Raw genomic sequence first — 43959 nt, 5'->3', positions numbered from 1 at the left:
GAGTACGAGCGTTCCGCTGTCCGACGACGGTCGCCCACGATCGAGGCGCCGCCCGCCATCGGTGCTCATCCGCGCATAGGTTGGGCCCGACGTGCTCCGCCCGCTGGGCCTGCAGGGGTTGCGCGAGAATTTGCCGCGAGGACCGACGACGTCCCGGCGCGGGAGTGAAGGATCACAAAATGGCGACAGTGACGGTGCGGCCGATGACCCGCAGGGAGTTCGACGAGTGGCAGCTCGTCCTCGCCGAGGAGTATGCCGGCGAGCAGGTCGAGGCGGGTCGATGGCCGGCTGAGGGAGCGGTTCAGCGAGCGCGCGAAGAGAACACAGGCCCTGCCCAGCGGCCTCCAGACGGAGCGGATGCTGCTTCTCACAGGACTGGATGCGGCTGGTGTGCCGTTGGGTCGGGCGTGGGTGAGCCTGGATCATCCGCGCGGCGCGCCGGACGTCGCGTTCCTTTACGACATCGAGGTCATCGAGGCGCGGAGGGGCACAGGTCTCGGACGCGCACTACTGTCGGCCGTCGAAGCCGCGGCCCGGGATGCCGGTGCCAGAGCGCTCGAATTGAACGTCTTCGGCTCCAACCGCCCCGCGATCATGCTCTACCCGTCAGCAGGGTACGACGTCGTGACGCAGCAGATGCGCAAGCCGCTGTAGCCCAGCAGGTCTGTCTCCTCGGTTGCTGTTCGTGAGCGAGAGCTGAATCCGACGAGCAAGTGAAGAGTCAGTCGCTGCACTGCCGGGCCGAGCGATAGCCGGTCGCTCAGCGCGCGAATACAGGGAGGCCTGCGCGCGACGCGAGGAGTGTCGGCAGGGCAATCGGTATGTTTGGCCGCGTGACTGACGAGCGACAGAATCTTCTCTGGCGTCGCGAGATCCTCGCTGCGTACATGGAGGTTCTGGATCGACCAGGCGAGCTCTTCGCGATGACGACCTCGCTCGAAGGGGACACGGATCGGCTACGACGCGTCGTGCAGGACACGTTCGCGCTGAGCGCGGTTGCGGCTGACGCGGTTATTGCTATGCAGATCAAACGCTTCACGCCGAACGAGCGCGAGAAGACTCGAGGCGAGCTAGCCGACGTCGATCTACGGATCGAGCGAATCGACGGCTCGTAGGCCGGTCCACATGCGGGCGTTGCACGTAGGCGGCTCGTCTGCGTGCGCAGTGCATTAGCCCGTCGGATTCGACGCGGAGGCCCGACGTGGCGGCATGGTCCACACGCGTCGAGCACCGCGCGGTCGCGGACACTGTGCCCTGCGCGAGGGTGCGAGCGCCGCCGAGCCGTCACCACCCGGGCGGGACGATCGACGCACTCCCGAGAATCTCTTCCAGGGCGTCAGCCGGCACGCGCTGCGTGCACCACACGTCGATGAAGAACGCGAGACCGGACTGTCGGAACGCGCGGGCGGCGAGGATCCCGTTCATTCCACTGTCGTTGACGGCCTCGATCGTCCGGGCAGCGACGACGCGGTTCGCCGGAGGACCGAACCCCATGTCTCGCTCAAGCGCGTCCGACGACACGTCGTCCTCGGTCCAGCCGTAATACCAGGCCATCGCCCGGTCCGTCGCGACGCGGTCGTCAGGGGCGGTAGTCACTGTCTCGTCGAGGCGACTCTGCTGGAAGTTCGCCGTGCAGTCGCCGTCTGCCGACGTGTAGCCCCACGACCCACCGTCGTCCGGGGTCGTGAGCGTCCAGTTGCCGCCGCCGACGACCGCCGAATCCTCCCAGATCGACTGGTCGGGAACGAGTCCCGCGCTCGCCTCGAAGTCGAGCCGCTCGCGTGAACGGCGGATGTCGACCGCTAGGTCGCCGAGCAGCAGGTTGGCGGAGTCGATGGCGTCGATCCCCTCCGGGCACTCGATCTTCATCGACAGCTCGGCGTCGGCGGCGGTGAGCACCCGGGTCGAATGGACCTGGGCGTGCTCGCTCGCGCCTTCTCGCTTGGCGGCGACCGCGCGGAACTGCAGGCGCGACGGCGAGCCCGAGATGCGAGCGGTGCTCTCGAACACGACATCGCCGAGCGCCGAGGGGTTCATCTCGCTGAACTCTGCAAGAGCATCGTCCGACGCGGCCAGGTCGTCGGCGCCCTCGACGTACTCTGCCTGGATCAGCAGGACGTCGCAGCCTGTCGCATTCTGCGTGTAATCCCAGAGCCCCTCGTCCTGACCTCCGGTCGAGAGCACGTACGTGTAGCCGCCGTCCCAGAGGCCCGTGTGATTCCACCTGACCTGCCATGTTCCGGAGCGCAGCCCCTCGCCGTCGGCGAAGGTCACGACGTCGGGGAGATCGGAGGAATCCACCCATGCAGCGGTGCGCGACGTCGCACTGGCGGACGGCGATGAGGTCGTCAACGGCCCAGCGCCGGACGCAGCCGTGCAACCGCACAGCGCCATGCCTGCTGAGACGCTGATGATCAGCACGGTGGCGAGGCGCCTCTTCAAGGCGGGCGGATGGGCATGGTGGCCATCGACGTCGACGTGCACCGTCAGGTCGTCGAAGTTGCGCGGATCATCATCAGACATAGCGCCATCCCCAGAAAAGCACCGGTCCAAAGGAGATTCCTCTGTAACGAGAATGATGCACCCACCACAACTCGGATGCAACGGTGTATCGAACGCCGCGTTCGATTCTGATGTGATCTCTAACGAAGGGGCTCCTGATCGCTATCCCTGCCGAATTGCTCCTCCGGAAGCCGGCTAGACGAGCAGTGTGTGACGAGTTGGCTCAGCGAGAACCGCGCTGTGGAATATTCTGCGCATGACGAACGCGGGCGTGGTGTCTGAGCGTGTTCCCGCCGCGTACGGGATCTGGAGCGTGGTCGCCGCAGTCGGATCCCTGCTCATTCCTTCTGCGGTCGTTCGCATCTGGCTTTCATTGGCGACCTCCGGCCCCAGCGACGATCGCTGGAGCGCAGCGCTGACGATGAGCAACCGGGTGGGATTAGCGATTGGGTGGGCTATCGCCGTCGGTGCCGTCGTCCTCGGGGTTATGTCCATCCGTCGGGCTATGCCTCGCGTCGGCCAACCTGGAAGAACTCGCGCGCTCGTGTTGGGATGGATCGGCGTGGGAATCGCGATTCTGCTCGGTCTCTTCTTCTTCCCCCTGGGCCTGGTGGGGACCTGAACCGTTCCGCGCTAACCTTCTGCCGCTCGCTGCGACGGGGTTCGGGCGGTCGCGTGCTCGTTCATCGGTCGCTGAGCGGTCATTAGTCGCGAGATAGGTGACAAGATCGGCCATGAAGTCGATTGCATCGACGCTGGCCCGGCCGCCGCGCCCCGACGCTGGTGCTCGACGTCGATGATCGAATACGCCGCCGTTCACGTGGAGAAGTCCGACGCCGGCGCTTCTCTCCTCGTGCGTATCCGCTGATCGCCGGATATGCAGTTGGCGGGAGGAACTCTAGTGTTCGCATTGGGGTACATTCGGTGCCCGACATCGGGCAGGATCACCGTTATGGCGACGACATTCGCGCAGTTCCGGGATTCCCTTGCGGATCCTTCGGCGCGGGACGCGCTCGGGATCCGAATCTCTGACGCCGAGGCGCAGCGCGCCTTCGACGACGTCGCCCTGGCCCGTTCCCTATTCGTCCAATGGCGGGAGGTGGAGGAGAGCATTCCGCTCCCGGCCGCATCGGATGCGGCCATCGAGTCGGGTGCGTCAAAGACGGCGCAAGACGACTCTGGGCAATCACCGCCCTCTCGGAGTGGCCGGCTTTTCGTAGCGTTTCTCGGAGTGTGCGCCACCTTCGTGGCCAGCTACATGGCCGTGAGTCTGGCGGCCTTCGTCACCCCAGCCTTCTGGACGTGGGGGAGGGAGCCGACCGTAATCGAATGGATCATCCGTGGGATCTATCTTGCGGCGCCCTTCGTGATCACCGTGCTCGTCGGCCGAAGCCTTTACCGATGGGCCAGGCGCCAAGAACCCAGAAAGGCAGGAGACTCTCCAGCTTCGGATCCGGGAGAGCAGTGAGCTCTGGTAGCGACGCGTGTGCGCCATCTCCAGTTCGCAGCACGGGTCCTCTACCGCGCAGGTACCCGCTGGATCGGACGTTGCGGGGCTGTGGACGCCCTAACGGGCTACTTCGTAGTCTTGTAGGGGTTGCCTTGCGAGGCGAGCCAGATCTGCCGACCAGTCATCGTGAAGAAGAGGATCCCGAGCAGACCGGGGATCGCCCAGCCGCCGGACGAGAAGACACTCCACATCCCGAGGATGAGGATCAACGACAGCACACCGTAGAGGGTCAGCCAGCCGGTGTTGAAGATCCACCAGGGGCCGGATTTGGGCTTGGTTGCAGGCTGATTCGCGTTGGTCATGACGGCGAAATTACAGCCTCGCGGCGCGCGGCTAGATCCGGGTCGTCCGCGGTGTGGATAACTTCGGCAGAGACCGCGTGTCTCAGGCTACGCTCGCGCGAGCGGACGACCTTGAAACGGCAGCGACGGCGCTGTGTCCCGGTATCGGCATGGGGAACGTGGCGTCGACTTGGCCGCTTCGACGTTCGTCGACGAGGATGATCGTCGCGCGACGGGCGGAAGCCGCTCCCTCAGCGAGCGATCGTTGCCCCGACTGTGCTGGGCAATCAGAAGACGTCGATCGCGCGTCTCGCGAGGTCTACCTCGACCGCCTGCCGGCGAACCTTCCAGCCGCGTCGGGCGCTCGGGCTGTCGTGTCTACCGTTCTGCGTTGCGCGAGCCTCGGCGGAGCTCGCCCACTGATGGATTGCCCGCAAGCCCACTTCGCTGGCTAGATTCGCCTTGTTCCCGACGGAAGGACAGATCATGGGCACCCGCGACCGCTGAGATCCCCAAGCGAGCCCCCACCCGACATACTCCGGCGGGGGCTTCGTCTTGCAAGCAACCCAATGCGCCGAAGCCGTGCCCGAAGGGGCAGTGTTCCTGCTCGCGGCTTCCTACTCGACCGTTGGTGAGGAAAATGAACTCTGAGCGACTTGGACGGATGAGATGGCCGTATCAACTCTTCTGGAGGTGGGTAGGCCGCCGGTCGCCCCGGCGCGACCCCAGAGTAGGCCGGTCATCGGCTCCAGCCGGGACCCACGGGCGGCCCGGATTATCGGGCTTCAGAGGGCGGCCGGCAACGCCGCCGTGGCCCGTCAGCTGACTATGCAACGACCATCGGCGGAGGGCCAAGGACGCTCGAACTCGGTCGAGCTTCAGCGGTGCTGTCCTCCGCCGCGCGACTGCCTGTCCGAGGAGCATGCCACCTGCTCGGCTCAGCACGTCGAAGAGGATCCTCACAAGCAGGATGCGGCAAATCCGGGGACACCTGAAGCGCCATTGCATCGAGGTGATGGCGGGGATTACACCCCCGGCATCCTGCCTCCTCTTCAGCGGCTGGTCGAGCCCCACCATCGACCAGGGTCGGAGATCAGCCCAAGGGCGAGCATCACTGAAACGTCGACCAGCGGGGTAGAAACACGATCGAGTCAGGGTCGGTCGGGTGCGGGGGCCCCTCGCCGTCCCGGCTCACCCGCTTGCTCGCTGCATACGGGTGAGGTTGTCGCGCAACGCACGATCCCGGGAGGAGCGAAGTCCGGCGACGACTCCACGTCTCGGGCAGCACGGATAGTGCTTGACCGCGCTCGGAGCGAAGCGATACTTGCCTACCGCGCGGGAAAGGTCACCTGGCGTCAGTTCATCCAAGTACACACACGAATTCGCAGGGCGGACGCTGCTCTCGAGGCATATCGGAAGGCGATTGGTACCACCGGCGGAGGAGCGTTGGGGCCCATGAGCGCTACCACGATGACCGGCAACCCGCTGGGGATGATCTTGGCTCTGGGCGCTGCAGTGGTTGCATCGGCCGCGCTTGCTCCGAGGCCCACGCGCGGGGGCGATAGCGCGAGCGCCGCAGAGGAATTGGGCCGCCGACTACGCGAGCTCGGTCGTCCCATCGACCCAGTGGTGCCACCGATGCCCGATCGATCGCCACGTGCCGAAGGCGAGCCCGCGCCCCGTAAAAGGGACGGTTGCGGTGACCCTAGGACCATCTGTGTCGCCCCCGGTACGATCCTTGGGTCTGATGTTGCAGGGACGTGGGGCAACGTAGCCGAGGACCTTATCCAAAAGGACTTCTGCCGTGTCTTGAACCGGGATTGCGTGGAGGGTGTCGATGTGTACTTCGACGAATCCGAACGTGCCGACCTGCTCACGCTCGGGCTGGTGCGACACAACCCGCATCTACACGGGCGGGAGACGGAACTCCGCAAGCGCGTGCGGTCGCAAAGCAGACCGGACATCGTAAGCTTCGCTCCTCCTCGTGAGTACTACGAGATCAAGCCCCTGTCACTCAGCGGTGTTCCTGCCGGGGGCGGCAAACTCACGCAGATCGCTGGTCTCATGGCCGACTTTCGCTTGCCGTACGGGCCAGGAACCGCCTACAACCCAAAGCACACAATCCCGCTGGGGCGATCGATAACTGTAAGCGGGTGCCCGTTCCAGGTTGACCTCAAACCCACGCTCGCCACACCTGGGTTGTTGGTGTATCAGATATGCATCACCGGACCCTGGGGGGTCTTCGGACAAGGAAGCGTAATCGTCAACCTAGCGCGCATCCACAAGACGATCGCTGAGACAATCAAAGGCGCGCGCTGACACACCCAGCTGGAAGCTGGACGCATAAGGCATTGCGGCGACTTTTCGGGCGAGTTCGAATGCCTCAGTGGGGGTCCCTCGCGGTCGCAAGCGGGTGGCTAACCGTTCACCGCTCCGCGGGAGGTCAATGCGCCCAGACGATGTCGCGGATGCGCTCACGCGTGTCTGCATAAGCGACCCATTCCTCGGTGATTAGGAACCCGTCGTCGATGGGATAGGTGTCCTCGGGGGGTATGAGCCAGGTTCCGTCGGCACCTGTTTCCGTGTGATAGCCGCTCTGCTGGACCATGCCGATAAACGAGTCCTTCTCACCGGGTTTCAGCGCCGACCACGCATAGAAGCGAACAGAGCGTGGGTTCTCGGGCGCAGCCCACACGCACTCGATATTCGCGCCGGTTGGGAAGAGTTCGAAGTACTGCCATGGCCCGGTCGACGGAGTCATGCCCACGTTGCGCAAGTAGGCATCGACATCCGGGGCGAGCATGCTCTCGCAACTGATCGTGTCAATCGTGGGTAGCTGGGGCGGCGGGTTTGGCGACGGTGAGCTTTCTGCGGCGACAATCGTCGGCTCGCGCGTAACTGTCGCGGTGACGGTGACCGTTGGGGCCGGGGCGCTCGCGCCCTCGGCGCAACCGGCGAGCGACGGGGCGGCTATTCCAAGTGCAATGAGCGTGACCAGCATCCGTGAGTTCACGGGATCAAGCTATCGGTCCCCTTGAGTCCAGGTGCATATCGCGACGCACGATCGCCGGTCCGTCTGCGCGCTGGCCGATGCGGTTGGCTCGTTCTGGATCTCGTCGTCGAAGTAGATGTCGACGCCAAGAGCCGAGATCTGATCGACCAGGTCACGGGAAGAACAAACCCGCCCTGAGACGAGTCGGAATCGGCCGACGCCGTCAGCGAGCGTCGCAATTGACCGGCACGCATGTAAGCACGATGATCGCCCGATATACGAACTACTGATAGCCGCCAAGGAACGCGCCCGCCTCGACTCCGCTCCCACGCGCCGACTCCGCCCCCACGCCCCGACTCCACCCGCGCCCGCCAAGCCACCCCGCCCCTCCCCACGACGAAGAACAAGAGAAGAAGCAATGCACGTAGGCACCATGCCTGGTGGTGACACGGCTACGCATGTATTCTGTCGACATGCGCGGGGGACTGCGGAGCTGGAAGCGGGGAGGCGACTCCCGCGGCATCCGCAACGCGCTCTCCTACGCGTTTAACGGGACGTGCGATGCCCACCATCGCGAGCCACTTGGCGCCGAGATGGCCGCCCGCTACGCCGAGGGCGGCGGAGCTACCGTCACGCGCTTTACAGTGGTCGGCGGGGCGATCGCGCGTGACGAGCTCGACGCCATCGCGCTCCGCCATTGGATCGAGGGCGGGAACCCTGCGACCGGAGATCCGCGCGGGCTCGTGCACCGCTCCGAGAACACCGATCTGATGCTCGATGGCACGATCAACTTCCCGAAGTCCTACAGCATCGCGGCCCTGCTCGCGCCGGACCTCGCAGTCGAGTTCGAGGCGCTGCAGGATCGCATGCGCGACCGGACGGTCACGCTGTGGCAGAGCCAGCTCAACGCTCGCCGCGGGCACGGCGGCAGCATCCGTGAAGACATCGCGAGGCTCGAGGTCGTCGAGCTCCAGCACAGCAGATCGCGGGCGCTTGATCCGCACATTCACCGGCACCTGTGGCTGAACATGAAGGTGCAGGGCGTCGACGGCAAGTGGTCGAGCCTGGACTCGCGAGTGGCGATGAAGTTCCACACCGTGGTCAATGCCGAGGGTGAGCTCGCTGCGCGCACCGACCCGCGATGGATCGCGGCTCTCGCCGCCCACGGGTACACGCTCGATGACGACGGCGAGATTGCGCAGCTCGCGCACGTCGTTCGTCCGCTGTCGCGACGCTCGAACAAGATCGAGGCGAACCGCATGCGCCTGATCGCCGCGTGGCGCAGTGAGCACCCCAGCCGCGAGCCGGGAGCGGAAGACCTCCACCACATCGATGCTCTCGCGTGGGCGCAGGGCCGTCCGAGCAAGCCCACCCACCTCGATGAGGAAGCGTGGCAGTCCCGGGTGCGGGCCGAGCTTGCCGAGATCGATCCGCTCCTGCTCGGCACCCTCAGCCCGGCCCGAGTCGAGATGGCGTCGCTCGCTGATCTCGATCGCGACCTGCTCGCGCAGATGGCGATCGCTGATGCCGACGCCAGGTCGGTGTCGAGCAGCGGGCGGTTCTCGGAGTGGGACGTACGCGCAGGAGCGATCCGCGCCGTCTCGCGAAGCCGCGTCGCCGTCGATCGAGAGATGCTCGACGAGCTTGTCGACGATGTCGTGGCGCGAGCCCGCGACGACACCTTCGATCTGGTGCCGGATGATGCAGCGAAGCCGGAGCACATCAAGGCGCTGATGGCGTCGGCGACCGTGCTCCTCAAGCTCCGCGTCGGCAACCGCTTCGCCGGCCTGGCTGCGCCCGGCGCATTGCCGCAACACGAGCAGATGCGCGAACTCGCACGCCGGCACGCGGGGGAGCGCGGCGCTCTCGACGATGCGCAGCTGGCTGCGGCATCCGCCATCGCTGGCACGGGTCGACTCGTCTCGATCACGGGACCTGCCGGCTCGGGGAAGACCACCCTGCTGCGCGTCGCGCGCGATGCGCTCGCTCTGCAACGCAGAACGCTGATCCTGGTTGCGCCCACGAAGAAGGCGGCCGTCGTCGCCGAGCGCGAGGTCGGTGCGACGGCCTCGAGCCTGCATGCACTGCTCGCGGACTATGGGTGGCGGTGGGGCGACGACCCGGCGGGCAGTCAGCGGTGGTCACGCATGAGCTTCGGCGAGATCGATGAGTCCGGTCGCCGCTATCTCGGGCCGGAGCGGTTCGCGCTGCGCCGCGGTGATCGCGTCGTCGTCGACGAGGCGGGGATGGTCGATCTGCAGAGCGCCGACGCGCTCGCGGCCGTCCTCGAGCAGACCGGTGCGGGCCTCGCGATGATCGGCGACCCGCGTCAGGCGGCGCCGGTCGGCCATGCCGGCGCGATGGCGCTGCTCACCCGCCATGCTGATCACGTCGTCGAGCTGCGTTCCGTGCATCGCTTCGCCGATCCGGCGTACGGCGCGTTGACGTTGCGGGTGCGTGACGTGTCTACATCGGCCGGAGCTGTCGCGGTTGCGGACGAGCTCGAAGCGGGCGGTCACGTTGCACGGGTTGCGAGCACGGATGCCGCCCAGGATGCAATGGTCGATGCGTGGTTCGAGCGGGTCGGACGCGGAGAGCGCATCTCGCTCGTGGTGGCAACGAACGACGACGCGGACGCGATCAGCGAAGCGATCCAGCAGCGCCGTGTAGACGTCGGCGAGCTCCGAACGGATGCCATCGCCTTCGGACGTGACGGCCAGCGGCTTCTCGTCGGCGACGTCATCCAGACGCGCCGGAACGACAGCGCCGCGGGTGTGGAGAATCGTGCGACGTGGACCATCACATGGATGGACGACGACCGGCTCGCCCTGGTGAATCTCAGGGACTCGACGGAGCGTCGCACGATTCGCACCGAGTATGCGGCCGAGCATGCGCATCTCGCCTACGCCTCGACCGTGCACGGCATCCAGGGCGAGACGGTCGACACCTCGATCGTCGGCCCCGGCGTCGACGCTGCCGGTCTCTACGTCGGTCTCACTCGAGGGCGGCGCTGGAATGAGGCGATCGTGGTGGCGGGCTCGCGCCATGCGGCGCGAGTCGAGCTGGCGGCGGCGATGCGGCGCGGCATCCCGGAACCGACGATCGAGGACTCGCGACGGGGTGCGCAGATCGACCTCAGTCGGGCGGCGCGGCGGGCTGTGGCGCCCGAGTGGTCGGGGCCGGTGGCGCAGCCAGGCGTCGGTCGCGGTGGGCTGGGGCGGTAGCTCCGCTGCCGTCGAACCGACGACCCCGCGTCTTTCGAACTCCCGAACCTCACAGCGCTTCGCGTCGGCCGGCGCGTTTGGCGAACTCGTCGAGCGCGGTGAGCACCTCATCACTACGCCAGAACGGGCCGAGCTGGTGTTCCGCTTTCGACTTCAGGATGCCGGCATCCACGAGCGCGGTGAGTGGTGGGTAGACGTTCGGCTGCTGGACGCCGAGCTCTGCGGCTGCGGCGGCTGAAGAGAGCACGGGCCGTCGTACCAGGACGTCGAGCAGCTTCCATGCGTTGCTGGAGCGTCGGACCGTGAGGCGGTCGTTCCAGCTGGCACGGATCCGGTCGAGCTCGGCGACGAGCGTCCGAGTGTTGCCGACGGCGCGCAGCGCGGCATCCGCGAAAGCCGTGACGATCGGGGACACATCGCCCTCTCGATAGGCCGTGAGAGCACGGTGATACCCCTCGACGTCGGCGAGCAGCCCCGCAGAGACCGGCACCGCCACATTGCGTGTGACGCCGCGGTGCCTCAGCATCGCCTGGGCGAGGGCCCGCCCGGTGCGGCCGTTGCCGTCGGAGAACGGGTGGATCGTCTCGAACTGCGCGTGGGCGATCGCCACCGACACGAGGGGCGCGGCATCGGTTCGTCGGGCGAATGCCGTGACGTCGTCGAGCAGCGTTTCGATGCGCGAGTGATGCGGCCCGACGAACTCGGCCCCGACGGGCGAGTCGCTGCGCGTGCCGATCCACACTGCCTCGTCACGCCATCGCCCGGGGGTGTGGCGAGGCTGCTCGGCCATCAGGACTTCGTGCATGCGCGCGATCGCATCGGGCGTGAGGCCGTCTGCGAGATCGATCGCTGCGGTCATGGCGCGCGTGTTGGCGGCAACGAGCTCCGCATTGCGGCTCGTCGTCGCGCCGAGCTCGGCGCTGAAGATCGCCCGCGCAGACGCCGTGATGTTCTCGATCTGCGACGACGATGCCGCCTCTGACCGCAGGAGGATGGGCGCGAAGGACGCCACGCGCTCCCCGAGCTCCGCGTCGAGGCGACTCAACTCCCTCGATGCCACGTCGGCGGCGGATGCGGCCCCCGTCGACGAGTCAGGAGTGAGCTCCGCGATCCGAGCAGGAAGCGCTGACCGGTAGGTTGCGCCATAGGCGTCGAGACCAGGACCTGCCCACGATGAACTGGGTAGCCAGGTGCGGTCCTCCCACTCGATCGCCGGCCAGGCCGACGCCGGCGCAGGTGTGCTCATAATGTCGATGCCCAATCTTATGAGTAACTTGGTTAATCATAAGACTGAGCCAGAGTCCTATGGGCGGCGGCAGCCGCGGCATCCAAATCCCGCACTACCTCGCCGCGAGCACGTCGTCCGTTCGGGTGCACGCGCGACTCTCCATCCACGCGACGACCTCGGAACGCTTGTAGAGGATCGTCTTCGCCGACAGGCGGTAGAACCTTGGGCCGACGCCGCGGTAGCGAAGCTGGGCGATGGCGGCCTTCGTCATGCACATGAGCGTCGCGGTCTCGGGGAGCGTGAGCCATTCGTCATCGACATCCATCTCGAACCTCCTTGCGGCATCATGTCATCGATACGCACACAGTATGACTCTTTCGTAGTTGTGTCAATGGAGCGCAAACCGTGGCAGACTCTCCCCATGGCGCAGTTCGTCGAGACCTCCGGGCAGACAATCGTGGTTCCACCAGGAATCGCCCTTCCAGCCAGGATCGAAGGGTCTCTACCGGTCGATCACAAGAATGTGGGAGCGCTGGAGCCGAACGACGTCGTCATGGCGCGCTTCCGGCTCGAATACAGCTCGGAATCCCGCCGGTACGAGATCGCGTCGTTCGGACTCGACCGTGGCGAGGCGGCGGTCGAGATCGTCGGAGCGTTATGGCGGACGGTGCGCGTGCACTCCATCGTTCGCACGGCAATCGAGCTCGGTCTGCCGAGCTGGACCGAGTCGATCCCGCGCGCGCGATTCAGGCGACGAGACGGGGTCTTGCGGGACGCACCGAATTACCGCCCGTCGGATCCTGACGGGCTGCTCCTCGCGGCGCTCGCCTATCGAATCGCCGAAGTCTCCGGTGAGAACCCGGCGCTGGCCGTCGCAGAAACTCTCGGTCTGAAGCAGCGAACCGCCACGAACTGGATTGCCCGCGCCCGCCAATCCGACTACTTCACGAGCACCGACCATGAGGCGGCGAGCCGGCGGATCGCCAAGGAGCTTTGGGGTCGGATGCCGCTCCTCGAGCGTCCCCGCACCGATGAAGAAGAAACGGTGTACCGGGCGAACGAGGTCGAGCGGGTGCGCAGCTACCTAGAGCACCAGGCGCGATGGAGGCGAACGAGCGATGGGGACGATTGAGGCGTACGAGACAGCCCGCGGCAAGCGATACCGAGTCCGTTACCGCACGCCCGATCACCGGCAGACCGACAAGCGGGGGTTCCGCACGAAACGGGATGCCGATCTCTTCCTCGCGACGGTTGAAGTGTCGAAGGCCACGGGCGAATACATCGAGCCGGCACGAGCACGCACGACAGTCTCGGAACTCGGACCCGGATGGCTCGAGGCCAAGAAGTCTCGCCTGAAGCCATCCAGCTATCGCGCGCTCGAGGATGCGTGGCGGGTCTACGTCATGCCGCGGTGGGGCGCCACGCCCGTCTCGGCGATCACGCACAGCGACGTGCGCACCTGGGTATCGCAGCTCGCGGCCGGCACGGCGAGAACCGACCGGCGCGACAGCATCCGCACCCGCGGGCAGGCCGCCCGGAAGAAGAGTGCGACGGTCGTGATCCGGGCGCACGGGGTGCTCGCATCCGTTCTCGACATCGCGGTCAAGGACCGCCGCATCCCGCACAACCCCGCACGGGGCGTCGACAACCTGCCGCGCAAGCACCGCAAGGCTCACCAGTACCTCAGCCACGAAGAAGTCGAACGGCTCGCCGTCGCCGCGGGCGAGTTCTCGACGCTCGTGTACCTCGCCGCGTACACGGGGCTGCGCTGGGGAGAGTTGACGGCACTGCGGGTGCGTGACGTGGATGCGCTGCGTCGGCGTCTCGCCGTGAACGAGAACGCCGTGCGCGTCGGCGCCGAGATCCACGTGGGCACGCCGAAGACCCACGAGGTGCGATCGGTGCCCTATCCGGAGTTCCTCGAGCTGCCGATCGCGAAGCTGTGCGAGGGCAAGCCGCGGGACGCTCTGCTCTTCGGGGATGGTGTCGGCTACCTCGGCCGTCCGCGCTCGTCGGGAGCGTCGCGATCATGGTTCATGACGGCGCTGGATGCTGCGGGCCTCGAGCGGATGACGGTGCACGACCTGCGCCACACCGCCGCGTCGCTCGCGATCAGTTCGGGAGCGAACGTGAAGGCGGTGCAGCGGATGCTGGGCCACGCGTCGGCCGCGATGACGCTGGATGTCTATGCCGACCTCTTCGACGACGACCTCGATACGGTGTCGGCGTCGTTGAATGAGGCGCGGAGCGCTGCCATCGCACGGTGAACCGGCCACTCGTTGTGGTCGGGCTCGATCCATCTGTTGGGATGCCGAAGTCGGCTCGGCGCCTTCGGTGGTCAGCCGTAATTCTCGGCGTCGCGGCAAGCTGAGAACGCTTGTGCGTTGAGCCGTGTGTTCCAGATCCGGGTTGGGGAGGCAGGGCGGATTTCACGGCTTTGGCGGAATTGACCGTGATCGAACCATGAGACGGTCTCAATCTTCGCCGTGTGCAAAGCGCACGCTTCGTCGAGCGCAGGTTCGAGGTCGGTGTCCTGGGACGCGAGTATGACGAGGTCTATGTCCGTGGACCGAGCTTCGCGCACCATCGCGAGGGCGCAGAGGACGTCGACTCCCTTCTCCTGCGGCTTCCCAATGACGATGAAGTTGCCCGATCCGTCGGTCGCCTTTCGACCATCGTGCGTGCGCTGATACCGGTACTTGAGTGGTCGCAGGGTCACGCTTACCCGAGCGTCCTTTTCCCAATGCGACTTCTGAGCAAGGTTCCGCGCGTAGGCCTTGGGGTCGACATCGGCCGATGGAAGTCCTCGGTAAACGAGCACCTTGCTCAGGACTGCGCGGGCCATGCCCTCGCGTTGATTGGCGTTTCGCCGGGTGATGAGCTGGTTAGCAAAGTGGAGGGGATGAACCAGGTGTTCGTGCGGAGGCTGGTACTGCTCGAACAGTCCGGCACCGGTCAGGTGAACATTCTGATAGTCGATGATCACGGCAGCTCTGAGGTCAGGCATCGAGACCCTTCAGTAAAAAAAAGCCCCACCAGTCCTGTTAGGGACGGTGGGGAGCTAGGAGTACAGAATGACACACTTTGACCAACATGGCCAACTCACTTCGCTGAGGACGAAACCTACCGCCTTGCGCTCCCCGGCAAGAGGCACTTCAGCCGTCGGCGTGCTCCTCGCGGGGGCGGGCGCCAGCAACCGCGATCCACATCCCAGCGTCTTAGAGCTTGCAGTCTGCCAGCTTGTGCAGCAGGTGCACCGCGCGGCCTTCATTGGAGGGTCGCCAAGACTTCATTCGGCCACGGACTAGGGAGAGTGTGGGCAAAGTGTGGGCAAAACCGCATCACGCGGAAACGCGAAGGGCCACGATCCCTTGTAAACACTGGGATCGCGGCCCCTCGGACGTGGACGCGACGGCGGGAGTCGAACCCGCAACGCAACCGGTTATGAGCCGGTGCCCGGGACCACCCGGATCGCCGCGATGACCCCACGCTAACCCCGACCGTGGACAGAGTGAGCAAGCGTTAACCGAGGTTTCGCTGTGAGTCAGTCTGTGTCGGCACGCGGCTGCGGGTGGGGAGGAGCACCGGCCGGGGTGCGGCATCCGTCCCCGTCATCGCGTTGGGAGCACAGGCTGTCACAGAGCGCCCATGTTGTTCGTGTGGACGGCATGGGCCGTCGGCGAGAGCACATGCTCTGGATGCAGAATCCGTGAGGGTCGTTCCCGATGCGGCACCCAGACCCGCGCGACGGCTCAGGCGGCGAGCTCGGCCTGAAGAGCGCGCAGGCGGTCGACGACGAAGGCGTGGTCGTCGGCCTGGGGGAGTCCTGACACGCCCACCGTGCCGCTCTGTTCTGTCATGAGTCCGAGGGTGCCGAGGCTGCGGCATCCGTCACCCGCGCCGCAGGGAGCGGGCGCTCGAGTGCGCGCAGCATGCGTCCGAGCACCTCACGCAGCTCGCCGCGCGCGGGCTCGGCCAGATCGGTCGCGTATTCGACCCGTGCGGGCACCCACGAGAGCGCGTACATCGTCTCGCGGAAGTCGGCGCCGCCGATCGGCCACCGGGTGCGGTCGGCGTCCTCGGCGGAGGCGCCCTGCCCCCACTGCCCGAACCACTCGCGCATGCGGTCGATGGGCAGGTCCATCACGACGTCGGCCTCGACGGGCTGGCGCACCCACGAGCGGGCGACGGAGATGAACTCCTCGATCTGCTCGGGGGCGAGCGGATGCGGCGTGAACAGCACACGCGTGTGCTCGACATCTGCGAGCCGATCGACGCGGAACGTGCGCCAGTCGTCCTTGTCGAGGTCGCGGCACAGCAGGTACCAGTGCCGATCGGCGGGCGCGAGCACGTGCGGCTCGACGCGTCGCCGCGTGACCTCGCCGGATGCCGCGGTGTAGGTGAAGCGCACGCGCTCGTGGTCGCGGCAGGCGAGGGCGAGCTCGCCGAGCACCTCGGTCGAGACGGCGACTCCCGAGCCGATGCCCATCGGCTGCACCGCCTCGGCGAGCGCGTTCACGCGCCGCCGCAGCGGCGCGGGCAGCACCTGCTCGAGCTTCGCGAGCGCCGTGAGAGTGGTCTCCGGGCCGCCGACGAGCCGCTGGGATGCCGCGATCCGCAGGCCGATCGTCATCGCGACGGCCTCTTCGTCGGTGAGGAGCAGCGGCGGCACGGCGCTGCCCGCCTCGAGCCGGTAGCCGCCGGCGGACCCGGGCGCGGACTCGATCCGGTATCCGAGCTCGCGCAGGCGCTCGACATCGCGTCGCACCGTGCGCTCCGTCACTCCGAGCCGCTCGGCGAGTTCTGAGCCCGGCCAATGCCGGTGGGTCTGGAGGAGGTTGAGGAGCGAGAGCGCCCGCGTGGTCGTGTCGGACATGCGTCCATCATGACGCCGATTGCGGACGGATACTGTCCGCGAAGGCCCTTCGAGCCCGCGTTCCGCGGCGCTCCATGACGGAGTGTGTCGCAGGACAACCCAGCGTGACACCGCGCGCCGCACCGGATCCGTCGCATCCCTACTGTCGGGGATCGCCGGGAGGAACAGGCCGGCACTGTCCCGCCCCTCCTATGAAAGGCGCCGTGATGTCCGCGACGACCGCTCCCCTCGCCGAAGCCCGGCCGACCACCGCCGTGCAGGCTGTGCTCGCCGATCTGGAGCGCTTCCCCGAGATCGAGGTGCGGCATCCGTCGGAGCACACGCTCGACTATCTGCACGACGCGGCGACGCGCGGAGCGCGCGCCGGAGCCACGGCCGGCCCCGCCGTCGCGCTGCCGAGCACCGCCGAGCAGGTGCAGCGCATCGTGCGGATCGCCGCGGCGCACGGGGTCGCGATCGTCCCGCGCGGTGCCGGCACGGGGCTGTCGGGCGGAGCCCTCGCGACCGGCGGGCAGCTCGTCGTCTCGACGGAGCGTCTCGACCGCATCATGGAGGTCTCGCCGCTCGACGAGGTCGCCGTCGTCGAGCCCGGCGTGCTCAACGCCGCGCTCAATGCGCACGTCGCGCAGTGGGGCCTCTTCTACGCGCCCGACCCCGCGAGCTACGAGATCTCGACGATCGGCGGCAACATCGCGACGAACGCGGGCGGCCTGCGCTGCGCCAAGTACGGCGTGACGCGCGAATCGATCCTCGCACTCGACGTCGTGCTCCCGGACGGCGAGCTCATCTCGATCGGCCACCGCTCGATCAAAGGCGTCACGGGCCTGGATCTCGTGTCGCTCTTCGTCGGCTCCGAGGGCATCCTCGGAATCGTCGTCCGCGCGACGGTGCGCCTGCGCCCCATCCCCGTCGCCCGCCGCACGGTCACGGCCTTCTTCGACTCGACCGAAGCCGGAGCATCCGCCCTCGCCGCCATCACGCGCAGCCCTGTGCGCCCCGCGGTCATCGAGTTCCTCGACGAGCGCACCCTCGTCAACATCGACCTGCACCGCACGACCGCGCTTCGCGCGCGAGGCGCATCGCTCCTGCTGATCGAACTCGACGGCTATGGCATCGACGAGCAGTTCGCCGACCTGCGCGACGCCCTCGAGGCGGTCGGTGGCACCGTCACGGCCGAGGGCGCGGACGACGGCGACGAGCTCTGGGCGCTCCGCCGCGGGGGGCGCGGGCTCGACGACAAGACCTGGTTCGCGGGCGGCGACATCGCCGTGCCGAAGTCGCGCATCCCTGAGATCTACGCGGCTCTGCCCGGGCTCGAGGCGCGCTTCGGCGTCGAGATCGGCTCGGTCGCCCACGCGGGCGACGGCAACCTCCACCCCATCGTCACCAAGCCCATCCCGCCGGGAGCCGACCCGGCGTCTCCTCCCGCAGAGCTGCACGAAGCGGCCGACGAGCTCGTACGTCTCGCCCTCGCCCTCGGCGGAACGGTGAGCGGCGAGCACGGCATCGGCACGGTGAAGCGCGAGCTCGCGGCGCTCGAGCTCTCGCCGCGCAGCCGTGACGCTCAGCTCGCCGTGAAGGCGGCATTCGATCCGTTCGAGCTGCTCAACCCCGGCAAGGCCCTCTGATCCTGGGGCCGCCCGCCCTGAAACTGCGACGCCCGCACCGGCGCCGCACCTCCACCCCGAAACACAGCAAGGAACCACACCATGACACTCCGCACCCGATACCCGCTTCGACGGGTCGCCCTCGCCGCCACCGCGGCACTCGCGACGGTCGCCCTGCTCGCCGGCTGCGCGAGCGGCACTGCGCCGCAGGCGGCCACCACCGCCGATGAGCCCAAGGAGGGTGGCGACATCACCTTCCTCATCGATTCGCTCGGCGCCACCTGGATCCCCAACTCGAGCTCGATCTCGAGCTACCAGGGCCACGTGTGGGGTCACCTCACCGACAAGCTCATCTACGTCGACGAAGAGGGGAACCTGAGCCCCTGGGTCGCCGAGAGCTGGGAGCAGAGCGACGACGCCACAGAGTTCACGATCCACCTCAAGGACGGCGTGACCTTCTCGGACGGCACACCCGTGGACGCCGACGCGGTCGTCGCCAACATCGACATCTGGGCCAAGGGCGATCCCGACAAGGGCATCGCGCGCATCGGACTCTTCCCCTCGGCGAATTACGTCGGCGCCGAAGCCGTCGACGACGCGACAGTCACGGTGACGTTCGCCAAGCCCACGCTGAGCTTCATCCCGACGCTCGCCTACCACGGCTCGATCCTCATCTCGCCCGAAACGCTCGCGCTTCCGGCCGAGGAGCAGGCCGATCTCTCGAACGACATCGGCAGCGGCCCGTTCGTCGTCGAGTCGTGGAAGGAGGGCGACAGCGTCGTCCTGACCAAGCGCGACGACTACGACTGGGGTCCCGAGGCGCTCGAGCACACCGGCCCCGCGTACCTCGACTCGATCACCTACAAGATCGTCGCCGAGCCGACGCTGCGCACGGGCTCGGTCGAGTCGAATCAGGCCGACGTCGCCTACAACGCCTCGCCGCAGGAGCTCGACGCACTGAAGGACGAGGGCCTGGTCGTCGCCACGCCCCGCTACCTCGGCTTCGTCAACGGCTACGCGCTCAACACGTCCGTCGCGCCGTTCGGCGACGAGGCGGTGCGCCAGGCGTTCTCGCACGGCATCGACCGCGACGAGATCCTCTCGACCGTCTACACGGACGACTGGCACGCGGCCGAGACGTTCGTGCAGAGCAACGTGCCCGAGGCGACCGACCACAGCGACGCCTTCGCGTACGACCCGGAGGAGTCCGAGAAGCTCCTCGACGACGCCGGCTGGGCCCCGGGCGCAGACGGCATCCGTGAGAAGGACGGGCAGCAGCTCGCCGTCACGCTCTACGCCAACCCGTACCTCGCGACGTCCAAGTCGATCGATGAACTCGTGGCGCAGCAGCTCGCGGAGATCGGCTTCAAGGTCGATATCGAGGCCTACGACGTCGTGACCTACGGAGAGAAGGTCATCGGCAACAAGACGCTGCAGGCCAACGAGATCACGCGCAGCTTCGTCGACATCGGCACGATCCCCGGTGTCCTCACGGGAAGCAACCAGGGTGATGAGGACTGGTTCAAGCTCGGCACGAGCGACACGACGCTCAACGAGCTTGCGGCCGAGCTCTCCTCGGCGACAGACAAGGACTCGCGCGCGGCGACCTTCGAAGAGGTGCAGCAGTACGTCCTCGAGCAGGGCTACTTCGTGCCGATCACGCAGATCGTGCAGCGCATCTATGTGCAGACGCCCGATCTCGAGGGCGTCACCTACAACGGACTCGCCTACGCGAACTACTACACCGCCTGGCTCGACCGCTGACCCCGACCGGGGCGCCGCCTCTCGCGAGCGCGGCGCCCCGGCATCCCCTTCGAATCCGAGGATGCCGACATGAAATCCCCTTACGCGCGGTTCGCGCTCTCGCGCACAGCGCAGGCGGTCGTCGTCGTGCTGCTCGCCTACATCTTCACGTTCCTCGTGATCAGCGTGCTGCCCGGCGACCCTGTGTCGAGCACTCTCAAGAACCCCGACAACGGCTTCACGCAAGAGGACATCGACCGCATCGTCGCCTATTACGGTCTCGATGAGCCGCTGCTGACGCAGCTGTGGACCTCGCTCTCGCGCTTCGTCGTCGGCGACTTCGGCATCTCGCTGCGCTCGAACCTCCCGGTCAAGCAGCTCATCGCCGAAGCTCTGCCTTCGACGCTCATCCTCGCCTCGACGGCATTCATCGTCGCGCTCGTGCTCGCCGCGCTCATCGCGTGGGGCAGCCAGGTGCTGCCCCCGAAGTACGGCCAGGGCATCGTGCGGGCCTTCCCGTCGCTCTTCCTGTCGATCCCGAACTTCGTCATCGGCCTGCTGCTCATCCAGGTCTTCGCCTTCGGGCTCGGCTTGTTCCGGGTCATCGACTCGGAGAGTCCGTGGTCGACGTTCTTCGCCGCGATCGCGCTCGGCATCCCCGTCTCGGCGCAGCTGGCAGAAGTGCTCATCGCGAATCTCGATCACGAGTCGCGTCAGGAGTACGTCGCCGTCGCACGCTCGCAGGGCCTGCGCCGGTCGAGCCTCTTCGCCCGTCACCTCGTCAAGCCGTCCGCGCTGCCGACGATCACGGTGCTCGCCCTCATCGTCGGCGAACTCCTCGGCGGGTCGCTCATCACGGAGTCGATCTTCGGCCGCACCGGCATCGGCACTCTCGTGCAGCGCGCCGTCGCGAGCCAGGATCTGCCCGTCCTGCAGGCGGTCGTCTCGCTCGCCGCCATCATCTTCATCGTCGTCAACCTCATCGCCGACCTCGCGTACCCCCTGCTCGACCCGCGCGTGAGCATCGACGGCGCCTCACGCCCGCGCGCCGTCTCGCCGGCCGCCGACCAGCCCATCCGCACCCCGCTTCAGGAGGAGGTGAGCGTCATATGACCGGCGCCGCCCTCACGTTCCGCCGACCCGTCGTGGCGACGCGCGCGCTCGCGACCGCCGTGCCGCCGACCGTCGTCATCTCCTTCATCGCTCTCGCGATCGTCCTCGCCTGGTCGTTCGCGCCCGCGCTGTTCACGTCGCACGACCCGGCTGTGGGCATCCCGGAGGACAAATTCCTGCCACCGAGCCTCGCGCACTTCTTCGGGACGGATCAGCTCGGCCGCGACCAGTTCGCCCGCGTCGTCTTCGGCACGCAGTCGTCGGTGCTGAGCGCGCTCGTCGCGGTCGTCATCGGCGTCGTCGTGGGCGGAGTGATCGGCCTGCTCGCCGGGTTCTTCGGCGGATTCACGGATGTCGCGCTCGCCCGCGTCGTCGACGTGCTGCTCGCGATCCCGAGCTTCCTCCTCGCCGTCGTCATCGTGAGCTCGCTCGGGTTCCAGACGATCAACGCGGCCATCGCGACGGGAGTGTCGGCCGTCGCCGTCTTCGCCCGCGTCATGAGGTCGGAGGTCATCAAGACCCGCCGCGCGGTGTTCGTCGAGGCATCCGCTCTCCAGGGCGGCTCGCGCGGGCACATCCTCTTCCGCCACGTGCTCCCCAACGCCTCGCGCTCGGTGCTGACGCTCGCGGTCCTGCAGTTCGGACTGTCGATCCTCGTCATCGCGGGCCTCGCATTCCTCGGCTACGGCGACCCGCCCCCGGCGTCGGACTGGGGCCTGCTCATCTCGTCGGGCAAGGACTACCCGCGGGCTCCCTGGCTGCTCTTCTACCCGGCCCTCGTCACCGTCTTGACGGTGCTCTCGATCAATCGCATCAGCCGTTGGCTGCGCAAGACCTCCTGACAACGACAGAAGGATCACTCATGACGTCTCACGATCTCCTCCGTGTCGAAGGGCTGTCCGTCTCGTACGGCTCGAGCCAGGTCGTCTTCGATGCCGGGTTCCGGTTGCAGCGGGGCGAGAGCCTCGCGCTGATAGGCGAGTCTGGTTCGGGCAAGTCGACGATCGCGCGCTCGGTTCTCCGGCTGCTGCCCGAGGGCGCGAAGGCCCAGGGTGGCGTCTTCTTCCAGGGCACCGAGACCCTCGCCCTGCCCGAGCGGCGGTTCCGACCGCTGCGCGGCCGCGAGATCGGCTTCGTGCCGCAGGACCCCGGCAACGCCCTCAACCCCGTCCGTCGCATCGGGGCGCAGGCGCACGAAGCCGCCGCGCTCGTCGAGCCGCGCGACGCCCGCGCTCGCCGCCTGCTGATCCTCGACACGTTCGAGAAGGTCGGCCTGCACGACCCGCAGCGGGCCTACGACTCCTACCCGCACCAGCTGTCCGGCGGCATGCTGCAGCGCGTGCTCATCGGACTCGCCCTCATCCCCGCACCCTCGCTCATCGTCGCCGACGAGCCCACGAGCGCTCTCGACGTCACGATCCAGAAGCGCATCCTCGACCTGCTGACCCAGCTGCAGACCGAGCGCGGCATCGGACTGCTGCTCATCACCCACGATCTCGCGATCGCCGGCGAGCGGACCGACCGCATCGTCGTGCTGAAGGACGGACGGGTTCAGGATGCCGGTGCCACCGGCGACGTCTTCGCCCAGCCCGGCTCCGATTACACTCTGCGCCTGCAGTCCGACGCCCCCGCGCTCAACCCCGAGCGCTACGAGGCGCTGCGCGCACTGCGCCGCCCCGTCGCGGGCGCGCCGAACCGCATCGAGGTCTCGGGGCTGACGAAGGCCTTCGGAGCGGGCGCCGACACCGTCCGCGCGGTCGACGACGTCTCGTTCTCGGTGCCCGCGGGCACGACGCACGCGCTCGTGGGGGAGTCGGGCTCGGGCAAGACGACGGCCCTTCGCGTCCTGCTCGGCCTCGAGGATCCGGATGCCGGCACGGTCCTCGTCGACGGGGAGTCGATCGTCGGCCGCAGCGCCGACGACGTGCGCGGCATCCGTCGTCATCTGCAGCTCGTGTACCAGAACCCCTTCACGTCGCTTGATCCCGCGTGGCGCGTCGGCACGATCGTGCGCGAGCCGCTCGAGCGCTACCGCGTCGGCACGCGCCGCGAGCGCGCCGCCAAGGTCGCCGAGACGCTGACGGCGGTCGGGCTCACGGAGGCGCACGCGAAGCGCCGCCCCGCCGAGCTGTCGGGCGGGCAGCGCCAGCGTGTCGCGATCGCGCGGGCGCTCGTGCTCGAGCCGGACGTCATCGTGCTCGACGAGCCCACGAGCGCACTCGATGTGAGCGTGCAGGCCGACATCCTCGAGGTGCTGCTGCGCCTGCAGGCCGAGCGCGGCCTGACATACCTCTTCGTCTCACATGATCTCGCCCTCGTGCGTCAGGTCGCCGACACCGTCTCGGTGCTGCAGCACGGCAGGGTCGTCGAGAGCGGCCCCGTCGAGCGCGTCTTCGCAGCGCCGCAGGAGAAGTACACGATCTTGCTGCTGTCGGCCATCCCGCAGCCCGAGTCGCGCATCCCGACCGCCCTCGCACGCACGGCGTGAGAACTGGAGCATCCGCATGACCCTCGACACCCTTCCCGCCACCGACCGTCGCACGGCGCTCGTCGCCGCCCTCACGGCACCCAAGGGCTTCGGCGACCAGACGCTGCGCGACCGACGACCCGACGCGATCGAGCTGCTCGGCGGCATCCCCGACCCTGCGGCCCTGCCGGCGGCGGCGCTCGCCGAGTCGGCTGCCCGTGTGCTCGCCGAGCCGGGGCTGCCCGCTCTGCAGTACTCGCGCACCGAGGGCATCCCCGCCCTGCGGGAATGGATCGCGCGGCGCGAGGGCGTGCCCGTGTCGCGCGTCATCGTGACGAACGGCGGATTCCACGGCCTCGCCCTGGCGATCCAGACGACCGTCGAGCGGGGCGAGCTCGTCGCCGTCGACAACCCGATCTTCCCGCTCTTCCTGCGCGGACTCGAGCTCTCGGATGCCCGCACCCTCCCGGTCCGCGTGGGCCGCGACGGACTCGACCTCGACGAGCTCGAGTCGCACCTGCACAGCGGCGTCCGCCCCGCCGCCCTCTACACGGTCCCCGACTTCCACAACCCTTCGCAGGGCTCGCTGCCGCTCGAGAAGCGGCGCGAGCTCGTGCGGCTCGCCGAGCACTACGGCTTCGTCGTCTTCGCCGACAACCCGTACCGCGAACTGCGCTTCGAGGGCCCGGCCCCCCACGAGGAGCCGTTCAACCACTCCGAGCGCGTCATCCACGTCAACACCTTCACCAAGACGCTCGGACCCGGCCTGCGCCTCGGATGGCTCGTGCTGCCGGAGGGGCGCGCCCGCGACGTCGTGGCGCTGCGCAGCCGCCAGGACTCGCACTCGTCGACGCTCGTCGAGTCGGTCATCGCGGACTTCCTGACGCACGACGACGGCGTCTTCGACCGCACGCTCGAGGGCGCCCGCGCGCTCTACGCGGAGCGCGCCCGCACCCTCGCCGGTGCGCTCGAGCGCGAAGCGCCCGGAGTGTTCGAGATCGACGTCCCGCTCGGCGGCCTCTTCCTGTGGCCGCGTCTGCGCGACGACAGCATCGACGCCGACCGCCTCGCCGACGACGCGAGCGCCGAGGGTGTCGAGTACCAGCGCGGGTCGTTCTTCCCGTCGGGGCCGGGGACGGATGCCGCACGCCACCTCCGCCTCGCCTTCGGCGACACCCCGGCCGAGCGACTCGCCGAAGCTGCCGCACGCATCGGACGGGCGGTGCGGAGACAGCTCTGATGATCGCGGAACGATGCGGACCGTATCTGTCCGCATCGCTCCCTAGCCTGGCCGCATGGCGAACGCACCGATCATCGAGGCTCAGGGACTCACCAAGAGATTCCCTGATCAGCCCAAGAAGAACTCCAAGAAGAAGACCGTCGAGGCCGTCGTCGACCTCACGTTCCAGGTCGAGCGCGGCGAGCTCGTCGCGTTCCTCGGGCCGAACGGCGCGGGCAAGTCGACGAGCCTGCGCATGCTCACGACCCTCATCCCTCCGACGGCCGGCTCGGCGAGGGTCGTCGGCCACGACATCCTGAAGCAGCCCTCCGCCGTGCGGGCGCGCATCGGATACGTCGGCCAGCTCACGAGCGGCAGCTTCGCGCAGCGCGCCCGCGACGAGCTGCTGAGCCAGGGCGCCTTCTACGGGATGCCGCGGGCCGCCGCCGCTCAGCGTGCCGACGAGCTCATCGAGTCCCTCGATCTCGGCTCGTTCGCGACCCGCTCCGTGCAGCAGCTGAGCGGTGGGCAGAAGCGCCGGCTCGACATCGCGCTCGGCCTCATGCACGCCCCGCCGCTGCTGTTCCTCGACGAGCCGTCGACGGGACTCGACCCGCAGAGTCGCGCCAATCTGTGGCAGCACATCCTCGACCTGCGCGCCCGGCACGGCACGACGGTGTTCCTCACGACGCACTACCTCGAAGAGGCCGACCGCTACGCCGAGCGGGTCATGGTCATGGACAGGGGCCGCGTCATCGCCGACGACACCGCGACGGCGCTCAAGGCCAACCTCGCGGGCGACGTCCTGACGTTCGGCTTCGCTTCTGCCGACGAGGCGGATCGGGCGGCATCCGTCCTCCGGGGGCTCACCGATCGGGCCGTGCGTCGCGAGGGAGGGGTCGGGGGGACCGTCGTCCTCACGGCGCCGAAGGGCGACGCGCTGCTGCCCGCGGCCGTGCGGGCACTCGACGCGGCGGGGATCGCGGTGCGCACGGCGACGGGCGTGCCGCCGACGCTCGACGACGTGTTCCTCGCGCTGACGGGCCGGACGCTGCGCGAAGCCGGCGAGGGCGAAGCGCCGGAAGACGAAGAGGCAGAGGCGGCCCCCGCGGCCGAGACGACAGGAGCAGAGCGATGACCACCGTGAGCAGCCCCGCGACCAAGCCCGACACCGCCGTGCGGCAGAACCCCGCACGCGACACGTGGAACGTGCTGACGCGCGAGCTCAAGCCCGTCGTCCGCGACCCCTTCACGCTCATCTTCAGCCTCGTGCAGCCGCTCGTCTTCCTCGGGCTGTTCGCGCCGCTGCTCATCGGCTCGTCGGGGCAGCCCGCGGCCGAGACGCTGCAGTGGTTCGTGCCGGGCGTGCTCGTCATGATCGTGCTGTTCGGCACGGGCGCGACGGGCTCGAACCTGCAGTACGAGATGATGACGGGCTCGCACGAGCGCACCCTCGTCGCTCCGCTCGCGCGCTCATCGCTGCTCGTGGGGCGCGCGCTCAAGGAGATCGCGCCGATCGTCGTGCAGTCGATCATCATCGTCCTGATCGCGTGGCCGTTCGGCTTCACGATCAACCCCGCAGGGCTCGTCATCGGTCTCGCGCTGCTCGCCGTCTTCGGCGTGGGCCTCGGCTCGCTGTCGTACACACTCGCGCTCAAGACGAAGGACCGCGAGTGGCTCTTCTGGGGCGTGCAGCAGACGCTCATCTTCCCGCTGCTGATCCTCTCGGGCATGCTCCTCCCGCTCGACGACGGCCCCGCCTGGATGAAGGCCGTCTCGGCCGTCAACCCCGTCAACTGGGTCGTGCAGGCCGAGCGCGCGCTGTTCGCGGGAGACCTCGGCGATATCACGGTGCTGTGGGGCTGGCTCGCGGCGCTCCTTCTCGCGGCGCTCGGCCTGTGGGCCGGCGTGCGGGCGATCCGCACCTCGAGCTGACGGCGGTCGGGTGGGGCGGGCATCGGAACCATAACGATTCCCGCCTCGCCCCGGGCGCGGCCCGTCGCCCGGGCAGATGCCCAGGTTGCACCCCCATAGGCTTCTCCCCATGTCAACGGCGCGACGACGTGGCATCCTCGCCGTCGTCACCGCCATCGTCCTCCTCGCCCTCGGTCTCGGCGTGGGGGTCGTGGTGGGTGACGCGATCGGGATCCGCACCGAACCATCCACCCAGATGACGCCGGCCGACGCCGTCGTCCCCGCGATCTCGGGACCCGTCTTCGCCCCCGCGTTCACGTCCGTCGACGCTCCAGACAGTCCTCAGGTCGCCGCGGCTCTCGATGAGCTGACGGATGCCGCCGCCGGCGTCGAGACGCAGGGCGAGGCATCCCTCACCGTCGTGGTCCAGGGCTCGGGAACCGGCGACTCGTACACGATGAGCGGAAACCCGACCGCGCTGCGCATCGATGCGGCGAGCGAGGCCGGCGCGGCGCGCGGCGTCTACGACATCGCCGACTCCGTCCGCGTCGGGTCGCCGGTCGAGGCGCTCATCGGCGAGCACGCCGCATCCGCGCTCCCGTTCCGCATGGTCGACCTCGGCGCCGTCGGCGTCGACCCCGATCCGTCGCAGTGGGAGGACGGCACCGACTACTCCCACGTCTCGCGCGCCTTCGAGGACGTCTACCTCGCCGACCCGCCCTACATCGACCAGGACGCGCTCGCCGCGGCGTACGAGGACTGGGAGACGTTCCTCGCGCACTCCGTCGCGAACGGGTACAACGCCGTCTCGTGGCCGGGCTTCATCGAGTTCGCGACCTTCGAGCAGGTGCCGGGCGTCTACCCCGAGGGCGACCCGCACGTCGCGCGCGCCCTCGCGCTGCGCGAGGCGTTCGGGCCGTTCTGGGACCGCGCGGCCGAGCTCGGCGTCAAGATCTTCCTGCGCACCGACATGCCGACGCTCACCCCCGAGCTGGCCTCCTACTTCGACCGCGAGTTCGGCGGACTCGACACCGAGAACCCCGAGCTGTGGCAGGTCTACACGGCGGCGCTCGATGAGCTTTACGCCGCCGAGCCGGCTCTGTCGGGCATCCTCATCCGCATCGGCGAGGGCGGCAACGTCTACCAGGAGCCGGGTTGGGACTACTACTCCGAGATCGCCGTGCGCACCGTCGAGGCCGTGCGCACGATGCTCGAGACGTATTCGGCGCAGGCCGAGGCATCCGCTCGCGAAGTGATCTTCCGCACGTGGAGCGTCGGCATCGGCGACGTCGGCGACATGCACACCGACGCCGAGTCGTATCACGCCGTGCTCGACGGGCTCGATTCGCCCGCGCTGATCGTGTCGACGAAGTACACGCTCGGCGACTTCTACAGCTGGCTCCCGCTCAACGACACCCTCGCTGTGGGCGACCAGCGGCGGATCGTCGAGTTGCAGAGCCGCCGAGAGTTCGAGGCGTTCGGCTCGTTCCCCAACGACCTCGGCGCCGAGTACCAGTGGGCGCTGCAGACCCTCCTCTCCGAGAACCCCCACATCGAGGGCATCTGGACCTGGACGCAGGACGGCGGCCCGTGGCGCGCCGGCCCCATGTCGCTCTACCTCAAGACGGGCTTCTGGCAGCTCTACGAGCTCAACACGCAGGCCGCCGCCGCGCTCGCGCGCGACCCGCAGACCGACATCGGCCAGGTCACGGTGGACTGGGCGAAGGAGTGGTTCTCTGACGACCCCGCGACCGTCGAAGCGATCGCCGACGCCATGACCCACTCGCGCGAGGCGATCGCGCAGGGCCTCTACATCGAGCCGTTCGCCGAGGTGCGCACCTTCGCGCTGGGCCTCGAGCCGCCGCCCCAGATGTGGATCTTCGAGTGGGACATCCTCACGGGGGACTCCGCGACGCTCGGCCTCATCTACGACGTCACGGGCGACCGCGTCGACGAGACGATCGCCGCGGGCCACGCAGCGGTCGCCACGGCCGAGGACATGCGCGACACAGTGGCGGGGACGGATGCCGCGTCCTGGCGCGACCCCGCGATGCGCGAGGACTTCGTCGCCGCGCTGGACTACCAGGCCGACGTGCTGCGCCTTCTGGCGTCGTACCGCGCGATGTTCCTGCAGGACATGCGCTGGCACGACACCCTCGACCCCGCAGCCCGCGCCGCGTGGGAGCAGGCGCGGAACGACTTCACGGCACTCGCCGACACCCACCTCGAGACCTACACGGGCGACCTCGACCACCCGGCATGGAACCTCACGGCGGCGCAGCTCGCGGTGCAGCGCTCCGACCGCGACGAGGCGATGGCGTGGGTCGCCCGCATCCTCCTCGTCCTCGCGATCGCGTGGCTCGTGATCGGCATGATCGCGACGCGCACGCGCCTGGTCCGTCGCCCCGGCGCCGCCGCGGCGCGCAGCACGTGGGTCGCCTCGACGCGCCCGTGGCGGGCGCGGGAGTCGATCCTCGGCATGCTGCCGCTCGACCGCTGGCTGCTCATCATCGTGCCGGGCGCACTCCTCGTCGCGACGCGGGCCGTGCAGACGTCGTTCCTCTCGTGGGTGCATCTCGCGGTCGTCCTCGGCGCGTGGATCCTGTTCGTCGTCACGGTGGACCTCTTCCTGCGCCGCCGTTCGCCGCTCCCCGTCATCGCCGCGGTCGGCGGAGCCGTCGTGCTCCGCTGCATCGTCGCGCTCGCGGCGCTGTCGTTCTCGGGTCCCGGTGGCTACTGGTTCGCGTTCTGGACCGATCCGACCCGGCGTGCGGTCTACATCACCATCGCGTTCGCGCTCTTCGTGTGGGTGTTCGTGGCGGCCGGCTGGGCGCTCTCGACGCAGCTGGGCCGTCGCCGCGCGACGGGTGTCATGCTGACCGCCATCGGAGCGGCCCTCGCGATCCCGGCGACCGTCGTCGCGATCATCGGCCTCGAGCCCGTGCTCTCGGCGTGGAACGACCAGATGGGGCTGCTCCCGTGGGGGCTCGCCCGCATCCTCGGACTCACGACGTATCTCGAGATCCCGGCCGACACGGCGTGGTGGGCGGCGGCCTTCGGCGCCGTCCTGCTCGTGGTCGGAGTGCTCCTCACCCTTCCGTGGCGCGGCCAGGCCGCCGACGCGGCCTGGGCGCGTGATCCCGAACCCGCTCGGGGCTAGGCTGACGCCACGTGCGCGCCCTCGCCGCACGGGGTGACCACGGGAGACGCAGATGTCGAAGAAGTCCAAGGCCGACGGCGAGCTGTCCGCCAAGCAGTACGCGAAAGAGCTCAAGAAGCTGCACATCGAGCTCGTCAAGCTGCAGGAGTGGGTCAAGCACGCCGGCCTCAAGGTCTGCATCGTCTTCGAAGGCCGCGACGGGGCCGGCAAGGGCGGCGTCATCAAGGCGATCACTGAGCGCGTGAGCCCGCGGGTGTTCCGCGTGCAGGCGCTCTCGGCGCCGACCGAGCGCGAGCAGAGCCAGATGTACATCCAGCGGTACATCCCGCTCCTGCCCGCCGCGGGCGAGGTCGTCATCTTCGACCGCAGCTGGTACAACCGCGCCGGCGTCGAGCGGGTCATGGGCTTCACGGACGACGAGACGGCGCGCAAGTTCCTCCAGCAGACGCCCTTCGTCGAGCAGGCCATGGTCGACTCCGGCATCATCCTGCTCAAGTACTGGCTCGAAGTGAGCCCCGAGGAGCAGACGCGGCGCCTCGAGGACCGCATCCACGACGGCCGCAAGACGTGGAAGCTCTCGCCGATGGACCTCAAGTCGTACAACCGCTGGTACGACTACTCGCGGGCGCGCGACGAGATGTTCGCCGCGACCGACACCCCCACGGCGCCGTGGCACGTCGCGATCTCGGACGACAAGGAGAAGGCGCGGCTCAACATCATCGCGCACCTGCTCTCGCAGATCCCCTACGAGGAGGTGCCGCACGAGGACCCCGTGCTCCCCGCGCGCCAGCTGCCCGGCGACTACGTCGAGCCGAACTACCCGTACCGATACGTCCCGACGCAGTTCTGATCCGCGGAGGGCTGAGGGATGCCGTCGCACGTCGTCGTGCTCGGTGCCGGATTCGGCGGGCTCGAGCTGACGAGCACGCTGCTCGACGAGCTCGGGGGAGACGTCGAGATCACGCTGATCGACAAGACCGCGGGGTTCGTGTTCGGGTTCTCGAAGCTCGACGTCATGTTCGGACGGACGACGGCCGAGGCCGTGTTCCATCCGTACGCGGATGCCGTTCGTTCCGGCGTGCGGTTCGTTCAGGCCGAGATCACGGCGATCGACGCGGCCGCGCTGCGCGTCGCGACGACCGAGGGGGAGTTCGCGGGCGACCACCTCGTGATCGCCCTCGGCGCCGACTACGACATTCCGCGCACACACGGCCTCGCCGAGGTGGGGCACGAGTTCTACAGCGAGGCGGGCGCCTTCGCGCTGCGCGACGAGCTCGCCCGCTTCGAGGGCGGTGACGTCGTGATCGGCATCACGGCGGGCCCGTTCAAGTGCCCGCCCGCGCCGAGTGAGACGGCGCTGCTCGTCGACGAGATGCTGCGGGCACGCGGCATCCGGGACCGCTCGTCCGTTTCGCTCGTCATGCCGTTCCCGCGACCCATTCCGCCGGCACCGGATGCCTCGTCCGCGCTCCTCGCGACGTTCGAGGAGCGCGACATCGCGTGGCACTCCGACACGGGTGTGCGGTCGCTCGACGCCGCCGCGCGGGTCGCGCGTCTCGGCGACGGCACGGCGCTCCCGTTCGACCTCTACCTCGGCGTGCCCGTGCATCGGGCGCCCGCCGTGCTCGTCGAGTCGGGGCTCACGGTCGAAGGGTGGGTGCCCGTCGACGCCGCAACGCTCGAGACGCCGTGGCCGGGAGTGTTCGCGGTCGGCGACTGCGCCGCCGTGGGCACACCCCGAGCCGGCGTCTTCGCCGAGCGGCAGGGTGCGACGGCGGCGCGGCGGATCGCATCCCGCATCCGCGGTGAGGGCGCCGATGCCGCGTACGACGGGCGGGGCATCTGCTACATCGAGTTCGGGGGAGACGAGGTCGGGATCGTCGAGGTCGCGTTCTTCGAGGGCCGCCCGAACGGCACGCTGCAGGGGCCGTCGCGCGAGCTCGCGGAACACAAGCGCGAGTTCGGGGCATCCCGCATCCGCCGCTGGTTCGGACGCGACTGGACGCCCTGACGGGATCCGGGCGGGCGCCGGGTCAGACGCCGCGCTGCGCCAGCGCCTGGTCGAAGCTGCCGCCGCGCGTCGAGACGATGTCCTTGCCGAGCGGCATGAGCGAGATCGGCACCATCTTGAAGTCGGCGATGCCGAGCGGGATGCCGATGATCGTGATGCACAGCAGGATGCCCGACGCGATGTGGGCGAGCGCGAGCCACCAGCCCGCGAGGATGACCCACACGACGTTGCCGAGGAACGACCACACGCCCGAGTTCTGCTTTGCGACGATCTGGCGCCCGAACGGCCACAGCGCGTAGCCGGCGATGCGGAACGACGCGATGCCCCACGGGATCGTGATGATGAGGATGCACAGCAGGATGCCCGCGGCGACGTAGGCGAGGAACAGCCAGAAGCCCGACAGCACGAGCCAGATGATGTTCAGCAGGGTGCGCACGCACCCATCCAATCAGGCCCCGCCTGATCGGAGCCCCTTCCTCGTCCGCCACGGGTGGGTGTCCGTGCGCGCGCCTAGACTTGAAGCGCCATGACCGACGCCTCCGCGGCCGCGCAGCGCGCGGCATCCGTCCCTCTCATCGTCGGCTCGCACGCCGGCCCGCAGTCTGAGGGTTCCCGCCCCGACGCCGAGCTGCTGACCGGTCTCAACGGGCCCCAGCGCGACGCCGTGACCTATCGCGGGCCCGCGCTGCTCATCGTCGCGGGCGCAGGGTCGGGCAAGACGAGCGTCCTGACGCGCCGCATCGCGTCGCTGCTGTGGAACCGCGAGGCGTGGCCGAGCCAGATCCTGGCGATCACCTTCACGAACAAGGCCGCGGGCGAGATGCGCGAGCGCGTGCAGCACCTCGTCGGATCGAGCGCGGCGCAGGGGATGTGGATCTCGACGTTCCACTCGGCGTGCGTGCGCATCCTGCGCCGCGAGGCGCAGCAGTTCGGGTTCACCAAGGCCTTCACGATCTACGACTCGGGCGACTCGCGCGCCCTCATCAAGCGGCTCGTCAAAGAGCACGAGGCCGACGCTTTCGGGCTCACCCCGGCGGCGGTGCAAGGCAAGATCTCCAAGCTCAAGAACGAGCTGGCGGATGCCGAGTCCTACGCGCGGCAGGCCAATATGAACGACCCTGCCGAGCGCATCTTCGTCGACCTGTTCGCCGACTACCAGCGCGCCCTGCAGAAGGCCAACGCGTTCGACTTCGACGACCTCATCGGGCAGACGGTGTACCTGTTCCGCGCCTTCCCGCACGTCGCCGACGTGTACCGGCGCCGGTTCCGGCACATCCTCGTCGACGAGTACCAGGACACCAACCACGCGCAGTACGCGCTCATCCACGAGCTCACGCGGCCCCTCTCCGAGCCCGAGGGCGAGTCGTATGCCGATTCCGGCATGATGATCTTCGACGCGCCGGCGGCGGATGCGCCCGAACCCGCGTCGCTCACGGTCGTCGGCGACTCCGACCAGTCGATCTATGCGTTCCGCGGCGCCGACATCCGCAACATCACGGAGTTCGAGCGCGACTATCCGGGGGCGAAGGTCGTGCTCCTCGAGCAGAACTACCGCTCGACGCAGAACATCCTGAGCGCCGCCAACGCCGTCATCAGCAACAACTTCGACCGCAAGGACAAGAAGCTCTGGACCGACGTCGGTGCGGGCGAGAAGATCGTCGGCTTCACGGGCTACTCGCAGCACGACGAGGCGCAGTTCGTCGCCGACGAGACCGAGCGGCTGCGCCGCGCGGGCATCGACTACTCGTCGATGGCCGTCTTCTACCGCACGAACTCGCAGTCCCGCGCGCTGGAAGAGATCTTCATCCGCTCGGCCGTGCCCTACAAGATCATGGGCGGCACGAAGTTCTACGAGCGCGCCGAGATCAAGGACGCCCTCGCGTACCTCGTCGCTGTCGCGAACCCCGCCGACGAGATGGCGGTGCGCCGCATCCTGAACAAGCCTCGGCGCGGCATCGGCGACGTGACCGAGACGGCGATCGCGCGCTACGCCGCCGACGAGGGCATCACGTTCCGCGACGCGCTCGCGAACGCATCGGCGCTCGGCGTCGGGCCCAAGATCCAGGCGGGCATCGCGCAGCTCGACGCGGTGCTGGCCGAGGCCTCCGCTCACATGCTTCCCGCGTCGGGTGAGCTCGCGCCACCCACGGCCGTCGCCGAGGGGCTGCAGCTGCTGCTGCAGAAGACGGGCTACCTCGACGCGCTGCGCGCGAGCCGCGACCCGCAGGACGAAGCGCGGCTCGAGAACCTCGACGAGCTCGTCGCCGTCGCCCGCGAGTTCGCGCGCAACAACCCCGAAGGCACCGTCATCGACTTCCTCACGGAGGTCGCGCTCGTCTCGGACGCCGACGACCTCGAAGATGCCTCGGGGTCGGTCTCGCTCATGACGCTGCACACCGCGAAGGGCCTCGAATACGACGCCGTGTTCGTCACGGGTGTCGAGGAGGACCTCATCCCGCACCGCATCTCGGCGGGCGAGCCGGGCGGTCCGCAGGAGGAGCGGCGACTTTTCTACGTCGGGGTGACCCGTGCGCGGAAGCGGCTCTACTTCACCCTCGCGATGACGCGCGCCCAGTTCGGCGAGGTCACCGTCGCGATGCCGAGCCGCTTCCTGCAGGAGATCCCGGCCGAGCTCGTCGACTGGCGCCAGTCGCCCGGCGACGTCAACTCGCGCGGCGGCACGCAGTCGCGCGCTCTCAACGCGCGGCGCCCCGGGGGCGGATTCGGCGGCTCCGGTTCGGGATCGAGCGCGAGCCGCTACGGCGGCGACCTCGTGCCGAAGTCGACATCGATCGATCGCTTCGCCAACCGCATCCCCGCGAAGGTGCGCGACAACGGCGACATGGAGCTCGCCCCGGGCGATCGCATCCGCCACGAGGACTTCGGCGAGGGTCGCATCGACGCGATCACGGGCGAGGGCGCCAAGCGCGTCGCGCACGTGCGCTTCGAGAAGGTCGGCGCGAAGAAGCTGCTCGTCAAGATCGCCCCGATCGAGAAGCTCTAGCGCGGCGCAGGCTCGATCGGCCCGCATCGCGCGGTGTGCCGCCGGGCGTGGTGCGCGCGTCCGCGGCTTCGGCAGACGTCCAGGTGTGCGCCGCGAGCGCGGGTTAGGCTCGTCTGATGGCCCTGTTCTCGCGCCGAAGCAAGCAGTCCTCCGATCCCGTCGAGTCTTCCGAGCCCACGGAGACTCCCGCTCCCGCCTCACCGGACGCCGTCGCGGACGTCGAGCCGACGCCCGCGCCCGACGCGGTCGCGGCGGCGGCGGACGAGGAAGATGCGGCGACGGATGCTGCGGCGACGGATGCTGCGGCTGCGGCATCCGTCGGCATCTCGGTCTCGTCCTACCGCGGAATGGGTGCCACCCCGCCCGCTCCGCCCGTGCGGCCCGCCGCACCGGTCGCGCCGCAGCGCGTCGCGAACGAGACGGCGCCCCCCGTCACCGAGACGCTGCCGGGGCTGCGCGACAACGTGCTGCTCGCCGACGCACTGTCGAAGCTCCCCGCCCGGCCGACGCCGCCGCAGATCGTGGAGGTCGCGCGTCAGCTGCTGCAGGGGCAGCTGATCCTGCGGGTCAAGGGCGATGCCCGGTCGCTCCTCTCGCAGGGCGCGCAGCCGCCGCTCGCGGTCGTGAAGCTCGGCGAAGAGACGTTCGTCGTCGCCTACAGCACCGGGGGTGCCCTCGCCGCGAGCGTCCGCGCGGACGGCGACACCGACACGTCGGCGATGGGGCAGTCGTCCGCCGCCGTCATCCGCTACGTCCTCGCGAGCCCGCACGCGGGCATGCTCATCGACCCCGCATCTTCGCCCGCGACCGCCGTCCTGCGCCGCGAGATGCTCGAGAAGATGCTCGAGGGCATCGACCCCGCGTCGAGCATCAAGACCCTCCTCGCGGGCGAGCGCACACCCGCGACCGCGGCCGCGGTCTCGGAGGCACTCACGCACGTCCCGTTCTGGGTCGCCGTGAGCCGCGTCGAGGACTCCGACCGGCTCGGCATCGCGGAGTCGCGCACGACGAGCGGCGAGCGGTTCATCGAGCTCTTCTCGCACCCGCTCGAGGTCGTCGCCCTCGGTCGGGGTGACCGTCCTGCGCCCATGACGGGGGAGCAGCTCGGCAAGGCGCTGCGCTCCGACCCCGAGCTCACGGGCGTCGTAATCGACTCCGCGGGGCCGTGGATCCGGCTCACGCGTTCGGATCTCGCGGTCATCGTCGACGCCTGAGCCCGGAGCGGGTCGGCGCAGGGCGGCCTGCTCGCCCCCGCTCGTCCCTGCCCGACCGCGCTCGTCGAGACCGCGACCCGTGACGGATGACGGACCCAGCGCCTAGGGTCGGACCATGGCGTCCCCGCGCATCACCCTGACCGTTCCCGGTCCCGACGGAGACCGCGAAGTCGGGCTCTCGAGCCCCGACCGCGTGATCTGGCCGGCCCTCGGCATCACCAAGCGCGAGCTGGCCGAGTACCTCATCACCGTCGCCGAGCCGTTCCTCGCCGCGAACGGTCAGCGGCCCGTGTCGCTCGAGCGGTTCCCCGAGGGCATCGAGGGCGAGCGCTTCTACTCGAAGAACCCGCCCAAGGGCGCGCCGGCCTTCGTCGAGGCGCAGACGGTGACGTACAACAGCGGGCGGCGGCATCCACAGATCGTCGTCACGGAGATCGCGGCAGCCGTGTGGGCCGCACAGATGAACACCGTCGTCTTCCATCCGTGGGCGTCGCTCGCCTCGAACACCGACAACCCCGTCGAGCTGCGGATCGACCTCGACCCGCAGCCGGGGACGGATTTCCAGGATGCCGCGGCCGTCGCGCCGGCCCTGCGCGACGTGCTCGCCGAAGCCGGGCTCGACGCCTTCCTCAAGACGAGCGGCAATCGCGGCATCCACGTCTTCTGTCCGATCGAGCCGGAGTGGGAGTTCCTCGAGGTGCGGCACGCCGTCATCGCGGCGGGCCGCGAACTCGAGCGTCGGCTGCCCGACAAGGTCACGATGAACTGGTGGAAGGAAGAGCGCGGCGAGCGCATCTTCATCGACTTCAACCAGGCCAACCGCGACCGCACGATGGCGGGTGCCTACAGCCCCCGCGCTCTGCCCGGCGCGACTGTCTCGACTCCGGTCACCTGGGACGAGCTCGCGGCGGGCGTCGATCCTGCGGCCTTCACGATCCGATCGGTGCCGCAGCGGCTCGCCGACCAGGGCGACCCGTGGGCGTCGCTGCTCGAGAAGCCGGGCCGCATCGACACGCTCCTGGAGTGGGGGCAGCGGGACCTCGAGAACGGGCTCGGCGAGCTGCCGTTCCCACCCGATTTCCCGAAGATGCCGGGTGAGCCGCCGCGTGTGCAGCCGAGCCGCAAGAATGCGGCGAACTGGGACTGAGCCGGCGGCTCAATCGGCGGCGCCGAGCTCGTCGAGGATCGCTTCCGCCAGGGCGATGGCATTGCCCGGCGCCATCGCGCCGTCGCCGCGCTGATCGCCGGCCGCGATCTCGGACGCCACCACGACGACGGCGTCACGCTCCGGGTGGACAATGACGATGGTTCCTCCCATTCCCATCGCGCAGGCGTAGCCGCCCTCGACGTCGACCCACCACTGGAATCCGTAGTCCTCGATCGTCCACTCCGTCTGCACATGGGCCGCGGTGGCCTGCGCGATCCATGACTCGGAGACGACCTGGACGCCTTCCCACCTTCCTCCGTCGAGGTAGAGCTGGCCGATCCGGGCCAGATCCGAGGGACGCAGCTTGATGCGTGCGGAGCCGAGGTGCACGCCTTGGACGTCCACGGGCCAGGCGAAATCGGCGTCCTCGTAGGCGCGGAACAGCGCTTCCTCCTCCTCCGGCGGGACGAAGATCGGGGGCTCGAGCGCGGGTTCGCTCGGGATGCCGAGCGGGTCGAAGAGATTCTGCCGGGCGAACTCGAGCACCGGCATCCCGCTCGCTTCGGCCACGACCGCGGCGAGGATGTGCGAGCCGGCGGCGGAGTAGAAGAACGATCCGTCTCCTGGGCCGAGCAGGGCCCGGTTCGCGAGGATCGCTCCGACGGGATCGGGGGTCGACCATACGTCGGTCACGCCTGTGAAATTCGCCGTGTGCGTCAGCACGGCCGAGAGCGGGATCGCGCTCGTCTCCGCCGTGAGGTCGTCGGCCCAGCGGGGCAGCAGCTCGCCGAGCGTCGCATCCACGTCGCGGATGAGGCCGCGGTCGACGGCTACTCCGACGAGCGTGGCGACGATGCTCTTGGTGACCGACCGGATGTCCCAGTAGTCATCCGGGCCGGATTCGACGTAGCGCTCGTAGACGGGCTCGCCATGCTCGTGCACCAGCACGGCGCGCAGGGCGTGATGCGGATCGTGCTCCTCGAGGGTGATCTCGACGGATCGGTCGATCCCCGTCGTCGGGGTCGGCGAGGGATCAGGGGCCGGGTCGGCCGTGCATGCCGAGACCGCGACGACGAGCAGGAGGATCGCGGGAATGATCCGGGTCCTTCGCGCCGATCGGGTGGGGCGGCGTGGCGAGGGTGACATGGCTGCCTCCCGTGGAGGGTGACCGTGACGCGCACGATACGCCTCTCGTCGCGGCTACGGCAGGGCCCTGGGTGAGGGTCCTTTTACACGGCCGAAGGCCGAGCGGCGCCGTCGCGCCCGGCGTAGTTTCGATGTCAGACGAAGAGAGCGACGGACGGCCGACGGCCGAGACCTCGCCGCCTCGCTCTCTTCGTCGAACCGTTGAGATTCGGCCCGCAGCCGCGCGACCCCCCGCGCGCCGCTGCGGGCCTCTTTCTGTCCCAGCGCCGTGCCTAACAGCGGATTCCTTGGGAGACACGCCGGTTCGGGATGCCTCGGCCCGGCGTGTTGCCGAGAATCCCCGTCGCGTCAGGGGTCAGCGCGACCCCACTCGCGCTCGGTGAGGATGCGAGCCACAGTGAGGCCGATCGCGAGTGCGACGACGACCGACACGGCCTGGACGCCGTGCTGCACGGCCGACACCGTGTCTCCGTCGATCGTCGCGACAATCGCGCGGTACGCCGCCGCGCCCGGCACCATGATGAGCACGGCGGGGACCGAGAGGGTGACGCGCGGGGCGTCGAGCCAGCGCACCGCGATGAACGCGCCCACGCCCACAGCGAGGCCGGCGAGCGCTGCGGCGATGGCGGGCATGACGCCGGCGTCGACGAGCAGCAGTCGTCCGACGTTGATGACCGCCCCGATGACTGACGCCGTCAGCGCGACGCGCCACGGCGTGCAGAACAGGAGCGCGAAGCCGAGCACGCCGACGAAGCCTGCGACGAGTCGCACGGCCGACAGCGCGGGCTCGCCGAACGGCGGAGGCAGCGTCAGGGTTGCGCTCGACTGGAACGCCGCGGCGATCGCCCAGACCGCGGTCCCCGTCGCGAGCAGCACGAGGCACGCGTACGTCACGCGGGCGATGCCGGCGTGCAGATCGAGGCGCGCGAGGTCCATCGCTCCGGTCACGAGGGCGAAGCCGGGAACGAGGAACAGCACAGCGCTCGTCATCGCGGCATCGTGCCCGCCTTCGGCCAGCCGCGTGACGTCGATCAGCGCGACGATGCCCAGGTAGCCCAGCAGCGCGACGACCGCCGACAGGAACACCACGAAGAACTCGTTGATGCGCGCCCGGAGGAGGCGCATGCGCACCCACTGGCCGCCCGCGACGGCGAGGCCCACGGCGACGGCCTCGACCCACGTGCCGTTGTTCAGCAATGCGAATGCGGCACACGCCGCGGCGGCCGCGATCACCCGGACGGCCGTCGGATAGCGCGGCGGGCTCGACTCGATCCGGTCGAGCCTCGATTGGAGATCGGATGCCGTCATCCCGGCTTCGGCGGCATGCGACAGCCGCTGGAGGCGCACGATGCGGTCCGCGTCCACGCCCGGTCGGATCTCGGCCACGCGCGTGCGGTAGAGCGAGCCCCGTTGTGCGGTGAGGACGATGTCGGTCATGCCGACGCGAGAGTGGAGCCCGTCGATGGCGAGCCCCTGCGCGACGCGCTTCATGGAGTCGCGGACGCGGGCCGACGACGCGCCGGCGCCCAGCATGAGCCGCCCGAGCCGGAGGACGGCGTCCACGCGGGCGATGAAGTGCAGCGGCTCGAGCCGCAGCTCGGCCGTCTCGGTCGGCTCGTCCTCGCCTCTTCCCGGTGCCGGCGACATGCTCCGATCATGGCACTCGGCGGTCCCGCGCCGAGCGCGCTCGTGACGCGCCGTCCGCGCCCGCGCCGTGCACAACGGCAGATCCCGTGCGAGACACGCCGGTCCGGGATGCCGCCACCGGCGTGTCACAGACAATCCCCGCAGCTGTGCCCGCTGATGGGCCCGGCCGCGGCCTCGGCCTCGGCGAGGCGAGGGACGAGAGGCGCCCGCGACGCTCAGTCCAGGACGTCGCCCAGGTCGTAGGCCGAGACAGCCTCGAGCTGCTCGTATGTGCACGAGCGGGGCTCGCGGTCGGGGCGCCACCGGTCGAACTGCACCGTGTGCCGGAACCGCCACCCCTCGAGCTGGTCGTAGCGCACCTCGAGCACGCGCTCGGGGCGCAGGTGCACGAACGACGAGTCGCGTCCCGCTGCTGAGAAGCGCGACTTCTCGCCGTCGCCCTTGACGGGGTTGCCGTCCTCGTCGCGCACGACGAGCGGGTCGAGCTCGTCGACGAGTTCGAGCCGGCGCTTGTCGCTCCATGCAGCGACGCCGCCGACGGGGTAGAGCGTGCCGTCCTCGCCGTACAGCCCGACCAGCAGCGATCCGACGCCCTGACCCGACTTGTGCACGCGGTAGCCGAGCGCGACGACATCGGCCGTGCGCGCGTGCTTGATCTTGAACATCGTGCGCTTGTTCGGCGCGTACGGCTGAGCGAGCGGCTTCGCGATGACGCCGTCGAGCCCCGCGCCCTCGAACTCCGAGAGCCAGCGCTCCGCGAGGGCCGCGTCGGCGGTCGTGCGCGTCACGTGCACAGGGTGCGGGACCCCCGTGAGCAGGTCCACGAGCTCGGCTCGGCGCACCGAGAACGGCTCGGACTGCAGGTCGCGCTCGCCGCGCACGAGCAGATCGAAGGCGATGAACATCGCGGGCGTCTTCTCCGAGAGCATCGAGACGCGGGATGCCGCGGGGTGGATGCGCTGCGTCAGCGACTCCCAGTCCAGCCGCTGCGCCCCCGGCGCACCCTTCGGCACGACGATCTCTCCGTCGAGCAGGCACGGCTCGGGAAGGAGACGGGCGAACGCCTCGACGAGCTCGGGGAAGTACCGGGTGAGCGGCTTCGCCCCGCGCGATCCGATCTCGACGGACTCGCCGTACCACGAGATGAGGGCGCGGAAGCCGTCCCACTTCGGCTCGTACGAGAAGGGGCCGGCAGCGGCATCCTGAGCGGGAACCGCGGGGACGGACTTGGCGAGCATCGGCGCGGGGATCTCGTGCGGCATGCGTCCATCCTGCCCGCCCTCGTCGACATCGCACAGGCTCAGGGGTCGCCCGCAGATGACGACGCCGCACGGCGCGGACGTGGCGCACAGATGTCTCCACGGGCAGACTCGGAGCGAACGCGCACGCGCGGGACGGGAGCACATCGCATGGACGTCGTCTTCGGGTTCCTCGCCGCGCAGCCGGTGATCGTGGTCTTCCTGCTCGTGGGGCTCGGGTCGGCGTTCGGCCGGATCCGCATCGCAGGGGTGTCGCTCGGCGCCGTCGCGGTCCTGTTCGCGGCCATGGGGCTCGTCGCGTGGAGTGTCGCCGTGGGGCAGCCCATCGCGATCCCGGCCTACATCGGCGACGTCGGTCTCGTCGTCTTCGCGTTCTGCACCGGCATCCTTGCGGGTCCTGGATTCTTCAACGCGATGAAGACGGCGTACCCGCTCATGATCGTCGTGAGCATCGTGCTCGCGCTCGCCGCCGGCACAGCCCTCGTGCTCGGCAAGTGGGCGGGTCTCTCGGCGGTCACGATCGCGGGCGTGTTCGCGGGCGCCGCCACGAACACGCCGGCGCTCGCCGCGACGGGCGGCAGCGCCGAGGCGACGGTCGGCTATGCGAGCACCTACGCGTTCGCGATCGTCGCGGCCATGGCGGCCGTCGCCCTCGCGCTGCGCAACCGCGAGAAGGATAAGGACACCCCGAGCCCCATCGTCGACAAGCCCGTGCGCGTCGACACGACCTCCATCCCCAAGGCGGCCGACATCGCCAAGGCCCACGGCGACCGCGTGACGTTCTCGCGCCGCAGCCCCGCGGGCGACGGGCCGATCGAGGCGATCGGGCCCGACACGACCCTCTCGGCGGGCGACGTCGTCAACGTCGTCGGACCGAGCGACGTCGTGGACGCGATCGCCGCCGAGCTCGGTCACACGTCGGCGATCGACATCACGCGCGATCGCAGCCGGCTCGACTTCCGCCGCATCATCCTCTCGGAGTCCCGTCACGCGGGCCGGCCGATCGCGAGCCTCGGGCTGCAGGCCCGCTTCGGCGCCAACATCGTGCGGGTGCGCCGCGGCGACGTCGAGTTCGTCGGCAGCCCGACGTTCGTTCTGCAGCTCGGTGACCGCCTGCGGGTCGTCGGCCCGATCGACACGATGCCCGCCGTGACGTCGTACCTCGGCGACTCCGAGCGGGGCCTCGCCGACATCAACCCGGCGATCTTCGGACTCGGCATCACGGTGGGCCTGCTCCTCGGGGCGATCCAGATCCCGCTGCCCGGCGGGACGCATTTCAGCATCGGATTCGCGGCGGGCGCCCTCATCATCGGCCTCATCATGGGCCGCGTGGGGCGCATCGGCCCCGTCGTCACGGCGCTTCCGCATACTGCCTCGACCGTGCTCGCCGAGTTCGGCCTGCTCGTCTTCCTCGCCTTCGCGGGCGCCAACGCGGGGTCGCTCATCGTGCCCGCGTTCGTCTCCGGCGAGGTGTTCCAGCTCGCCGGGATCGGCGTCGCCGTGACCCTCGTCGCGACCTTCGGCACGTTCCTCGTCGTCAAGTACGTCTTCCGCACGGGCGGCACGCGGCTGTCGGGCGTCGTCGGGGGCGCGCAGACCAACCCCGCGATCCTCGGGTTCGCGAACTCCCGCACGTCGTACGACGTCCGGGTCGCACTCGGCTACAGCCTCGTGTATCCCGCGGCGATGGTTGTGAAGATCCTGCTCGCCCAGGTGCTCGTCGTCTTCTGAACGCGACCCCGCCGCCGGAGGCGCGCACAACGTCGGGGATCGTCGCCGACACCCTCGACCCCGCATCCGGAGCCCGCGTGTCGGGACGAGTCCGCGCCGTGGCCCCGGTGATTCGGGGTGAGCACCTGCCGCCTCCGCACGCCTGACCCGGCACGAGCTCACCCCACGCGGCGTGGCCCCGGTGATTCGGGGTGAACACCTGCCGCGTCCGTGGGCCTGACCCGGCACCAGCTCACCCCGCGCGCCGTGGCGCCGGTGATTCGGGGTGAGATTGCGCCGCCTCCGCACGCCTGACCCGGCACGAGCTCACCCCACGCGCCGTGGCCCCGGTGATTCGGGGTGAGCACCTGCCGCGTCCGCACGCCGCCTCCGCAGGCCTCACCCGGCGCGAATTCACCCCATGCGCCGTGGCCCCGGTGATTCGGGGTGAACACCTGCCGCCTCCGCAGGCCTCACCCGGCTCGAGCTCACCCCACGCGCCGTGGCCCCGGTGATTCGGGGTGAACACCTGCCGCATCCCCACGCCTGACCCGGCACCAGCTCACCCCACGCGCCCCGGTGATTCGGGGTGAACACGCGCCGCCTCCGCAGGCCTCACCCGGCGCGAATTCACCCCATTCGCCGTGGCCACGGTGAATCGGGGTGAACACCTGCCGCCTCCGCAGGCCTGACCCGGCGCGAGCTCACCCCACGGGCCGTGGCTCCGGTGATTCGGGGTGAGCACGCGCCGCCTCCGCAGGCCTCACCCGGCGCGAATTCACCCCACGGGCCGTGGCCCCGGTGATTCGGGGTGAGCACGCGCCGCCTCCGCAGGCCTCACCCGGCGCGAATTCACCCCACGGGCCGTGGCCCCGGTGATTCGGGGTGAGCACCTGGGTCAAGTCCTTTTGAGTGGTGTATCCGGTCGCGTGTGATCCCTCGTGTTGTTATGCGGTGAGGGCGCGGTAGTCGGGTTCGGGGATCT

The 43959-nt window shown here is 69.1% G+C and carries 34 protein-coding genes and 1 tRNA gene; 23 read left to right on the top strand and 12 right to left on the bottom strand.

Annotated elements, in window-relative coordinates:
• Positions 1-357 precede the first annotated feature (357 nt).
• Entirely contained in the window at positions 358-654 is a 297-nt protein-coding gene (locus tag MJ607_RS19655; protein ID WP_243077334.1) for an N-acetyltransferase, read from the top strand.
• Between the two features lie 179 nt (positions 655-833).
• Positions 834-1115, top strand: a complete 282-nt coding sequence (locus MJ607_RS19650) for a hypothetical protein (RefSeq protein ID WP_243077333.1) — start codon at positions 834-836, stop codon at positions 1113-1115.
• 169 nt (positions 1116-1284) lie between these two features.
• On the opposite strand, the gene MJ607_RS19645 is transcribed toward MJ607_RS19650, so the two are convergent.
• Positions 1285-2301: a hypothetical protein gene (locus MJ607_RS19645; protein WP_243077332.1), complete on the bottom strand. Its 1017-nt coding sequence runs from the start codon at positions 2299-2301 to the stop codon at positions 1285-1287.
• A 457-nt stretch (positions 2302-2758) separates the two neighbouring features.
• On the opposite strand from MJ607_RS19645, the gene MJ607_RS19640 reads away from it, so the two are divergent.
• Together MJ607_RS19640 and MJ607_RS19635 are read left to right on the top strand one after the other, a co-directional pair.
• Entirely contained in the window at positions 2759-3124 is a 366-nt protein-coding gene (locus tag MJ607_RS19640) for a hypothetical protein (protein ID WP_243077331.1), read from the top strand.
• Positions 3125-3454: 330 nt separating this feature from the next.
• The gene (locus MJ607_RS19635; RefSeq protein ID WP_243077330.1) at positions 3455-3970 is read left to right on the top strand and encodes a hypothetical protein; all 516 of its coding nucleotides are present in this window, start codon (positions 3455-3457) and stop codon (positions 3968-3970) included.
• 107 nt (positions 3971-4077) lie between these two features.
• Here MJ607_RS19635 and MJ607_RS19630 read toward each other — a convergent pair whose 3' ends face one another.
• Positions 4078-4314: a hypothetical protein gene (locus tag MJ607_RS19630; RefSeq protein ID WP_243077329.1), complete on the bottom strand. Its 237-nt coding sequence runs from the start codon at positions 4312-4314 to the stop codon at positions 4078-4080.
• Between the two features lie 1434 nt (positions 4315-5748).
• Here MJ607_RS19630 and MJ607_RS19625 point away from each other — a divergent pair.
• Positions 5749-6612, top strand: coding sequence for a hypothetical protein (locus MJ607_RS19625; protein ID WP_243077328.1), 864 nt, complete (start codon positions 5749-5751; stop codon positions 6610-6612).
• Between the two features lie 124 nt (positions 6613-6736).
• Here the strand turns inward: MJ607_RS19625 and MJ607_RS19620 are convergent, their stop codons facing one another.
• Entirely contained in the window at positions 6737-7294 is a 558-nt protein-coding gene (locus MJ607_RS19620) for a hypothetical protein (protein WP_243077327.1), read from the bottom strand.
• A 464-nt stretch (positions 7295-7758) separates the two neighbouring features.
• Between MJ607_RS19620 and MJ607_RS19615 the strand changes: the two genes are divergently transcribed.
• Positions 7759-10509: an AAA family ATPase gene (locus MJ607_RS19615; RefSeq protein ID WP_243077326.1), complete on the top strand. Its 2751-nt coding sequence runs from the start codon at positions 7759-7761 to the stop codon at positions 10507-10509.
• A gap of 49 nt (positions 10510-10558) precedes the next feature.
• On the opposite strand, the gene MJ607_RS19610 is transcribed toward MJ607_RS19615, so the two are convergent.
• Both MJ607_RS19610 and MJ607_RS19605 read right to left on the bottom strand, forming a co-directional pair.
• Positions 10559-11755 (bottom strand): Fic family protein, encoded by a 1197-nt coding sequence (locus MJ607_RS19610; protein ID WP_308193865.1) that lies wholly within the window; start codon positions 11753-11755, stop codon positions 10559-10561.
• 94 nt (positions 11756-11849) lie between these two features.
• Positions 11850-12062 (bottom strand): AlpA family transcriptional regulator, encoded by a 213-nt coding sequence (locus MJ607_RS19605; RefSeq protein WP_243077325.1) that lies wholly within the window; start codon positions 12060-12062, stop codon positions 11850-11852.
• 96 nt (positions 12063-12158) lie between these two features.
• Here MJ607_RS19605 and MJ607_RS19600 point away from each other — a divergent pair, with 96 nt between their 5' ends.
• Both MJ607_RS19600 and MJ607_RS19595 read left to right on the top strand, forming a co-directional pair.
• Complete coding sequence (locus MJ607_RS19600) at positions 12159-12869, top strand: DUF6214 family protein (protein WP_243077324.1); 711 nt, start codon at positions 12159-12161, stop codon at positions 12867-12869.
• Positions 12856-14004 carry a site-specific integrase gene (locus MJ607_RS19595; protein WP_243077323.1) on the top strand — a complete coding sequence of 383 codons (1149 nt, stop codon included), beginning with the start codon at positions 12856-12858 and terminating at the stop codon, positions 14002-14004. Before MJ607_RS19600 ends, MJ607_RS19595 begins: the two co-directional genes overlap by 14 nt.
• 71 nt (positions 14005-14075) lie before the next feature.
• Here the strand turns inward: MJ607_RS19595 and MJ607_RS19590 are convergent, their stop codons facing one another.
• From MJ607_RS19590 to MJ607_RS19580, 3 genes are all read right to left on the bottom strand, one after another.
• Positions 14076-14744, bottom strand: a complete 669-nt coding sequence (locus MJ607_RS19590) for a hypothetical protein (RefSeq protein ID WP_243077322.1) — start codon at positions 14742-14744, stop codon at positions 14076-14078.
• 396 nt (positions 14745-15140) lie between these two features.
• Positions 15141-15216, bottom strand: a tRNA-Met gene (locus MJ607_RS19585).
• Positions 15217-15593: 377 nt separating this feature from the next.
• Entirely contained in the window at positions 15594-16613 is a 1020-nt protein-coding gene (locus tag MJ607_RS19580; RefSeq protein ID WP_243077321.1) for a YafY family protein, read from the bottom strand.
• 206 nt (positions 16614-16819) lie between these two features.
• On the opposite strand from MJ607_RS19580, the gene MJ607_RS19575 reads away from it, so the two are divergent.
• From MJ607_RS19575 to MJ607_RS19525, 11 genes are all read left to right on the top strand, one after another.
• Positions 16820-18241: an FAD-binding oxidoreductase gene (locus MJ607_RS19575; protein ID WP_243077320.1), complete on the top strand. Its 1422-nt coding sequence runs from the start codon at positions 16820-16822 to the stop codon at positions 18239-18241.
• Between the two features lie 81 nt (positions 18242-18322).
• A complete protein-coding gene (locus MJ607_RS19570) occupies positions 18323-19984 on the top strand; it encodes an ABC transporter substrate-binding protein (RefSeq protein WP_243077319.1) in 1662 nt (553 codons plus the stop codon).
• 69 nt (positions 19985-20053) lie between these two features.
• Positions 20054-21076, top strand: coding sequence for an ABC transporter permease (locus MJ607_RS19565; protein ID WP_243077318.1), 1023 nt, complete (start codon positions 20054-20056; stop codon positions 21074-21076).
• Entirely contained in the window at positions 21073-21918 is an 846-nt protein-coding gene (locus MJ607_RS19560) for an ABC transporter permease (RefSeq protein ID WP_243077317.1), read from the top strand. The genes MJ607_RS19565 and MJ607_RS19560 overlap by 4 nt, the downstream gene beginning before the upstream one ends.
• A gap of 20 nt (positions 21919-21938) precedes the next feature.
• Positions 21939-23564: an ABC transporter ATP-binding protein gene (locus MJ607_RS19555; protein ID WP_243077316.1), complete on the top strand. Its 1626-nt coding sequence runs from the start codon at positions 21939-21941 to the stop codon at positions 23562-23564.
• A gap of 16 nt (positions 23565-23580) precedes the next feature.
• Complete coding sequence (locus MJ607_RS19550; protein WP_243077315.1) at positions 23581-24783, top strand: PLP-dependent aminotransferase family protein; 1203 nt, start codon at positions 23581-23583, stop codon at positions 24781-24783.
• A gap of 55 nt (positions 24784-24838) precedes the next feature.
• Positions 24839-25900: an ATP-binding cassette domain-containing protein gene (locus MJ607_RS19545; RefSeq protein WP_243077314.1), complete on the top strand. Its 1062-nt coding sequence runs from the start codon at positions 24839-24841 to the stop codon at positions 25898-25900.
• Positions 25897-26697 (top strand): ABC transporter permease, encoded by an 801-nt coding sequence (locus tag MJ607_RS19540; protein ID WP_243077313.1) that lies wholly within the window; start codon positions 25897-25899, stop codon positions 26695-26697. Before MJ607_RS19545 ends, MJ607_RS19540 begins: the two co-directional genes overlap by 4 nt.
• Before the next feature lie 109 nt (positions 26698-26806).
• Entirely contained in the window at positions 26807-29836 is a 3030-nt protein-coding gene (locus MJ607_RS19535; protein WP_243077312.1) for a hypothetical protein, read from the top strand.
• Between the two features lie 52 nt (positions 29837-29888).
• Complete coding sequence (ppk2, locus tag MJ607_RS19530) at positions 29889-30686, top strand: polyphosphate kinase 2 (protein WP_243077311.1); 798 nt, start codon at positions 29889-29891, stop codon at positions 30684-30686.
• Positions 30687-30704: 18 nt separating this feature from the next.
• Positions 30705-31847, top strand: coding sequence for an NAD(P)/FAD-dependent oxidoreductase (locus MJ607_RS19525; RefSeq protein ID WP_243077310.1), 1143 nt, complete (start codon positions 30705-30707; stop codon positions 31845-31847).
• A 22-nt stretch (positions 31848-31869) separates the two neighbouring features.
• On the opposite strand, the gene MJ607_RS19520 is transcribed toward MJ607_RS19525, so the two are convergent.
• Complete coding sequence (locus MJ607_RS19520; RefSeq protein WP_243077309.1) at positions 31870-32283, bottom strand: YccF domain-containing protein; 414 nt, start codon at positions 32281-32283, stop codon at positions 31870-31872.
• A gap of 90 nt (positions 32284-32373) precedes the next feature.
• Here MJ607_RS19520 and MJ607_RS19515 point away from each other — a divergent pair, with 90 nt between their 5' ends.
• The 3 genes from MJ607_RS19515 to ligD all read left to right on the top strand — a co-directional run bounded on the left by MJ607_RS19515 (position 32374) and on the right by ligD (position 37212).
• Complete coding sequence (locus MJ607_RS19515) at positions 32374-34851, top strand: ATP-dependent helicase (protein WP_243077308.1); 2478 nt, start codon at positions 32374-32376, stop codon at positions 34849-34851.
• A 116-nt stretch (positions 34852-34967) separates the two neighbouring features.
• Positions 34968-36065: an SseB family protein gene (locus MJ607_RS19510; RefSeq protein WP_243077307.1), complete on the top strand. Its 1098-nt coding sequence runs from the start codon at positions 34968-34970 to the stop codon at positions 36063-36065.
• Positions 36066-36180: 115 nt separating this feature from the next.
• Entirely contained in the window at positions 36181-37212 is a 1032-nt protein-coding gene (ligD, locus tag MJ607_RS19505) for a non-homologous end-joining DNA ligase (RefSeq protein ID WP_243077306.1), read from the top strand.
• A 9-nt stretch (positions 37213-37221) separates the two neighbouring features.
• Here the strand turns inward: ligD and MJ607_RS19500 are convergent, their stop codons facing one another.
• From MJ607_RS19500 to MJ607_RS19490, 3 genes are all read right to left on the bottom strand, one after another.
• Positions 37222-38358 carry a serine hydrolase gene (locus MJ607_RS19500; protein ID WP_243077305.1) on the bottom strand — a complete coding sequence of 379 codons (1137 nt, stop codon included), beginning with the start codon at positions 38356-38358 and terminating at the stop codon, positions 37222-37224.
• A gap of 348 nt (positions 38359-38706) precedes the next feature.
• Positions 38707-40005: a threonine/serine exporter ThrE family protein gene (locus MJ607_RS19495; RefSeq protein ID WP_243077304.1), complete on the bottom strand. Its 1299-nt coding sequence runs from the start codon at positions 40003-40005 to the stop codon at positions 38707-38709.
• A gap of 215 nt (positions 40006-40220) precedes the next feature.
• Positions 40221-41267, bottom strand: a complete 1047-nt coding sequence (locus tag MJ607_RS19490) for an ATP-dependent DNA ligase (RefSeq protein ID WP_243077303.1) — start codon at positions 41265-41267, stop codon at positions 40221-40223.
• Between the two features lie 147 nt (positions 41268-41414).
• Here MJ607_RS19490 and MJ607_RS19485 point away from each other — a divergent pair, with 147 nt between their 5' ends.
• Entirely contained in the window at positions 41415-42995 is a 1581-nt protein-coding gene (locus MJ607_RS19485; RefSeq protein WP_243077302.1) for an aspartate:alanine exchanger family transporter, read from the top strand.
• Positions 42996-43959 lie beyond the last annotated feature (964 nt).

Source organism: Microbacterium sp. SS28 (assembly GCF_022761035.1).
GTDB lineage: Bacteria > Actinomycetota > Actinomycetes > Actinomycetales > Microbacteriaceae > Microbacterium.
This window is presented reverse-complemented; position numbering and strand designations above follow the sequence as displayed.

Excerpts from the sequence above, each read along its gene's own strand:
- ligD (WP_243077306.1), top strand. The coding sequence starts at position 36,181 with ATGGCGTCCCCGCGCATCACCCTGACCGTTCCCGGTCCCGACGGAGAC.
- MJ607_RS19555 (WP_243077316.1), top strand. The coding sequence starts at position 21,939 with ATGACGTCTCACGATCTCCTCCGTGTCGAAGGGCTGTCCGTCTCGTAC.
- MJ607_RS19550 (WP_243077315.1), top strand. The coding sequence starts at position 23,581 with ATGACCCTCGACACCCTTCCCGCCACCGACCGTCGCACGGCGCTCGTC.
- MJ607_RS19500 (WP_243077305.1), bottom strand. The coding sequence starts at position 38,358 with ATGTCACCCTCGCCACGCCGCCCCACCCGATCGGCGCGAAGGACCCGG.
- MJ607_RS19655 (WP_243077334.1), top strand. The coding sequence starts at position 358 with ATGCTGCTTCTCACAGGACTGGATGCGGCTGGTGTGCCGTTGGGTCGG.
- MJ607_RS19545 (WP_243077314.1), top strand. The coding sequence starts at position 24,839 with ATGGCGAACGCACCGATCATCGAGGCTCAGGGACTCACCAAGAGATTC.
- ppk2 (WP_243077311.1), top strand. The coding sequence starts at position 29,889 with ATGTCGAAGAAGTCCAAGGCCGACGGCGAGCTGTCCGCCAAGCAGTAC.
- MJ607_RS19495 (WP_243077304.1), bottom strand. The coding sequence starts at position 40,005 with ATGTCGCCGGCACCGGGAAGAGGCGAGGACGAGCCGACCGAGACGGCC.
- MJ607_RS19540 (WP_243077313.1), top strand. The coding sequence starts at position 25,897 with ATGACCACCGTGAGCAGCCCCGCGACCAAGCCCGACACCGCCGTGCGG.
- MJ607_RS19490 (WP_243077303.1), bottom strand. The coding sequence starts at position 41,267 with ATGCCGCACGAGATCCCCGCGCCGATGCTCGCCAAGTCCGTCCCCGCG.
- MJ607_RS19625 (WP_243077328.1), top strand. The coding sequence starts at position 5,749 with ATGAGCGCTACCACGATGACCGGCAACCCGCTGGGGATGATCTTGGCT.
- MJ607_RS19485 (WP_243077302.1), top strand. The coding sequence starts at position 41,415 with ATGGACGTCGTCTTCGGGTTCCTCGCCGCGCAGCCGGTGATCGTGGTC.
- MJ607_RS19515 (WP_243077308.1), top strand. The coding sequence starts at position 32,374 with ATGACCGACGCCTCCGCGGCCGCGCAGCGCGCGGCATCCGTCCCTCTC.
- MJ607_RS19570 (WP_243077319.1), top strand. The coding sequence starts at position 18,323 with ATGACACTCCGCACCCGATACCCGCTTCGACGGGTCGCCCTCGCCGCC.
- MJ607_RS19605 (WP_243077325.1), bottom strand. The coding sequence starts at position 12,062 with ATGGATGTCGATGACGAATGGCTCACGCTCCCCGAGACCGCGACGCTC.
- MJ607_RS19635 (WP_243077330.1), top strand. The coding sequence starts at position 3,455 with ATGGCGACGACATTCGCGCAGTTCCGGGATTCCCTTGCGGATCCTTCG.
- MJ607_RS19580 (WP_243077321.1), bottom strand. The coding sequence starts at position 16,613 with ATGTCCGACACGACCACGCGGGCGCTCTCGCTCCTCAACCTCCTCCAG.
- MJ607_RS19600 (WP_243077324.1), top strand. The coding sequence starts at position 12,159 with ATGGCGCAGTTCGTCGAGACCTCCGGGCAGACAATCGTGGTTCCACCA.
- MJ607_RS19620 (WP_243077327.1), bottom strand. The coding sequence starts at position 7,294 with ATGCTGGTCACGCTCATTGCACTTGGAATAGCCGCCCCGTCGCTCGCC.
- MJ607_RS19630 (WP_243077329.1), bottom strand. The coding sequence starts at position 4,314 with ATGACCAACGCGAATCAGCCTGCAACCAAGCCCAAATCCGGCCCCTGG.
- MJ607_RS19615 (WP_243077326.1), top strand. The coding sequence starts at position 7,759 with ATGCGCGGGGGACTGCGGAGCTGGAAGCGGGGAGGCGACTCCCGCGGC.
- MJ607_RS19610 (WP_308193865.1), bottom strand. The coding sequence starts at position 11,755 with ATGAGCACACCTGCGCCGGCGTCGGCCTGGCCGGCGATCGAGTGGGAG.
- MJ607_RS19590 (WP_243077322.1), bottom strand. The coding sequence starts at position 14,744 with ATGCCTGACCTCAGAGCTGCCGTGATCATCGACTATCAGAATGTTCAC.
- MJ607_RS19565 (WP_243077318.1), top strand. The coding sequence starts at position 20,054 with ATGAAATCCCCTTACGCGCGGTTCGCGCTCTCGCGCACAGCGCAGGCG.
- MJ607_RS19510 (WP_243077307.1), top strand. The coding sequence starts at position 34,968 with ATGGCCCTGTTCTCGCGCCGAAGCAAGCAGTCCTCCGATCCCGTCGAG.
- MJ607_RS19640 (WP_243077331.1), top strand. The coding sequence starts at position 2,759 with ATGACGAACGCGGGCGTGGTGTCTGAGCGTGTTCCCGCCGCGTACGGG.
- MJ607_RS19595 (WP_243077323.1), top strand. The coding sequence starts at position 12,856 with ATGGGGACGATTGAGGCGTACGAGACAGCCCGCGGCAAGCGATACCGA.
- MJ607_RS19575 (WP_243077320.1), top strand. The coding sequence starts at position 16,820 with ATGTCCGCGACGACCGCTCCCCTCGCCGAAGCCCGGCCGACCACCGCC.
- MJ607_RS19535 (WP_243077312.1), top strand. The coding sequence starts at position 26,807 with ATGTCAACGGCGCGACGACGTGGCATCCTCGCCGTCGTCACCGCCATC.
- MJ607_RS19560 (WP_243077317.1), top strand. The coding sequence starts at position 21,073 with ATGACCGGCGCCGCCCTCACGTTCCGCCGACCCGTCGTGGCGACGCGC.
- MJ607_RS19525 (WP_243077310.1), top strand. The coding sequence starts at position 30,705 with ATGCCGTCGCACGTCGTCGTGCTCGGTGCCGGATTCGGCGGGCTCGAG.